Source organism: Chromobacterium haemolyticum, from assembly GCF_009936155.1.
GTDB classification, from domain to species: domain Bacteria; phylum Pseudomonadota; class Gammaproteobacteria; order Burkholderiales; family Chromobacteriaceae; genus Chromobacterium; species Chromobacterium haemolyticum.
The window spans coordinates 1,465,867-1,520,703 of sequence record NZ_AP019312.1; the positions used below are offsets into that span (position 1 = coordinate 1,465,867).

A 54,837-nucleotide genomic window follows, 5' to 3' on the forward strand; every position below is an offset into this window, starting at 1 on the left:
GCGGCGTGCTTTTTTGCGCCGCCAAACCCGGGATTAGTGTATTGAGCTGCTTGATGACAGGATCGAAGTACAGCGTGGTGCCGATCAACTGCGCCATAAAAATTTTGACCGCCGGGTTCTGGCCCCGGATCTTATCGATGAGATTGCCCAAACTCGCCAGCGTGTCTTTCGCCGGCCTGCCGCCCGCCCAGCTATCGTTGGTGCCCAAGTGCATCAGTACCACGTCCGGTTTGGCATCCGACATCCAGTGATTGATGTAAAACTGGTCGATCTGCATGGCCTGGAAGCCCCAGGCAGCGGCATGGCGGGAGGGAAAGGGCTGCAGCGCATCGGGTTGCAAGGTGCTGCCGGCGCCGACCAAGGACACGTCGCAGCCTAGCTCTCGGGTTTGTGTCCCCAGCGCCAGACGGTAGTTGTCGAGAGGAAAGCCGGCGGTAATCGAGTCGCCCAGCGTCATGACGCGGATAGGCGCGGCTTGGGCGGCGGTAGCAGCAAGGCCGAACAGTAACAGGATAGGCAATCGCTTGAATGTGCTTTGCCTGCAGAGGAGGGGGCGAAACATATTGAACTCCCTAGTCTTGAGTGGTGGATGCGTTGTTTCCCCAATTTGGCGTGATGGTCCCATCCGTTTTGCTAAGGCGTGACCCTACTTCATCGGTATGATTTTTAATATATTAATTAAGAGCCATTTCAACCAGGATCATGTCGCGCTGCGCCGACCGCCGTACGGATGCGGAGGCCCGAGTCTATGAGCAATGAAAATATGTGGCAATGCGGCGTGGTTGCTTGACGGCATCAAGTCGGTAAAGAATGAGTTTGAGGCGGGGGCGGGGTGGGATGGAAGCTCCATCAATCAAAGTCTTTTTTAGGTAATTTAACGTACAGATATATTAAAAACGCATGAATATAGTTAAAGCGCTGACGAAAACCGTCGGCGCTTTTTCATTCCAGTGATACGCAGGCAGGCTGGATGACGAGGCGGATGGGCGAGGCATTTGGGTGGGTGCGGAGATTCCCCGGGGGCGCGGCGGCCGCTTAGCGGCTCAGCGGCGAAGGCCCCTTGCCGGCGTGAAGCCGATCGGGAGCGCGAACCGCATATTGCCTCCAGTCGCAAAACGCGCCGCCGGTATCCGCTCCACCCAGACGACGGCGCAGCCAAGCACGCCTCGGTCACAGTGCTTAAGCCAGGAGGACATCATGGCCCAACCGGAAGTGAACAAACTGCTGATGCGCGCGGTGAGCGATAACGATTTCCGCGCCAAGTTCTTGTCGGACCCCATCGCCGCGGCGAAGGACGCCGGCGCTAACAGCGCGACGGTCGCCGAATTGAAAAAGATCGACGTCGCGCGTCTGCGCGCCCAGTTCGATCACCTGACCCGGGTGTCAGGCGATTTGCTGGCCGGCTCGGTGGTGGCGGCCGGGCATAGCCGCGACTGGAGCGACCGCAGCAATATCCACGACAACGACGGCCATATCCACGACAAGGCGGCCAGCGTATTTTCCCCGGGCGATCTGGTCACCAATCCGGCGGTGTCCACCACGCTGAATCCGGCGGCGGTGCGCGACGCGCTCAAGGACCCGCTGGTGCTTAAGGAAATCGAAAACAACCCCCAGATCAAGGCGGCTTTGAAGCGCGGCGTCAAATAGCCGCGCGGCGGAGCGGACCCCGGCGCGGCTGCCGCGCCGGGACGGATTTTCTGGCGGCCCGCTTGCGGGCTTCTTGGTGGGGCGACGGCGATGATCATCCGGCTGACGGCTTCCTGCAACAACAAATGTTTCTTCTGCATCGTGGACGACGAGATCGCCCAGCGCGCTTTTCGGCCGCTGGAGGAGATTGCGGCCGAGCTTGACCAGGCGGCGCCGGACGAGGAAGTGGACATCTTCGGCGGCGAGCCCACCATAGACCCGGTGTTCTGGGAGGTGCTGCGCGAAGCCTTGAAAACCGGTCGCCGCGTCAGCCTGGCTTCCAATGTACGGCTGTTCTCCCACCGCCCGTCGGCGGAGCGGCTGGCGGCCATGGCCGACGGCCGGCTGGAAGTGCGCACCAGCCTGATGGGCCACAACGCCGACCTGCACGACAAGCTCAACGGCGTGCGCGAAGGCGCGTTCCGGCAAACCCTGCAGGGCATCCGCCACCTCAGCGAGCTGGGTTTCGACATCCAGACCAATATCGTGATCCTGGCGGAAAACGTCGAACACCTGCTGGCCACCGGCGTGACCGCGGTGGAGGCCGGTTCGTCGCGGCTCAAGTTCAGCGGCACCGTGCGCACCGGCAAATTCATCGACTCCATCGCCGACCCGGCGCTGGTGCGCGAAAGGCTGCGCGCCATCGTGCCGCTGTTCCGCGCGCTGGGCGTGCCGGTGACGCTGGAGAAACTGGCGCCTTGCCTGATACCGGATTTTCTCGACCTGCTGATCCGGGATTCAGATCCGGCGGTGGACACCCATCCCTGGTACGAGAAAACCCTCGCCTGCCGCGGCTGCCGGCTGGCCGACGCCTGTCCGGGCGCCGAGCGCGGCGCGCTGATCCGCCACGGCCAGGATTGGGTGCGGCCGCTGGCCGAAATCCCGGCGGAGCTGATAGACGAGGTGCGCGTCGCCGCGCTGGAGCGTTATCAGCCGCGGCGCGACAAGCCCTTTCTGCGCGTGCTGTTCGATCATCAGGACCTGTCCTCGCTGGGCCTCATCGCCAGCTTCTCGCGCCAGCATCCGCAACTTTATCTGATCGCCTGAATCCGCCACTCGTTTGCGAGGCCCGTCATGAACCACGTAGTCACCCCGATTCGCCCGATTGAAGGGCCGGCGCCGCGCGCCGCCGCGGCCGCGCCCGCCCAGCCGGACCGGGCCGGCATGGAGGAGATTTTCGCCGACTTCCGGCTGCGCGACCGCTGGAAGCCCAATTACCGCGCCCGGGACGTGGGCGACGGCGTCTTCCTGTCCAGCGACCAGGGCAGCTGGGCGCTGCTGAGCCGGGACGAATACCGCGCGCTGCGCAGCATCGCCCTGCCCAGGGCCTTGCACGATCTGCTGGAGGAGCGCGGTCTGATCCTCACCGCGCGCAACGCCGACAGCGTGATGCGCGCCTATGAAGACTGGTCCGCCAACTACTTTCCCGGCACCGCGCTGCACATCATCGGCATGACGCGGCGCTGCAATCTGCGCTGCGCCTACTGCCACGCGGCCGTGGTGCGGGACAGCTCGGACCCGGCCCGCTACGACCTGGACGAAGCCACCGCGCGCGCCATCGTCGACTTCGCCTACCAATCGCCGTCCTCGCGCATCCATTTCGAATTCCAGGGCGGCGAAGCCACGCTCAACTTCGGCGCGGTGCGCTATCTGCACGCCTACGCCATGATCAAGAACCTGGCGCACAAGCGCGCCTTGTCCTTCTCCATCGTCAGCAACGGCGTGGAACTGCCGGACGAGGTGCTGGACTACCTGGCGGCCAGCCGCATCAACATCACCACCTCCATCGAGTTCGACGCCGCGGAGCATCCGTCGCTGCGCGTGGACTGGGACGGCCGCTGCCATTGGGACGACATCCGCCGCAACCGCGCCCGCATGCGCGAACGCGGCCTGGACGTGCCCTCGCTGATCGTGGTGGGGCGCAACAATTTGCACAAGCTGCGCGACTACGTCGACTTCGCGGTGGCGGAAGGGCAGTCCTCCATTTTCTTCTCCCCGGTGCAGAAAATGGGTTTCGCCAAAGGCAAGTGGGACAACGTGGGCATGGACATGGACGAGTTCTTCAACGCCTGGCGCGACGCGCTGGACTACATCTTTTCGCTGTGGGACCAGGGCATTCTGCTGGAAGAACGCTATTTCTCGCTGGCGCTGGAAAAGCTGTTCAACAACCGCGACGTCAAATACGTGGACTTCCGCAACCCCAGCGGCATGGTCTTGGGCAATCTGGCCTACGATCATCTGGGCAATGTCTACGGCTGCGACGAAGGCCGCGGCCACGCCGATTTCCGCATCGGCAATGTGCACACCGACAGCTACGCCGCCGCGGTCACCTCCGACAAGGCGCGCCAGCTGGTGTCCTACTCGCTGCGCGAACACGACGCCTGCCAGGTGTGCGCCTACCGGCCTTATTGCGGCGTGTCCCCCATCGTCAGCAAGGGCGAAACCCATTCGCTGGATCCGCAGCCCTTGACCAGCTCCTGCTGTCAGCGCACCCGGCACCTGTTCGACTTCGTGGTGAAGCTGATGCGAGAGCGGCCGCAGCGCGTCGACCAGGCGCTGACCATCATCCGGATGAGCACCCAATGAGCGCCGCCCGAGACCTCCTCGCCGGCGAGTTGCTGGCCGGCGGCGAAGGCGCGCGCATCGCGGTGGAGGCGCTGGCGGTGCTGGCCGGCCTCAAGCCGCTGGCGCGCTTCACCGCCGGCCGCGACAGCGCCGCGCGGCTGTGCGCGCTGCTGGACGCCTGCGGCCTGCGCCACGGTCAATACGTGCCGCCGCCGGACGACTGGGGCTATCGCCACGCCACCGCGGCGGAGCGCGCCGCCTTCAGCCGCAGCGACGTCCGCGTTTATTACGCGCTGGACGCGGACGCTTTGGAACAAGGTTTGGACGCCCAGCGGAGGCAAGACAACGTGGCCTTGGGGCGGGCGCTGGGCTACCCGGCCTGCTGCATCGCCGCCAACGAATACTTCGGCGCCGCGCCGATGACCGATCTGCTGCGCGTGGCGCGCACTCCAGGCCGGCGCGACTGGCGGCTCAATGTTTTCCTCACCGAGATGGAAGTGGGGCGCGGTTCGCCGTATTACCTGATTTCCCACTTTCCCTGCCATCTGGGCTGCCGCGCCAGCATAGCCTACGCCGCGGCGCTGCTGGACGCGTTGCGCGAAACCGTTCCGGCCTTCGCCGCGCAACTGGAGCGACTGCTGCCGCTGCCCTTGCTGCTGCGCGACGAGGAAGCGCCGCCGGAGGCGCGGCGTTACGGTAATTTCGGCGCGCAACTCTACGGCGGCGGCGTGGGCGACGCGGTGTTCTACCAGGGATGGCGGCCGCTGCGCTCCAGCGATCGCCTGCCGGAGGCCCGGCTGGACCAGGGCGATTGCATTGAATGGCAACAGGAGGACTTATGCGTGCTCAACGCGCGGGACGGGCGCGAAGTGGCGAGGCTGCCCACGGAGCGCTGGCATTTGGTGGCCTTTCAATAAGAACGGCGGCGGCCGCTTCGCCGGAGGGCTTGCGCGCCATCTTGCCGCAACTGACTCAGGCGGCGCGGGTGGACCTGGCGTTGACCCTGGCCGGCGCCAAGCCCCTGGCGCGGGTGTCCTGCGCTTACCGCGACGCGGCGCGCGTGATCGACGCGCTGCGGCGGCTGGGCTTGCACGCCCGCCGCTGGGAACGGGCGCTGCGGCCGGCGGTGGCGGATGCCGACGACTACGTGGTGTCCGCCGTGGCCAGCGACGAGGCTGCCGCGCCGGACGCGCGCGCCTTCGTCTTCGCCGCCCGCGACGGTGAATTGGCGGAACTGGCGGCGCGCTTCACCGACAACGACATTATCGCCGGCAGGCTGTTGGGTTACCCGGACTGCTGCGTGCAAGCCTATCTGGCGCATCGCGAGCATCACCACGCGCGCCTGGAGCCGGTCTTTGCCGGGGACGGCGGCGCGCTGCCCTACTGGACCAACACCATGCTGGACGTGTTCGGCTGGCATCTGCTCAGCCACTTTCCCTGCCGTGCCGACTGCGAGGCCAGCCGAGCCCAGGCGATGCGCCATTGGGAAGCGCTGTGCCGCGTCGACCCCGGCTTCGGCCTGGCCGCGGTGCGCCATCTGCGCAGCCTGGTGCTGCGTCACCCGCGCTTGGGGCTGGTCTACGGTCAGCCGATGGCGGACGGCGGCTTGCTGCTGCTGGGCGGCTCCGCCGCCTTCCGCGCGGAGCTGGGCGATGTCGAGCGGGTGAGCTATCAGGCCGGCCGGCTCAGCCGTGGCGGCCGCGCCGTGAGCGGCCTGGAAGCTTTCGACTTCACCGCGGGCAGCGACGATGTCCACCCCATTTGACGACCTCGTCGCCAGCGCCGCCTGCCCAGGCGATCCGGACGGGCTGGCGCTGTTGGAAAGCTGCGCGGCCCAGGCCTGGCGGCAAAGCCTGCGCGTTTTCCTTGAGCGCGCCGCGCCGGGCATCGCCTTGCCGGCGGGCGCGGAGCGGGTGTTGCGGGACATGGCCGAGGCGGAGCCGGACTTCGAACGGTTGTGGCACCCGTCGCTGGGCGCGCTGGTTCAGGCGGGACGCCAGCCGCGCGCCGGTTTCCTGCTGGCCTGCGCGCTGGAGATCGCCTGGCACGCGCATCAGAGCGGCGTCGCGGGAGAATGGCGCGCGCATTGGAACCCGCCGCGCACCCTTGTGCTGCCGGACCGGATCGTCGACGTCCGCGCGCTTCGCGTCGTCGCGGACGGGCGGCGGCTGAGCCTGAGCGCCGCCGACGCGGACGGCGCGCGGCTGGCTTTGAGTATTGAGTCGCGGTCCTGGGGCGGAGCGGATAGAAGCCCGACGCTTGCCGCCTATCCGGCGCGCACCCCGGACGACCGCCGACAGCCCGCTGGTGAGCCGGACGCGGCGGCCGCGCAGGCGCTGGCCGCCGGGCTGGCCTTGCTCGATCAGGGCGCGCCGGTCTACGGCCCCTGGGTGCGCCGTCTGGCGCGCCTGGTTCGGCCGCTGCGGCGAAGCGGAGGTCAGGTGTCCAGCTGGAGCAGCCTGCACTATCCGGGGCTGGTGTCGATGACGCTGTTCGCCTCGCCGTTGGATATGGCGGAAACCTTGGTTCATGAAGCTAGCCACCAGCACTTTCACTTGGCGGACCGGCTGTTTCCTCTGGTCGAGCGCGGCGTCGAAGAATGGCTGTATTCCCCGGTCAAGCGCTGCCGGCGTCCGGCCGTCATGGTGCTTTTGGCCTATCACGCCTTCGGCAACGTGGCGTTGTTTTTCGACGCCTTGCGGCGCAATGGCCGGCTGGCGGAAGCCGATTGGCGTCATCACATGGCGGATTTGCAAGACTGGCTGCCGCGGATGGCCGCCGAGCTGGAGCGGGCGCACAGCCTGAGCCCGGCCGGGCGGCGCTTCCTGTGCGCCCTGCAGCGACGATTGCAGACGTTGACGGTGCCGGAGGAGAACTTGAGCGAGGAGATTGCGCGATGACCCCTGAAATCGCACGCGCCTATTCCAACCCTTTCGAAGCCTTCGACGAAGACTGGCACGCCGGCTGGACGCGGCAACTGCGCGGCCGGCAATTGAACGTCTTTCTTGAGCATTGGCGGCCCTTGTTGCAGCGCCACGCGCCCGGCGTCGCGCCGGCTCTATCCGAGATGGCCGCCGCCATGTCAAGTGCGGACGGAGCCGACGCAGCCGAGGCCGCGCGGCTAACCGAACTGGCGGCGCACCCGTTTTGCAATCTGCAAGCGCTACGCGACGAGGAGGCCCGCCAGCCGGACCTGCTGTTGTCACGTGCGCTGCAATGCGCATTGCATTGGAGCGCGCACCGGCCCGGACGCGAATTCCACCTGCGGCTGTCCCGGTCGCTGACGCTGGGCTTCGCCGGTTACGCGTTGCCGGCCGCCGTGGCCTACCGCGTCAGCGGCGACGCGAAACGGCTGGAAATCCTGCTGGACACGGCCGCGCACACGCAACGCGGCTGCGTTTTCGAGCGCGCGGGCGAGGGCTGGCGCAGCGTGATGGGGCCGGCGCGCAAACTGCCGGCCGTCGCCTTGGGCGAAACGGGGCCGGAGATCGTGCTGAGGCCGCTGCCGCGCTGCCTGCTGAGCCCGGATCCGGACGTCGTTCCGCCCGGGCCCGGTTGCGCGGCTTCCCTGGGCCGGGCTGTGGCGCTGATCGCCCGTCATTCCCCGGCTTATCACCGTTGGATCGCCCGCTTGTTGCGCGTGGTGTCCCCGCTGCGGCTGGAGCCGGGCAAGTTCAACAGCGAAACCTATTCCATGCTCAACGGTGCGCTGTACATGACCATTCACCCGGACCCCTTGCGTTGCGCTGAAACCCTGGTTCACGAAGTCAGCCACGATTATCTGCACCAGCTCGCCGCGATGGGGCCGCTAAGCGACTCCTCGCTGGACGAAACCTTTTATTCCCCGGCGCGCGGCGAGCAAAGGCCGACGCTGGGCATCCTCAAGGCCCACCACGCCTTCGTCAACGTGCTGATCTTCTATTACCGGCTGATCATGGCCGGCGTCGCGGTGCATAGCGAGCTGGCGCGCAATGTATCGGAATTGGAAGACTGGCGCGCCCAGATGGAGGATTCGCTGGACCGGGCGCGCGCGTTGACCGCGCTGGGGCAGGCGCTATGGCGACCGCTGGCGCTGCGGGCGGACCAGTTCCGCGCGCTGGCCGGCCGCGACGCCGCGGCTCATTGCGAATAGGGGCGAACCATGTTGGAAAACGTCTTGTTCTTTGAGCAACCGTACCGCCACTTCCTCTGCTTCGACACCTTCGACGAGACGGTGGCGGCACAAGCGGGCGCGGTGCTCAGCGGCCCGCTGCCTTGGGAGGAACGGGTGGGGGATTTCTTCGTCACCTATCGGCTGGATCTGCGCCGGCTCTATATGTTGCGGCCGGACGCGCCGGCCTTCGTGCGGGACGATTTCCTGGAGGATTTGCGCGATCAGATGCAAATCCTGTTCGAGGTGCCGTTGTCGGCGGAAGACATCCAGGTGCTGGGCCACCGCATGGTGCCGGGGCAACGCATAGGCGTGCACAATGACAACCCCGGTCTGGGTTACGAAGGCTACCGCGTGGTGGTGCAATTCACCCGCGACCACAGCCCGGAAGACGGCGGCTTGCTGAATATCCACGCCGGCGACGAGCCGGAGGCCGTTTATCAGAGCATCCGTCCCTATCCCAATATGGCCTTCGGTTTTGAGATGAGCGCGCACTCCTACCACTCGGTGTCGCTGTTGACACGACGGCCGCGCGACGCGCTGATTTTCAACTTCTGGCACCAGGGCAATACCCCGGCGGTGGAGCGCAGCGTGCGGCAAACCCTGGCACCCCTGTTTCCGGACGCCGCGCTCTCCGCGTCGGACCCCGGCGAGCGCGGTTTGCACCGGGATGGAGAGGTGTCGGCGACGCCAAACTGGCCGGCGCCGCGCGCGGCGCAAGCGCTGTTGGCGGAGTGGGGCATGGGCGGCGCGGCGCAAGCGGCCGGCTTGCTGTTGGCCGCCGCCCGTTCCTGCGCGCCGGAGCCCGTTCGCGCGCCGGAGGTGAGCGCGGCCATGGCGCGGCTGGGCTTCGCGCCCGGCGCGCCGCTGCCGGCCAGCGAGGCTATTCACGCCGCAGCCCAGGTCAATGTAGGCTTGAGCACCGATCCAGACACCCTGCGCGCCGCGCTGGTGCTGGCGGTGTGGGTGGCCAGCGCGCCCAGCCGCATGTTCACGCACGAGCACTGGCGGCGCTGCGCCGCCCAAGTCCGCCCTTGGGCGCACCGTTTGCCGATGCGCGCGATGCACCTGGCCGAAACGCTGTTCCCGGAGTGGCCGCGGGAGGGCTAGGGCTAGGGCGGCCGGCGTCCGCTCAAGCTTTGCCGGCGGCGATCCGGAGCGGGGTCATGGCGACGGACACAGAAGCCAGCAGGCGCTCGCGCGGCACGCCGTCGCGCGCCTGCACCGAGATGCCGTGCAATTGCGCGGCGTAGAAATCGCCCAGGGCGTCTACATCCGTATCCGGCCCCAGCTGGCCGTCGCTGACGCCGCGCCGCAGCCGGTCTATCACCGATTGCGTGCGCGCCTGGCGCTGCGCGCGCAGCCATTCCAGCACCCCGTCGTTCTGCTCCGAGCAATTGGTGGCCGCCGACACCACCATGCAGCCGTGCGGCAGATCATCCCGGGTGTAGAGCGCCACGGCGTCGGCCAGCATCCGCTGGATGGCGGCCACCACGTCGTCCTCCTGGCTCAGGGCCTGATCGGCGAAGCCGCCGTCCCCGGCGGCGTAGAGCGCCACTGCCTCGCGGAACAATTCCTCCTTGCTGCCGAAGGCCGCGTAGATCCGGGCCGAGGCGATGCCCAGCGCCGCCACCAGATCGGACATCGACGTGCCCTCGTAGCCGCGCCGCCAAAAGGCCAGCATCGCCTGTTGCAATGCTTGGTCCCGGTCAAACTCCCTGGGCCTGCCCGCCATCTTTTCGCCTCGCTCGAATCATGTTGGACGGAATTTTATCGCGCTCCGCCGTTGACGTGTAGCCTGGCCGGCGTCTATTATTTGTCGATCGACAAACAATTGACGGTGACACATGAAAACACTCAAGGGACCCAGCCTGCATCTGGCTCAATTCGGCGCGGACCACGCCCCCTTCAACAGCCTGGACGGCATCGCCGGCTGGGCGGCGCGCACCGGCTTCAAGGCCTTGCAGGTTCCGGCCTGGGACAGCCGCTTCATCGACGTGGAGCTGGCCGCCGCCAGCCAGGACTATTGCGATGAAATCCAGGGCACGCTGGCCGCGCACGGCCTGCGGATCAGCGAACTGACCACGCACATCTTCGGGCAACTGGTGGCTGTGCACCCGGCTTACGACGCGATGTGCGACAACTTCGCGCCGCCGAACCTGCGCGGCAAGCCGGCGGAGCGCACCGCTTGGGCGTTGGAGCGCCTGCGGATGGCGGCCCAGGCCTCGCGGCGGCTGGGGCTGAGCGAGATGGGCACGTTTTCCGGCTCCTTCGTCTGGCCGTATCTGTTCCCGTTTCCGCAACGGCCGGAAGGACTGATCGAAACCGCCTTCGAAGAACTGGCGCGGCGCTGGCTGCCCATCCTCGACGCCTGCGACGAACACGGCGTCAACCTGTGCTACGAAATCCACCCCAGCGAAGACCTGCACGACGGCGCCAGCTTCGAACGCTTCTACGAGCTGGTGGACCAACACGCGCGCTGCAAGATGCTGTTCGATCCCAGCCACCTGGTGCTGCAGCAACTGGATTACCTCGCCTACCTGGACATCTATCACGAACACATCCGCATGTTCCATGTGAAGGACGCCGAATTCCGGCCCAACGGCCGGCAAGGCATTTACGGCGGCTACAGCGGCTGGACAGAGCGCGCCGGGCGCTTCCGTTCGCTGGGCGACGGCCAGGTGGACTTCAAGGCGATCTTCTCCAAGCTGGCGCAGTACGACTACGAAGGCTGGGCCGCGCTGGAGTGGGAATGCTGCCTCAAGGACCAGGAAGACGGCGCGCGCGAGGGCGTGGACTTCATCAACCGCCACATCATCCACGTGACCGAACGCGTCTTCGACGACTTCGCCGGCGCGGCGGTCGATCAAGCGCAGATCCGCGCGATGCTGGGCATCGCCTGACTTCCATCCACTTTTCACTGCGAGACTACAGATGTCGGCACTTCCTCTTATTGATACCGAACCCGATTTCACTCATGACTATGTGCGGCTGGACGGCCAGCGCGTCCATGTGGTCACCGCCGGCGTGGGCCGCCCGGTGCTGCTGATCCCAGGCTGGCCGCAAACCTGGTTCGCCTGGCGCCACGTGATGCGCGCGCTGGCCGCCCGCGGTTTTCAGGCCATTGCCGTCGACCCGCCGGGCACCGGCTTGTCCAGCCGGCCGGACAGCGGCTACGACACCGGCGCCGTCGCCGCAGCCTTGCATCAGGTGATGCTGCGGCTCGGCCACGCCCGCTATCAGGTGGTGGGCCACGACGTGGGCATGTGGCTGGCCTACGCGCTGGCCAGCGACCACCCCGGCGTGGTCAGCCGGCTGGCGCTGACCGAGGCGGTGATCCCCGGCCTGGCGTCGGCGCCGTCTATCTTCGCGCCGCCGGAGGAGAACATCTTCCTGTGGCACTTCATGTTCAACCAGCTGACCGACTTGCCGGAAACGCTGATCGCCGGGCGCGAGCGCGCCTATCTGGACTTCATGTTCCAGCGCTGGTCGTGGCGGCGCGACCGGGTGGCGGCGGAGGTGTATATCGACGCCTACTCCTCGCCGGGGGGCCTGCGCGGCGGCTTCGCCTACTACCGGGCCATCCCGGAAACCATTCGTCAGAACCAGCGGCGCGCGCAAAGCAAGCTGACCATGCCGGTGCTCGCCATCGGCGCCGAGCACGCCACCGGCAAGGCCCCGCTGGACACCATGCGCGGCCAGGCCGACGACTTGCGCGGCGTGGTGATCCCGGACTGCGGCCACTTCATCATGGAGGAGGCGGCCGACGAGTTCATCGCCGAGCTGCTGCCCTTCCTGGAAAGCGAGGACTGAGCATGCCTTTGGACATCAAGATCCAGCAGTGGCTGGAGCAGGCGGCGGCGGGCGACGCCGCCGCGCCGGCGGACATGGCGCAGCTGCGCGCCGACACCGACGTCGGGCTGCGCCAACTGCACGGCCCGCTGGAACCCGTCGCGCGGGTGGAAGTGTTTCAGGCGACGGCGCGGGACGGCCATCCGCTGCGCATCGTCGGCTATTGGCCCGAGGCCAGCGAGGCGGCGCAGCCGGCGCTGCTGTTCGCCCACGGCGGCGGCTGGTGCCTGGGCTCGGCCGAGGTCTACGACAACCCCTGCCGCGCGCTGGCCAAGGCCACTGGCTGCGTGGTGCTGTCCGTCGATTACCGGCTGGCGCCGGAGCACCGTTATCCGGTGCCGCTGCACGATGTGTACGACGCCCTGTGCTGGGCGTTTGAACACGCGCAAGCGCTTGGCCTGGATCCCAAGCGGCTGGGCGTGGCCGGGGACAGCGCCGGCGGCAATCTGGTTGCTGCTGCCTGCCTGCTGGCGCGCGAGCACGGCGGCCCGTCCGTCGCCCATCAATTGCTGATCTATCCGGCCTTGAACCACAGGATGGACAGCGCCAGCTACCAGACCTACGGCGAGGGCTACTACCTGACGCGGGAGCTGATGCGCTTCTGCTACGCCACCTATCTGTCCGCCGAGGAAGAGGGGGAGTCGCCTCATGTCTCGCCGCTGCTGGCGGCCAGCCTGGACGGCCTGCCCGGCGCAACCATTCTGACGGCGGAGTTCGACCCGCTGCGCGGCGAAGCGGAGGACTACGGCGCGCGGCTGAGCCAGGCCGGGGTGGCGACGACGGTGCGCCAGCTGGACGGCATGGTCCACAGCTGCATCCACATGCTGGGCCTGACGCCGGCCGCCGGCGCGCTGTTCGACATCGCCGGCGCGAAGGTAAGGGCGGCGCTGGGCGTGGACGGGTGATTTCGTTCTGTGTACTGAGCACCAAGGAGCGCCAGGCGCTCCTTGGCGTCTATACTAGGCGATTGATGCGGTTCAATAAGCTGTGCAAAGTCTGCCGCACTTCGGAATGTCTGTTTAGAGCGGCCAACAACAATCAGTTCTACGTCTGAGGTGACGGGAGTCGAGGCACTGGGGTGCTCATAAACACTGTTCTAGGCAGATCTAATCTGACAAATCGTCTCGATATTGGTTAAGCACTTCTTGTTCTTGCGTGTTCATTTTATATTTCTTATCTAGCTTTTTAAATTTCCGTTTTGCCATGTCGCATGTCTTATTGGTCTGCTTAACGAGCTTCATCTGCTCAGAGGTCTTCTCTCCGCTCAATTCGCCAGATAGATGAACACAGGTTTCGGCGCTATCTACAAAGCTCTTCACATGAGGCTGCTGCGGGACAGCCTCCGATGCTATCGCTCTCCCTGCAATTAAGCATATAGCCAGAGATTTCCACGCCAGCGATCTCAGTGTTTTCATTTTCACCTTCCAGCAGTGGGTCCGTGTGGCTTATTCAAATTTTCCTGGCAGCCTAGTAAAGCTGCTCCGTGCTTACCTTGTAAGCTGCATTGAAAAGTTACAGCGATCTTGCATTTGATAAATCACTGTTTCTCCGTGATAGTCTGCACGGGATTTATATACTTCTTTCCCGCACGCCAATAACTTGTATCCAGCCCCGCTAGACGGTTTTCCGCTTCTTGAAACCAAGGTAAAGTTACCCCGATAGTCTCCACTGCCCACAACCTCTACAAAGCGCACGGCATTCACATTAATATCAAAAGGGGGCGATACAAATTGGCTTCTTCCTTGGCCATCCGTCCGTCCCTGCAAAGAAATCGCAGGTGCTTCGTCGCTGGACTTCGGGTCATGGACCTGAAGTAAATAAGGAGTATTCTTGAGCACTCTTCCCGTTTCCGGGCTATGTAGCACAAAATAGCAGCCTTTATTTGTGCCTTGCTCACCTTGTCCTGCTTTATCTGGTTGCGATGAATGACATTGATAAGTCGCTTTCATCGCGGCGCGAATCGCCTCAGGCTCAAGCGGCCTATTGACAGCGCAACCCGTCGCCATTAATACGGCAGGCAATAATCCAAAATAGGTAGCAATCTTAGAAATATTAATCATAGAGGAATGGTCCTTGCTAATTGCAATATCAAAAATTAATAAATTGCACTGTGGCCTCGCATAAAGCCAGAGACTATTTTTAGCGATGAATGTTGACGTGGACTGATCAATGTTGTTACCCGTTACGCCACTTAAATTTATTGAGCTACCGGACGAACTCGGATGGACTTAATCACGCTTTCATAGAGATGCTGCATTTGTGTTGCATTTAATGATGACTCCCCGGTAACACCGGCTACGCCTTCACCAGAGGTTAGCTGTATCGAGACTTTTGGATTGAGGGGGTTATCAAAACCACCCTGTGCCTCCCACATAAAACTATGTGCAACACCCATGCCGTTGTCAGAGGGGAACTCATTTAGAGATTCCTCACCTTGCATTCCATTTACCGTTCTAGCGCCCTTCCTGATTGCCTTTATCTTGCCAGGAAATCGCTCATCCAGTTTTGCTGCCTTTTGCCTTTCCAGCAAGGATGGCTCTGGCTTTGACAGTGTGAAGCTGTCTATGCTGAACCAAACATCCGGATTATTCTTCAAGGCGAAAGTGATTGAAGCCATCTCAAACTGTGGCGATTTTCCATCATTGGAGACAAAGCCATTTGCAATGCAAAAACCGGCCTCTTTCGGAATGTCTCGATCCGAGCGATAACGAATCCCTTGTAGGTAGGCCTCATACTCAGAAAGTGTTTCCTGGATGTTTTTTTTGTTTAATGCACGAACTGAGGAAAGTGCAGTGTATCCATTTCCTAAAAATTTATAGGCATCCAATGAATACATGAGTCGTCCAAATGGTTCTGACTTTGCTAACACCAATCTCTTGTCTGGTGAGTTTGAAAATCGAGTTTCCGCAAACTGATCTTCATATTTGTCATGCTCGTTTTTTAAGGTGATTTCTTTTTTTTCCGCCAGCTTAAGCATGGCTTCCCTACTGATTTTTTCGGTTTTTATTGATGCAGCAATATATTTATTTCCCTGTCCCTTGAGTTCTGCTTCATGCGGAATGTCAACTAAGTAACGACCAAAGCAGTAGGTTTTCATTTTGTCAAACATCTTATTCTCCGCAGCATAAAGGGTAGGACTGGCCATCAATAAGGTAAGCAATAAAGCAAGTCGATTCATCGTGGCAGTCCTTTAGTATGCCTTGGGCGGAGGGGCTTGTTGAACGATTTTGGCAATGCCATAGACTGTAGCTTGAATCGCATATTTGTTTTTGTAGCTCATTTGATGGTCGAACCCCGACATGCTAAATACTGCTTTGGGTGTCGGTTGCAACTGGGCCAGTACTTTACCAGAGTCTAGAGGAACCGTTCCATCTCCTCCCTGGTCACGCTCATTGCTTAGTTTGAATTTGACTTTTGGCGAGTCTTCATCTTGATAAAGTGGAACGGTGCTTTTTCCCGTCATGGTTCGCTGACTATCCTTTTGATAGATTAATGGCATGACATCGTCCCCTGGAATACTGCCTGAAGCCTGCCAATGAATATGGCCAAAAGTACGGAATTTTTTTTCGTCAATGCCATAGTAGCCGTAAGTTTGCGGGTGAGCATATAAATCTAGTGTATTATGAAACTTCCTCGCAAATTTCAATGCATCAGTATGCGCATCCAACGGGGTTGTTTTTGCTTCCTTAATACTTCCTGCCGGATCAATCAGTCCTGGGTCCAGCATCCCCCACCAACACTCATCCGTGGTCTTGCTGTAAATTTCCTCATAGGGATCAGCCTGCGGCAAGCTAAAAATCACATCGTTACCGCCTTTCTTAACAACTTTCAGCCAGCCCGGTGAGTAGTGCTTGGTCGGCAACAACTCCAACGGTCCAGGCGAACATGCCAGAGTCGGCGTAATGTCCCCGGCATTCCAACCAATGATGGCAGCCACGGCGGCGCCTTCAATATCTAAAAAGCCGCCCACCTCAGTCCCGGCGCGGAAACGGCGATAAACCACAGGCGCGCCTGCTACCGGCTGCACACCATGCACCACCCCCAATATCTTGTCAGGAGCCATCTGAGCCGCCCTACGTCCCACCAAGCCGCCCATGGAATGGGTGACCAAAATAACTTTGCCATCGCAATCGAAATAGTTGGTATTTTTGTAATGCTCAATAATTTTATCAATCTTCTCGATCAGGGATTGCGCGGACTCTTCATTGCTTTGTAGCCAGTTGTAACCATGCGCCCATACCGGATAGTAATAATCATCCAATCGCAGCACTTCGTCTTGGCTGAATCCTGGCGGGGTCAAATTCCAAGCCTTTACCGCCTCCGCTGCGGCCTTGGCGTAGTCCGGTTCCTTTTCAGAGCGAGGAGCAGTCTGCTTGCCGCCATTGAGATGGGCCAGTAGGCCAATTTCCGGCAGCAGAAAATTACCACGCTCCTCAGGATGACCCGGGCTGCTGTACTGGTCATTGAGGATGACTTCCAAGCGCTGCAAAATGAAGTGGTAACTGTCGGCATGCAATGCGCCCCAACCACGCCGCCTTGCCTCTTCGGCGCTGACCCAATGCAAATTATCCGGAACTTGGCAAGGGCCATCCGGGTTAACTTCGGTACTATTAGGGTCAAATAAAATTTGACGCTCCGCAGGCGATTGATTAGCTCCGTTAAGAGCCGCCCCTATCCCGCCTAGCTTCCCATTAGGCGGAGCCCATGCTTTTATTTGCTTCTTATCCCGTAACCGTAAATTCGTTCCCATAATCCCCGGCACAAAAATCACCGGAATAACGGTATGCGGCGGTTTTACGCATAAAGCACACTGCTTGAAACTGTCCGGGCTTTTGACGGATTCAAAATATGGGTTGCCTTTCTTGTCGAATTGCAAGGATACGCGGCGGGTTGCGGTGCTTAATACGTCGGCCATTATCCGTTCCGTTTCAGATGCATTTTCAGTTGATCAATGACCTTGCCGGTCAGCGTAGAGGTTGCGCCGCTGCCATCCGTGCTGCCTGAGCTTTCCAGCTTGTTCTGACCATTGCGGACTTCATGCTGTATCTGGGATTGCGCCTTGCCGGAGCGGCCTGCTATGCCAAACTGTTCATTCGTCTGAATGGCGCTTTGCGGCAGGTTGAGCATTTGCGGGCTGACACTGGCCGGTCCCGTCATGGCGTGGCTGGCGGCGTGCTGGGTATGCGTGGCCGATGTCTTCGTGGTGATCCCGCCCCCATACTCCGCGCCGGCATTCTGCGCGGTGATATTGACCTGAGGCCCTTCAATGCTGACAGCCTTCAAGCCCACCAGACGTAAGCGCTTGGCGGCGATAATTTCAATGTCGTCATCCTGCGCTTGGATGCGAATCGCGCCAGAGGCGGAGATGAGCTTCATGCCCAACTGCATCACGAAGATGGACAGAGACTGTCCCACGCGCATGCGCAGATGCTGGCCTATGCTCTGGTTGCTGTCCTTGGCGGCAATCAAGTCGTGCGTGCTGCCTGTTGCCATCGAGATGTTCGATTCGCTGGCCAGGGCAATGCCTTCCGGTGCGCCGAGGGCCAGAATGGCTTTGTGCCCACTCTTGGCTTCCTTGGCGGTATTGCTGCCACCTTCCCATTGTTTGACGTCTTGCGCCAGTTGCTCTTGCGGTTTGGTGTCGGTCTCATCCGCATGATGCACTTCCGCCTGCTTGGCGAGAGACTTCGCAATGGACAGCGCCATCTCCAACTGGCCGATCAACTCTTGTCGGTCCAGTTGATTGCCGCCAGCGCCTTCACGGGCATAGGCGCTGACCAGAACCCCTTGAGCAGCCCGGATCGCGCCTGACAAATCCGTTCGCAACTCGAAGCCGTTGCCGCGTGGCTCCGCTTTCCCGTCTTTGCGGGGATGCGTCAAAAAGCCCTGGTTCAACTGGGTCTTGCCTGGCTCACTGGAAAGCTTGGCGCGAACTTCGCCGGGGGTATCATCAAACAGCAGCTCACTGTAGCCGCCTCCTTGATGCTCTTTGGACTTGATGCCGGAGAGGGTCTTGTTCGCTGGCAAAGCCCCTGCGCCGCTAAAGTCCGGGGTGGCGTGGCTGCCGTTATAGAGCACGCCAACAACCACCGGGCGGTCAATGTCTCCTTCCAGAAAATCCACCAAGACTTCCTGACCGATGCGGGGAATGAACTGATGCCCCCAAGCCGCCCCAGCACTGGGCATCACCACTCGAATCCAACAAGAGGACTTGTCATCCATCGCCGCGCCGATGCCGGGATGTTCTTCAGCACGCTGCCAATGGAATTGCACCTTGATGCGTCCGAACTGATCCGTATGCACCTCTTCGCCGGCTGGCCCCACCACGGTAGCGGTCTGGCTGCCCAAACTCGTTGGCTTGGCATGCCGGGTATAGGCGTATGCCGGCGTCAGCGGAATGCCGCGCCGTTGAGCGGTAAAGGTGGTTTGGTAGGGCGCAGGTTCAGTTTGTTCTTTGCTTTGGGATAGATCAGGGATGGCGGTTTGAAGCAGCCGCTTCAGTCCTTGGGGAAGGTTGTTGTGAGCGATGAAGTTCTGTTTGGTCACCACGAATTCACGTTGCTCGCTGCTGTCCCCGTCATGGTTGGGATGGTTGTCCAGACGGAACCATTCGCCAGGCAGCAGCCCCCTGACCGCGCCACCGCCGCTGAACTGCTTGGCTTGTAAATCATGCGCCTGCTGCCGCAGCTGCGCGTAATGCCCAAATTGCTCCGCATCGCTCGCATAGTAAAGTGTCTGCGGCGCGTAATCCTGCAAGGTGGACTGTAAGGCCTTGCCGCTCTGCCCCTGATTGATTTGGCTTTCATCGCCCGTCATATTGCTGGTGACAGGCTGGTAATCGAAGCTCGCCAGAGCGACATTGCCGGATACGATTTGCCGGGAAGATTCCCACGCGGTTAAGCCATCCTCTTCTTCCGTCGCATCGCTACGGTGAAAGCGCAGACGCTCCATGCTGGCGGCGGGTAGCCCAAACGGATCATCAAACAGGATCAGCTGTACTTGCGGCAGCTTGTCTTTCTCAGAATGGGCAAACCGCCAGCCGTAACCCTCTTCATGCATCAAGCGCACGATAAAGTCATAGTCGCTCTCGCGGTACTGTAGGCAGTAGCTGCGCGGCGAAGCCGGACCCACTTGAATGTCCAAGGTTTGAACCCGTGCGAACTGGGCATTATTCGCCTGATGCTCCGCCAGAATCTGCTTAATGATGTCTGGCACGGTCAAGTCCTGGAACATGCGTGAAGTCCGCCGATAGCGCAGCAGCGAAAAAGGAGCTTCCACCGTCAAACCGTACTGAGCGAAACCGCCATCCGCCCCCAGCTGCTTCACCTCCGACACCACCCCGCAGCGTACAAGCTCTTCCCCGGAGGCGGCGGCAATGCCTATCTTTGCGGCCACGCCCAGCAGAGACTTCAATTCGATGGAGCCGTTGGGAGACAGGCAGGTCAATTGATAGCGATAGCTCTCTGAAACGCCTTCCTCGCCTTCCAGAGTCTGAGGCAACAGGGTTTCAGCCGCGATGCTGCCATCCCCGAGGGACAGTGTGAGCAGGCGATTGTCTTGCGTGAAGGCGCTGGAAAAACTGGCAAGCAGCTGGCTGATATCCATAGAAATTGAATGTCCGCAAAGAAAAACCACTTCCGTAAAGTGGCCTGATGATGTTGGTTCGCAATGGAGAGCGGCAACATTCTATTTGGATGGCTTGTGACGGTACAAGCGAGCTAGGTCAAGGTTTGGTGAGGCCCAGTTCTAAAGGACAGGTACGGCACGTTCGCGGTCTTGAAGAGAGCGCTCCAGGGCAAAGCACATATTGTCAGGCTGGGAAATACGAAGAGGCTTCATGCTCAAGGCAGGATATCGACAGTGGCAGTGATCTCGATGAAGTTGCTGGGCGGCGACCCATTACGACGTGGGAGCAGATGAGGGCAAGGCGACGCTGGCCAAGGCCGCCAAACACATCATGGAGACCATAGACGCGGAGGGCGCGCGCATCCGGCGCGACGGCATGGGCGCGGCCTTGGCGGGGATGTCGCGGGAAGGGGGGAGGAGGACTTCCTGATGTACTGAAAATAGAAGCTGGGTAAGGGGGAGCGGTGAGAGTGTCAGATCAAGTCTGAACTTCTATAGCTTAGGCATTTGCAATCGTATTGAATCCCCTCGGCTTTCGTCGGTGCTTTTACAAAGCTGGTATGAACCACAAACCGACCATTAACCCTGACTGCTAAGGCCGACCTGCTGCCGACCGGGTGAGGACTCCGGCAAATCGCCGGCCAAAGCAGCCAGTTGGTATCTTCAACCTTAAGAGCCGGTTTTGCATGGAAAGCAGACTTCACTCTGACTGAGAAAGCCAGGGCTATTCAGTGTTTACAATCGGCTTCTCTTAGTTACATTCGCTTGCGATTCGGCAGAGAAATGACTTGGGCCAGTTCTGTGCTGGTCTCTGCCCTAGAGGTTTGAGCAGGGCGGAAGACTGGGGAGTTAAGCTGGATAACAGTAGCCATCTCACCTGTCATGTAGCCCTCTGGTAAGGAACATAGTTGCTCAATGTCCGCCGCAGGTAGGCCGATTGTTTCGATTAGATAAGGCTTGGTGAAGCCACCTTGCTCCAGCAGCATCTTGATAGCGCGAGGCATCAAGCGCGGGGACTCTGGCTCCAAAACGTTGTCTAGTGGTTCCCCTTTGCGCCAACCACGCGCACTGTAGTTTTTCCAGAGGCGGGTCGTATAGGCTTCACCAATCAGGTTAAGGGTTGATGCGCGCATGATCATGGCTCCGATCGACACTTTCCAACGACGTTTTAGAACCTGTAGTGTATCCAGTGTTGGATGAGCCAGTTCCAGAGAAATGCTTTCCGCAGGCATCAGAAAGGCACTTGCGAATAAATGCGCTTGGCGTTCAAGTTCACTGTAGCGTTCTTCTTCGTCGGCCTTAGTTAAATGCCGATGCATAATCAGGTGGCCAAGCTCGTGAGATGCATCGAACCGACTACGTACAGAGCTCGCCTTGTCTGCAGCCAGAAACACGTAGGGGCGGTTTTCTGCATCAAACCAACGTGAAACACCATCCATTTTGATGTAACCCAGCGGCTCTCGGGTGGTAATTACTCCTGCGCTCTCCATTACCCGGATCACATCATCGATAGGCCCCATGCCCAAGCGCCAATGCTTGCGACATTGCGTGGCAATATCCTCGATCTCTTCATCAGTAAGAAGCAGGGCATCTTCACGAGACAACGATACTGGCAGGTTTACATCTGGCCAATCTATCCACTCCTGGATCGAGGCTGAAAGCTCATGAAGCCATTCAAGCCGGATGCTGGCGATGGCACGAGCAGTTTTGGTGAGGGAAGTATTGGAGCGGAAGAAGTACCCTGACTTACCAAAGTCAGGCATGGCCCGCAAGAACCAAGTGGCTGGCAACCCAAGTGCGGTTGCCACCTTTTCCAATGCGGCAGGCTCCGGAAATTGCTCACCTCGTTCCCATTTGGAAATAGATGGGCTGGATACCCCGGACAACTCAGATAATGCGGACTGAGTCATGCCACGGGCAGTCCGTGCCTGAATCAATCGACTACCTTGAAAACCTACTACACCTGTTCGCATTGCAAATTTCCTAATACAAGATACTTTTATTCGCCTCCGTCAAGCACAGCCAGTTGGCGCTTCAGCTTCGGCATCGGCTCGATGACTGTTGGCTCATCGTTGTGCAAGAGCGTGCGTAATTCTTCAAGAGGCACCCGCAAGAACATCCCTCTCAACGATGGAAACGGAATCTCAAACATAGCCTGGGAGAGGTTCAGTTCTCGCTGGTCAACGGCTATCGAAATCTGGACATACAGCTTCTCGTCAGCATCAATTTCCTTATAACTCGTGAACATGTCAGGGGTCATCGGGAAAAGTGCAGCATTTCGCTCTGATCGCTCCAATCGGTGCTTGGCCATGCTCCACCACCGCGACTGATCGTGTCGAGCGCCAATCACGAAGGAGTCGGTTTCAATTTCGGTAAAAACGTAGCCTGCGGGTTTTGAGTCGACAAGCCTAGCATCCATGCCACATTCCAGCGCTGTGCTTTCACAAACATCGGCAATGATGATGGGGATGCTTACCCCAAAGCCCTTGGTGCGCAGTCGGGGATTCTTGTAGTGCCCGCCGCCTGAGGCTTTGATCATGGACAGCTGTGCAATGGCATCATCAAGGATGCGATCCATAAACGGTTTGCCAACCTGAAAAGCCAAGTGGCGCTTAATAGCGTCGGCCAGACCGGCATGCATGGTAGTCAAAATAGCCATTTCCTTCTAGAGAAAAGTATGCGTAAACCAAAAAATTTGCTGTGGCGAGAGTAGCGCCAACCGGAATTATAGCCGTATTTTTTTCGTTAACAAGAAAATTTGCTGTAGTCATGTCATTAAATGGCAAAATACCCATGAGGGCTATCGTGCTTACATTGCTTGTTACTGAGTGGTCTCCGTTACTGGCTGCTTTCGAGGTGGGGGTAGCCATTTTGCCTCTGGATAACGGGGGGGCGGTTTTGGCCAACGCCCTGCTGCTGCTGATGGAAAGGCATATGCCTGCTTGTACTCCATAGAGGCCCCATTATCGGGGCGCTCCTTGCGATGTACCGGGCTACACCAGGCGGTTGATGCGGTTTAGGCCGTGGCTCAAGCGCTGCTGCACCGGCTCCAGCAGCGCCACCGCTTCATCGCTGCTGACCTGTACCGGTTCATCGTGGAGTTGCAGCAGGGTCAGGATGGCTTGCAAGCCGATATGGGCGGCGCGCAGTTCCATCAAGCCCTGCAGCAGACAGGCATCCATCTCCGCGCATTGTTGGCTTAGTTGCTGGCCCAGATGGGACAGCGCGGTTTGATCCGGCTGAGCGTCCAGTAAATGTTGGTTCAGCTGCTTCAATTGCTCCATCACGGGCATGGGGGCATCCATGTCATTCTCCTTCCAACTGCGCCAGCGTGGCTTCAATGCCGGCCGCCAATTTCAGAATATGGGTGTCGCGGCCATGCAGACCGCAGACGCTCAGGCCGATTTGGGGGGATAGGGGCAGGCTGACGGCGCAGCCGTCCAGCAGATTGACGACGGCGCTATTGCGCTGAACCAGGCGATTCAAGCGGGTGTAGGCGTCGTCGTCCTCCAACTGCGCCAGCGTGGGCGGCAGGATGGCCACGGTGGGCATGAGCCAGGCGTCGGCCATGGAGAGCCGATGCGCGGCGACGGTTTGCAGCGTGCGGCGTTGCTCAAGCAGGTCTTGATAATCCACGGCGCTTTGATTCCCGCCTTGCCGGATGAGCTGGGCGACGCGCGGGTCGTAGCGGTCGCTGTCCTTTCCTTCCAGCCGCGAGCGGTGCTTGCGCCAGGCTTCGGCCGCGATTTGCCCGCCCTGGGCGTTCATTTTTGTAATCTGCCTGAGTTCGGGAAAGTCGAAGCGAATGATGCGGGCGCCGGCTTTGGACAGGCGCGTCAGCGCCTTGTCGAAGGCTTGGGCCACCGCGGGGTCCAGTTGCTCCGCGAGATAGTCCTCTGTGACGTAGAGCCGGCATCTTTTGATGCCCGGCGCTTGGCCGCTGCGGGTGTGGGCGGGCATCCAGCCCTTGCTGAGCACGGCGTCCAGGACGGAGCAGCAGGAGGCCGAACGCGCCAGGATGCCGACGGAGTCCAGTGCGTAGGACAGGGATAGGCAGCCTTGCAGCGGCATCCGTTGTGACGTGGCCTTGAAACCGACCAGGCCGCAGAAGGCGGCGGGAATGCGCGCGGAGCCGCTGCTGTCGGACACCAGCGCGGCCGCGCTCATGCCCAGGGCCACGCTGACCGCCGCGCCGGAACTGGAGCCGCCGGCCACGCGCGCGGGATCGCTGGGGTTCAGCGGGGTGCCGTAGTGCGGGTTCAGGCCCAGGCTGGAGTAAGAAAACTCGCTCATATTGGCGCGCCCCAGCAGCACGGCTCTGGCTGCGCGTAGCGCTGCGACCACGGTCGCGTCTTGGCTGGCGGGCGGGTTGGATTTCAGCACCATGGAGCCGGCGCGTGTGATTTGGCCTTGTATGTCGAAGCCATCGTTGATGACGAGGGGAATGCCGGCCAGCGGGGAGGGGTAGAGCCTGGTGGCGTCAAGCTGGCGGGCAACGGCCAGGGCGGCTTTGGCGTTGACCTGGGTGAAGGCCGCGCCGCCGGTTTTTTGATGGCTGGCGATGGCGTCGAGCGCCTGAATGGTGAGCGTCACGCTGCTGGTGTTGCCCAGCAGCAAGTCCTTATGCAACTGCATCAAGCTGGGTTTCATGTTGTCTCCCATGCGGTGTGCTCGCTTTGGGCCGTGGCGTTGATGTGTTGCAGTTGGGCGGCGTAGTTGTCCAGCACTTCGACGGAGAGCCGCGCTAATAGGTGCTGGTGGGAGGCGGGGGCGGTGTGGGTTTGGATGGCGGCCAGGGTGGCGCGCAGTTGGGTGAGGCAGTTCAGGGCCAGCGCGCAAGCGTCCAGGGTTTGGGCTAGCAGGCGCAGTTGTTCCTGGCGGGCTGGGGGCGGTTTGGCAAAAGGCAGGAGGAAGTATAGGGGAGTCATTACGGTCTCCAAGTCAGCGTTGGAAACCTGTCCGGTGAGGCTTGGACAGGCGCGTGACAAGGTGGCAAGACCGGCGCACTCGATTAAGGACCGGCAACTCACAAGGAGTTCCCTGCCACGGCCTGTCCGAATGGGCACAGCGTGGCAGCAGACGTGCTTGTGCCAAAGCGGACACAAATGAGTCTGCAATCAAGTGCGTTTGGGCTTGCCAGCCCTGCGCGGCGTGATTGGGCGCTGCGCGAAGCCAAGGGTACTGAGGCGGGGGTGGGGCGTCAAGCTGATGGCGGGGTGGATTGTTTTGGTTGGGACTAATGGATTGGGGAACGACAGGGGGCTGGCTGTTCAAGGCCGGCGCGCGGGCGTCAATGGTTTGGGGCCGCAGGCGTAGTGCTTTCTTGCGGATCATCGGCGGCGGTTTGGCAAATGGAAGATAGAAGTATAGGGGAGTCATTGCGGTCTCCAAGTCAGCGTTGGAAACCTGTCCGGTGAGGCTTGGACAGGCGCGTGACAAGGTGGCAAGACCGGTACCTTAGATCAAAGACCGGCAACTCACAGGGAGTTCCCTGCCACGGCCCGCCCGAATGGGCACAGCGTGGCAGCAGACGTAGTTGTGCCAAAGCCGACGCAACGAGTCTGCAATCTAAGGTTTCTGGGCTTGCCAGCCCTGCGCGGCGTGATTGGGCGCTGCGCGAAGCCAAGGGTACTGAGGCGGGGGTGGGGCGTCAAGCGGGTGGCTGCGTGGATTGTTTTTGTTGGGACTAATGGATTGGGGAACGACAGGGGGCTGGCTGTTTAAGGCCGGCGCGCAGGCGTCAAATTTAGTGGGTTCTGTGGGATAAGTTCAGACTTGATCTGGCAGCCTTCCGTTTTGACGGCGCTATGTAACGTAACGAGTACATCGCATCTAAAAGGCAAGAAAATGCTAGATCGGAAGATGGGTTGTCTGCTTGACCCGCTTCAGTGGAATCTCGGTTTCCACATTACGCACACCTTCAATCTTCGTTAAGACTTCCATCTGGAAGCGTTGGTAGTCATCGAGGTCCCTCGCGATAACGCGCAGGAGATAATCATAGCTTCCGGCCATTAAATGACATTCAAGTACTTCGGGGGCGCCTTCGATTTCCCGGGCAAAGTGCTCTACTGTCGCCTTATTTTGGCGTTCCAAAGTCACGCGTACAAAAGCCGTAAACTTTAGATCTACAGCAACTGGGTTTACCTGCGCAATGTAACCCTCAATGACTCCAAGCTCTTCGAGGAGATGCACACGACGAAGACAGGGAGTTGGGGAGAGACCGACTTGCTGCGCAAGCTCGACATTTGTCTGATTCGAGCTTCGTTGCAGCGCACGAAGTATGCGCTTGTCTATAGAATCCAATTTTGTTGACATAATTTACTATGAAATGCGAGAAAAGTAGATTCAGACTCTAATAATTACACGGCAAGTAGTCAAGTTTGCACTCAATCTCCACGGAAAGATGGCCATACTTTTACAACATGGCGCGGCCACTACACATTGTAGTGAGCGCTCTACCCATACATCATTTCAGGAGAAATTTATGCAACACATATTTTGGATGCCGTTCATCGCAACTTCTCTACTCATCGTCCTGACCCCTGGTCAGGACATGGTCCTGGTCATGTCCCGAGCTCTATCTGGAGGAACCCGTACAGGCGTCATCACTGCTGCAGGGGTAAGCGTCGGCCTGATTGCGCATACTGCGCTTGCAACGCTAGGTTTAGGGGCGCTCCTCCAAGCATCGGAATGGCTTTTCACAAGCTTGAAAATGATCGGGGCTCTGTACCTTCTGTATCTTGGCATTTCACTGTTTCGCGCCTCAGGAAATCTGACGCTTGTGAGTAGTCGTAGTGCTCCCGAATCGGCACTTCGCACCTTCGCGCAGGGTGCTCTATCCAATGTGTCGAATCCAAAGATTGTGCTTTTCTACTTGGCCTTTCTACCGCAATTCGTCTCTGCAAACGCGACACATCCTATGCTTTCCATCTTTATGCTAGGCATAGCTTTTGCCTGCTTGACATTCATTGTCAAAGGCCCAGTGGCAGTATTCGCCGGTTTACTTTCGAACTGGTTCCGCCAAAATCCTCGTTGTCTGACATGGATGTATCGGACGAGTGGGATAGTAATGATTGGGCTTGGCCTGAAGCTCGCCTTTGAACAGCGGAGCTAAAGGCTTATTCATGCATGGAACGTGATTCGGATAATCCCGAGTCGAGTTGCTAGTGAACTGCTTGTGCTATTCAATCATCGCAGTGATTTTCACGATATCGCGTTCTATAATTAAAAGCTTTAAAACCGCTGTGAAGCTCCGCATAGACAAACTTGCATAACATGAGGAAAAACTAGGGCTGCTTCCACACCGGTCACCACTACACTGTGCGTAATTTTGGAAGAGATTGGAAATCAAATTGTTGAAAAGCGTCTTTTATGGTTTTGCCCTTTTTTCTTCAGTAGCCTGTGCCTCCAGTTGGGATTTCACATTTTTCAACCCCAGCGAGGGCGGGTTGTTGATCGATAGCGATAGCATTGCACAATCGTCTCACGGCACCATCAAATTCTGGACGCTGTACGCTCCAAAATTTGAAACGGACGCACCGATGGCTGATTATGCGTACAGTGAGTCACTGTACGAAGTCAATTGTCCCCAGCGCCTGATCAAGCTGAGTTTGACGTTGGCTTTCGATGTAAACGGCGAACCACACGAAACCGAGTTTGAGCATGCCAAGATGGAGGATATCCAGCCTGATACGCAGGAGGATTTTCTGTGGACCTATATCTGCAAGCCTGAAAAGCGACCAGACATGGCAGTGGCGATGCGGCAGGGTATTCATGGCTTCTTGCACGAACAGCGGCGCTACGCTAGTGAGCATCTCGTTCGTCAGCTGAAAAAGAATCCGTGATTGTAATGAGCTAGGCCAGAAATGGTCCTGAGTTGGCATAAGAACCTATTCAAAGTCTGTTGTGCTTTGAGAGATGTGGCACGGAGCTCAACTCTTGCATTAATGTTTCCATTCAGGTTGGCGTTTTTGGCGGCACGGGGACTTTTAAGAAAGTGTGATTCCTCAGTTCTGTGGAAGCGGTAGGTGTGATTGTGAGGATGGGAAGTCCATTTACGGGCTTCCCATTAAGCTGTGTAGATTGGACGGATTTACAGATTGTTGTGATGGGAGGCGCAATGAAAGGCATGGCGAGCCGTCACATCGTTCTCAAGCAGCCGGTCACCTTAATCGTTAGCGGCTACTCGCCTCTTTCATACCAGCCTTTGCTGGCGTTCACGATGCGAACGACCAGAAGCATGGCCGGCACTTCGATCAGCACGCCGACAACCGTGGCCAAAGCCGCTCCGGAATGAAAGCCGAACAAGCTAATGGCGGCGGCTACTGAGAGTTCGAAGAAGTTGGACGCGCCAATCAAGGCCGATGGGCAGGCCACGTTGTGTTTTTCTCCGACGAGCCGGTTGAGCCAGTAGGCCAGGGCGGAGTTGAAGAACACCTGGATCAGAATGGGCACCGCCAGCAGGGCAATGACCAGCGGCTGCTTCAATATCGCTTCGCCCTGAAAGGCGAACAGCAGGACCAAGGTGGCGAGCAGGGCGGCCATCGACCAGGGGCCGATCTTGCTCATGGCGGCATCGAAAGCGGCTTGGCCCTTGGCCAGCAGCGCCTTGCGCCAGAGCTGCGCCAGGATGACCGGAATCACGATGTAAAGCGCCACCGATACCAGCAGGGTATTCCAGGGCACGGTGATCGCGGAGATGCCGAGCAGCAGGCCGACGAGCGGAGCGAAAGCCACGACCATGATGCTGTCGTTCAAGGCGACCTGCGACAGGGTGAACAAGGGGTCGCCATGGGTCAGCCGGCTCCAGACGAAGACCATGGCGGTGCAGGGCGCGGCGGCCAGCAGGATCAGCCCGGCAATATAGCTGTCCAGTTGCTCCGCCGGGAGCATGGGGGCAAATAGATTGCGGATGAAGAACCAGCCTAGAAAAGCCATGGAGAATGGCTTGACCAGCCAGTTCACCACTAGGGTCACGCCGATGCCGCGAACATGCTGGCGCACTTCGTGCAGCGCGCCAAAATCGACTTTGACCAGCATGGGGATGATCATCACCCAAATCAGCAAGCCGACGGGCAGGTTGACCTGGGCGATTTCCAGTTTGCCAATGGCCTGGAACATCTGGGGAAGCAGGTGTCCCAGGGCGATTCCCGCGACGATGCAAAGAAAAACCCAGAGGGTCAGGTAGCGTTCGAACCGGTTCATCGGGGCCGGGTCGTCCCGGCGCAGGGCGGCGTTACAAGAGGTGGACAAAACAACTCTCCTTTTCCAAACGAGCGGACAGGCCTTTGCCTTCAGGGCAGCAGGGAGCCGATACGATCCAGTTCCGCTTTCAGGCGCGCGCGGTCTTGTTGCAGTTCGGCCAGCGGCAAGGCCAGGAAGGCTTCGATGCGGGCGCGCAGAATGTGGTAGGCCGACATGAACGCGGCGTCGATTTCCGCATCGGAGCCGGTAGCGTGGGCGGGGTCTTGCACGCCCCAGTGGGTGCGCAGCACCGGTCCCAGGTAGGCGGGGCAGGTCTCGCCGGCGGCGCTGGCGCAGACGGTGATTACGATGTCGGGCGTGGCCGGCAGATGGTCCCAGGATTTGCTGTGGCAGCCCTCGGCGGCAATGCCTTCACGGCTCAATAACGCCAGCGAGCGTGGATGCACTTGTCCGGTAGGTTGGCTGCCCGCGCTCATGGCCCGCCAACCCTCCGGGGCCAGATGATTGAAAACGGCTTCGCCCAAGATGGAGCGGCAGGCGTTTCCGGTGCATAGAAAAAGCACGTTCATGGGGTCTGCTTTCAGTTTTTGGGTAATGGGGATCGCACGGCTTCGGGGCAGCACGAGTCCGCAGGCATGTCGATGCATTGCTCCGGATGACCGGCGCAGCACTCTTCGGTCAGGTAGGCGATCAATTCCAGCATCAAGCTCAGATTGGCCCGATAGCGCTGGTAGCGGCCTTCCTGCTCCACCGAAACCAGGCCGGCATGGGTCATGCCCTTGAGGTGGAAGGACGCTTTGTTGGCGGGAAGCTTGAGCGTGCTGGCGATTTGGCCGGCCACCATGCCTTCCATCCCTTGTCTGACTAGCAACCGGTAAATGTCGAGACGGATGCCGGATGACAGGGATTCGAAGATTTGGGTCGCGGTTTTGTTTTCCATTTTTCAACTATACAAGAAATATTGAAATAATGCCTAGACTCATTAACATGCCCTGCGCTCTGTTCACTCTTGTGAGGCCATGCATACATTTTGCTATCTCAGCCGTTTTCGCCTTGTCTCTCCTTAGCTCGCAAGACTTTGAACAGGCTCTAAGGTCTCAAGACGCTAGGCGCTCCGCACTGGCCGTTTAGAGCGGCTAACAAAATCAGTTTCACGCATGAGGCAAGGCGCGCCGACGCAAGGCAGCATCAGGAATTTGTTAGCGGGTCTTAGGCGGCACGGGAATCTGGAGGGCTTTGGTTTATCCCTGTCCTGAGTCTTGCTCCACCCGCTCCAACCTCGCCACCACGGCGTGCGGCGGCAACAGGGTGCCGGGGGAGAGCACGGCGTTGGCGCCGATGCGGCTGTGGTCGCCCACCAGTGCGCCGAATTTCTGCGTGGGCAGCGTCCAGGCTTGCTGGCGGCAGCGCACCGTGATGGTTTTGTCGCGGCGTTCGTTCCAGTGGTTGGCGATGACGGCGCCGGCTTCCATATTGACGTCCGCGCCCAGCACGGAGTCTCCGACGAAGTTGAAGTGGGCCAGCCGCGAGTAGGGGCCGACGATGCAGGTTTTGAGTTCTGATCCCGGTCCCACCGTCACGTCGTTGGCCAGCGCCACGCCGCCGCGCAAATAGGCGTGGGCGGCTACGCGACAATTGGGGCCGATCAGCAACGGTCCTTTGAGCACGGCGCCGGCTTCTATCGTGGCGCTGCGGTGGATGGCGATGTCTCCGTCCACCGCCCAGTGCGCAGGGTCCAGTAAGGCGCATTGCCGCGCCAGGCTGTCGGGCAACCGGCCGAGCCAGTGCCACGGGGGTTGGGCGCTGTCCAGCCAGGGAAAGTGGGTGAGCAGATCGGCGAACAATTCGGCGGGGAGGGAGGAGGGCATGATTGGGCCTGGTGCGTGCGGGGATTTGTATTGTAGAGCCGGCGGAGCAAGGCGGCCAGAAGGCCGCCGCGGCGTCAGATTTCGTACACCCAGCTGATGGAGTCGCCGGGGCGTTCAACTTGGGGCGACTCCAGACTGAACAGCTCCATTTTGCGCAGCGGCGGGGAATATAGATGCAAGGTGACCAGGTCTTCGCCGTAGGGCTGGAGGTTGGAGATTTGGTGGATGTCCAGATGGCTGTTGATGGTGAGGCTGCCGCTTTCCAGTCGATGGGATTCCACTGCGTACACCAAGCCGTGGTCGGTGCGTTCGAACACGGTTTCGGTGGCGGCGCCTTGCAGCACGCGCAAGCCGCACAGGCTGCCGCGGTGATTATGGATGCGGCTGCGTTGGGTGCTGCGCCAACAGAGCAGCAAGAGCTCGCACCAGGGACTGAGATAGATCTGGTTGCGGCGGTAGCGTTCGTCGCTGAATTGACGGAAGGGCAGCAGATCATCCGGGCTCAGTTGCAGCGAATCGTGAAACAACCGGATCTGCTCAATGTTCAGATTGGCCTGATAGGCGTCCAGTTGCCGCAGCGAGGCGGTCAGGCTGGGGCTGAGGGCGAAGGAAGACTGCGCGGCAGCGCATAGCGTGTCGTTCATCGGTTTCTCCTTTGGCCGGCGCGGCCGCGGACAGTGGGTTCTGTCCGTCGGGCTGGAGCGCGGGCGGCGTTTTTCTGACTGGACCCGCGCCGGCAAAGTTCGCGGCGGCGGTCCGCGTCTATGGTTTCGGTATAGCCGATGGGGCCGCGGGCCGGCTGCCTGAATGGGCAGGTTTCAGCCGCTTGGCGCGCCGGAGGTTTCGCCGTGACGTCTCAGCGCGTCCCGCGCGCAGCGCAGGCCCAGCGCGATGGCCAGCGCCAGCAAAGGGACCGCTGCGGCGGTGGCCAGCTCCACGTTGATGGGCAGGCCGGCGGCTTTGGCGCCCTTGAACAGGTAGCCGATCAGGCCGGCGCTGTAATAGGTGATGGCGGCGATGGACAGGCCTTCCACGGTTTGCTGCAGGTGTAGTTGCATGGCGGCGCGGCGTTCCATCGAGGTGAGCAGCGCTTGGTTCTGCCGCTCGCGGCGGATGTCAACGCGGGTGCGCAGCAGCGCGGTGGCGCGGTTGACCCGCGCGGCCAGTTCGCGCTGGCGAAAGGCCACGGCGCGGCAGGTGTCCATGGCGGGGGCCAGACGGCGTTGCACGAATTGCTGGAAAGGTTGCAGGCCGTGAATGCGGCGTTCGCGCAGTTCGGCGACGCGGTTGCGGACGATGTCGTAATAGGCGAGGGAGGCGTTGAAGCGGTGGTCGGTGCGGGACAGCGCGTTTTCCGCGGCGCCGGCCAGTTCGGTCAGCCGGTGCAGCAGCTGCGGTTCGCTGTCGGCGGCCGCGCCGCTTATGGCGCCGGTGAGTTCGGCCAGTTCTTCGTCCACTTTGGCCAGTTCCGGGGCGATGCTCTTGGCCACCGGCAGCGCCAGCAGGGCCAGCATGCGGTAGGTTTCCAGCTCCAGCAGCCGCTGCAGCATGCGGCCGGCTTGGCGGCGGCCCATGTAGAGGTCCGCCAGCAGATAGCGGGAGAAGCCGTCCGGATGGATGCGGAAATCGGTGTAGGCGCGGCCGGCGCCGTCGCCTATCTCCGCGCCCGCCAGTTCGTGACCGTTGAAGCATTGGGCGGCCAGGTCCTCAATGCGCAGCGGCAGCGCTCCGGGCGACAGCAACGCGGCATGGGCGGCCACCAGCACGTTGCCGGGCAACAGCGGCAACCAGGCCGCCGGCAGGGCTTGCAAAGCGGGTTGGGCGAAGGGGCTGGATTCCGCGCCGTGGGCAAGAATGGTGAAGCTGGAGAATTCGCCGTGCCGTTCCCAGCGCACGCGGCCAAACGGGGCGTCCAGCTGGAATTGACCAGTCTCGGGGTTCGGGGCCGGTTGACCCAACTGCTGAGCCAGTTCCCGGCACAACCAGTTTTCCTGTTCGCGGCTGATGTGGCGGTGCAGATAGGCCAGGTAGCTGACCCGGTTGTCGGCGGCTATCTGCAGCGCGGGCCTGGCGTGGGCTTCGCGGTTGAGTTGCCGGCGTTGCGGATGTTCGTTGAGGCGGAGGCGGGGCGGATCGGAGAGTTCGGCGGTCATGACGGGCTCCGGTGGCGGGCGGGGAGTCTTCAGCATAAAACGTTTCATGCTGCAATGCAGTATATTTTGACGCCGGATTGTTTCGCCATGAAGAAAGGGCGGCCGTGGCCGCCCTTTCTGCTACGCCGCGCCAGAGTCAGTCCGGCAGGTTCAGCGCCGCCGCGCCCTTGGCGTCGAACCAGGCCACGCCGCTGCCCAGCATCGCCTGGCCCTGGCCGTTGCGCACGAACAGATTGTGCGGCATAGGCTGTTTCAGCAGCTCCAGGTAGGCCGGAGTGAAAATATCGCTCCATTCGGCTTGCAACTGGCGGGCGTTGGCGATCTGTCGGCTGCCGCCCTTGTGGTTGATCCTAAGCGGGAAATGCACGTAGCGGCTGGCCTGCTGCGCTTGGCCGGCCAGCGCGGCACGTTGGAAGCCTTGCACCCGGGCTTCGAAAGCGGCGTCGCTTTCCTCGGTGACGTCCCGATACCAACGGCCTTCGGAGGCCGGCGCCATGTCGCCCATGGTCAGCATCACCGGCAGCGTCTTGGTTTTCAGCGTCCAGTCGCCGTCCAGGCCCACGCTGTTGTCGAAGCTAAGCGGCTGGCCGTCGGCGCTGCCGTTGCTTTTGAAGCGCAGTTTGAACACGCCGCCGCCCGGTTCGCTCAGCAGCAGGGTTTCGCCTTGCAGCTTGCCGCGCAGCGGGATGTCCTTCAGATAGCGGCCGTAGAAGTAGTGGCCGCCGTCGAAGCTTTTGCCGTTTTTCACCAGCAGGCTCATGCCGATGCGTTCCTGGCCCAGCGTGCCTTCCAGGTTGACGCGGTCGATATCGTCTGCGGCGTGGGCCGCGCCGGCCAGGCCGGCGAGCAGGGCGGCGGCCAGCAGGCCGCGGGATGCGAGTTTGAGCGCTGTCATGGGATGTTTCTCCGTTAACGGGCGATGAGGCGTTTGCGGTAGCTGGCGCGGTCTATTTCCTGGATTTCCACGCACAATTGCACTTCCATGCCAGGCGGCAGCGCGGCGCTGTCTGCCAGCGCTTGCAGGCTCAGTTCGGACAGTTGCTGTTTCTCCTCGGGGCTGCGTCCGCTGAGTATGGCCAGTTTGGCGTGGACGAAGCCGCGGGGCAGATCGTGGACGCCGATGCGGCAGGCTTCCAAGGCCACGGCGCGGCTTTTGATATCGGCCTCTTCGAAGTGGCCGCTGGCCAGCAGCGCGCGGTTGATGTCCAGCAGCGCGTCCGCGGCGGCGAAGCCGGCCAGATTGCCGCTGTACTCCAGTGTCAGATGGGGCATGTGTGGGCCTGTGGTGTTTCGCCGCCTTCCTCATTGCACCGGGTTGGCGAGGGAAGGGATTGGCGGCGGTCGATACGCCATTGTATTGCAATGGCCCGACGCACCCAAGCCCAGGGCGGGCGAATAGCGGAGGCGAGGATGGAAACGCGTCCGGCGCGATCAGAGTTTTTTCGCGACTCGGATCAGGCTTTGGATGTCTTCCGGCTTGATGACCTCGTGCTCCAGGCTGCGGCTGATCAACTCCAGCAAATAGGTTTTCTTGAATACCGGGGAGCCTTCCCATTCGCTGCCCGGCTGTCCAATCACGCTGGCTTGGGTAATGATGGCGGGTTCGCCGTCAATGACGTCCAGCGCGAATTCATCTTCTGAAATTCTCATTTAAGCGTTTCCTCTGCATTGCGCGATGGCAGGCTATTGCGTCGTTTTAATTGTTCTTGTTGATATTTTTCTTCTTTTAAATTTATGGTTCGCGAGTATCTTGCGCATGCCTCGAATGATATAGTGTTGCCAAATTATTATATTGTCTTTTTGTTTAAAAGAGTAGTGACGAAGTTACAAAAGAATAGCCTGACAAGAACAATATGGTTTGATGCTTGCGTCTGGTTTGGCGCTTGCGTTTAAAATGGGCGCGCATGTTGGGATATGAAATTAAAAATGGAATCGAAACGGATTCGACTTGCATGGAGGGCTGAATGAGCAGGGCGGTGTGGAAAGAGGAGGCCGAGCATGGCGCTTTGTTGAGCAAGGCGTCGAAAAACCTGACGTGTCTAATGGGGCGCGCCGGCGTAGACGCCGCGCAATTAAGCGAGGCGATAGGCCTGGGCGTGGCGACGATCAACAATATCAAGCGCGGCGTGGGCAACCCCACTTTGCTGACCTTGATGGAGCTGGCCCGGTTTTTCGATGTCAAGTTGAGCGATTTCGTGGAGAGCGATCTGGGAGGCGAAGCCGTCGGCAGCCCTGCGGCCATAGCGGTGCCCTTGATCAAATTCACCGAGTTGACCCTGTTTTTTGACGGGATGATTATCGAGCCGGAACGCTATTTTGTGGATGCCGCCGGCTTTGACGCCGCGGAGGCGTTTGCGGTGTTGTTGAACAATGATTCGCTGTTTCCCAGTTTTTCCCAGGGCAGCGTTTTCATCGTGGCTCGGCAGGAGCGTCCGGCGGACGGCGATGTGGTCTTGGTCAGCATGGCCGGCCAGCAGCCTTGTTTCCGTCGGATATTCATCGACGGCGAGCATTTTCTGTTTTCAAGCATTTCCTTGATGCATGATTTGCAGCCTTTCGTATGCCGGGATTTCAAGGTGCTTGGCGTGGCGGTCAAAGCGATTAAGACTTTTAGCGCGGGATGAAGGTGTGGAACAGTTTAGAGTTTATGGTTTTATCGTGGGTTTGTCGGTAACCATCATGGTGGTGTGCGATTCGCTGGTGTACAAGACGCTGGACATTTACGGCTTGAAAATCACCGCCAGCGGCATCGTGTTTTCGCTTTGTTATCTTTTGTCCACGGTGTCCACCGAGGTGTACGGCTATAAGCTGGGTGGGCGCACGGTGTGGATTTTGGTGGTGTGCCAGACATTTTTCGTTTTGATCATCAATGCCTTCGCCTTGCTGCAGCCGGATAATAACGAGATTTCCAAGCAGTATTACCTGTTGTTCAACGAGTTTTGGCGTGTGATGGTGGGTACTTGGATTTCGGTTCCGGCCTCTTATTTTTGCAATGGGTTTGTCGTGTCGCGGATGAAGGTCTTTTTCGCTGGCCGTTTCTTTTTCATTCGCTACGTCATTGCGTCCATGCTGGCACAGGCGGTGCTGCTGACGACGGCCTATCCCATCAGCCTGTCGTCGCGCTATAGCGGGCAGGAACTGCTCAACATCATCGCCACCACCTGGTCTTACAAAGTGTTCGTTTCCATCGCCTTGCTGCCGGTGGGCTATTACTTGGTGGGGGTGGTGAAGAGGATAGAAAAGACCGATTACTTTGATTGGAGCGTGTCCTACAACCCCTTGGCGGTATTCAAGGAGGACGACGAAGACGTCAAGAGAAACAAATACGCAATGGAGGAGGGACAATGAGAGCCGCGCAGATATCCGACACGCATCTGTTCGCCGAGGCCGGCGGCCAGTTGATGGGCTACGACACTTACCGCGAGTTTGACCGGGTACTGGAGCAATTGGAGCGGCGGCACGCGGCGGAGTTGGACGCGATTCTGGTCACCGGAGACATTTCCCAGGATGAGAGCGCCGCCTCCTACGAGCGTTTTGCGCAGCGGCTGGAGCGGACGGGCCTGCCGGTGTACTGGCTGGCCGGCAACCACGACGCCGCGCCCTTGGCGGCCGAGGTGTTGGGCCGTTACGACTTCATGCGGCCGCTGGAGCATCTGGAAACGGAGGATTGGCTGCTGCTGGCGCTGGATTCGGTGCGGCCGGGCACGGACGACGGACATATCGACGAGCGCGCCGCCGCCGCCTTTCGGCAACGGTTGGCCGGAGCCGAGAGCGCCGGCAAGCGCTGCGCCGTGCTGTTGCATCATCATCCTGCGGCGGTGGGCACGCCGCTATTGGATAGCTGCATGTTGCAAGACACTGAGCGGTTTTGGGAGTTGATGGGGGAGACGCCGCGCTTGCAAGTGCTGCTGTGCGGCCATGCGCATGGGGATTACCGGCTGGAGGCGCGCGGCGTGGCGCTGGAGGTCTGTCCGGCCACCTGTTTCCAGTGGCGCAAGGGCACGGCGGAACTGGACACCGTGGACGCGCGCGGCTACAAGCTGCTGGCGTTCGACGCCGCCGGCTTCCGCAGCCAGACAGTCATGATCTAGCCCGACGCCGCCCGGGCGTCAGCGAGGCCTGGCGCGTCGCAGCGCCAGCACCTTGCCCGCGCTGTCCGCCGCCGGCGTGTCCTGGCGGCGGGCCTCGGCCGCCGCGCGGCTGATGTGGCCGGAGACGGCGCGGCCTTTTTGAAACCCCGTGGCGTAGGCGATCTTACAGACTTCCTGCGGATGCAGGTCCGCGAAATAGTCGATATTCCGGCAGATGCTTTCGCCGGAAAACGTTTCGCTATTGCCGTGCAAATGAATCCGGTATTGATTGCCGCGCAGTTCTTCCTCCACCTTGCAGCGTTTCTCTTCTTCTTTCCTGTTGTTTTCCAAGAGCGCTATTTTTATCAGGTCCCGCGGCCGGATGGCGGACAGAATCTGATTGCTGGCCAGGATGTCGGCGTGGGAAAGCTTGACGAAGTCGTGGCTGCCGTAAAGCTTGAACAGATAGAGATATTCCTTGGAGTTCTTCTTGAGCATTCTGTCGCACAGTACCAATTGGTAGGGCGGATTGAATACGCTGATGATCCATTTTTTTATTCGAGTCAGAAAAAGAGCGCGCATTGTGTATTACCCCTGCATTTAACGCGAGCTAGTTTACCCAAAGCCGGCAAAAGGCGCTTGAGGGAATGTTTTTAGAATATCCTGGTTGTTATTGTTTGAATGTCGGGATGGAATCGATTTTCGGCGCAGGAGTAGGTGTTTGCAGCGGCAAAAACAGATCGCAGACGGCTTCGTTTTCCGCCACGTCCGGGTAGAAGCGGATGCGTTGGAGAAACAGCGGAAAATCGCGCGGAGTTTCGCCGCTGGCGGGCAGCCATTCCACATACAAGCGCCGAGCGACGGTGGCCAGAGCGTCGTCGGAGCCGATGTGGCGCAGCCGGGCGCAGCGTCCGGCTGGAATCTGCGCGGCGCGCACCCCTTGTCGGTTGGCGGCGATGGGGCCGTCGAAAGCGGCGCACAAGCCAAAGCGGTAGTCCGCCGGGGCGCAGTTTTCCGGGTCTTCGTACAGCAGGTTGTAGGTGGCGGCGGCGCTGGGCGGCAGGCGGTTTTCCCGCCGCCAGGCGATGAAGTCGCGCAGGCTGTCGCCCATAAGAGCGGGATCGCCGCGGTGTTCCAGCAGGGCAACCGGGGTGGCGGGGAAGTCCACGATGTCGACGGCGAACGGGATTGGGCGGGATGGCATGGAGAGGCTCCTCAGTTGGAACAGGGCGTGAAAGTGCTGATGCCAAGGCAGCCAGCGAGGCCGCCGTCGAAAGGCCGACGGCGTTTGGCCCGACGCTTGCCGAAAGGCGCGGGCAAAGGCCTCCGGGCTGCGGTAGCCGCTGTCCAGCGCGATATCCAGCACGGAGCAGCGGCGGAAGGCCAGCCGTTCGCCGGCGCGGCGCAGCCGGCATAGCCTCACGTATTGGTGCAGGCTGAGGCCGAAGCGGGCGCGGAACAGGCGGTGGAAATGGAAGCGCGAGCAGGCGGCCACCCGGCTGAGCCGTTCCAGACTCAGGTCGGCGTCCAGATGGGCGTCGATATAGGCTAGCGCTTTGTCCAGGCGCGGGCTGGCGGTGTCGTGCCGCATGGTTTCCTCCTTGGCGCCGCCAGTCTAGCGCCGCCGCGCCGCCGTGCGCCTGACCAATCTTGCGGTGTTGTCGGGCGGATTCAACGCAGCGGCTTGTGCATCGCCACGCGTCGCTTGAGGCCGTGTTCGGCTTCGGTGCGCAATAGGGCCAACAGGAAGGGCGGGCAGTCTGCGTCGTCGAGGGGCTGGAAACCGCGCCTTTGGTAGTAGGGCGCGTTCCAGGCCAGATGCTCGAACGTGGTCAGCGTTAGGCGGCTCAGCCCCTGCCCGCGCGCAATGGTTTCCGCGTGGGCGATGAGCGCCGAACCCAGGCCTTGCCCCTGGCGTCCGGGGTAGACATCCATTTCCTGCAGGTGAAGGCTGTCGTCGCAGCGGCGCGCCAGCAGGAAACCGTGCGCGCCGTCGGCGTCGGCTGCCACCCACAGCAGGCCGGTGGCGTGGGCGGCGGCCAGTTCGTCGCGGGGCAACGCGTCGCCGGCCAGCGCCGGCGGCAGGTCTTGAGGATCGAAGCGGGCGGCGGCGGCGCGTTCGATTTCAGCCAGACGGTCAAAGTCTTCCGGCGCGGCCGGGCGAATGTAAGTCGCGGCCATGTCAGCGCGCCTCCCGCCACAGGCCCTGATACTCGCGCGGCAGCCCGTCCGGGCTGACGCTGAGTTCCGCCTGGAACGCGCCTTGTCGCGATTCGTAGAGGTAGCCGAACTCGGACAGACGGGTGTAGCGCTGCGGCAGCGGGGCCAGGGTCAGCGCCGGGAACCGCAGCCAGGCTGCGCTCAGCTCCAGCGCCGAGCCGATGTCCAGCCGGCCGCGGCGGATGGGCAGCAGATTGGTGGCCGGGGTGAAGGCCAGGTCGATGTCGACGCAGCCGCGCACCTGCGGCTGTTCCGCGCCGTTGAGCCGCCAGTTGCGGTCGGAGTCGCTTTCCAGCAGCAAAGCTATGGTTTCGCCGCCGCGGTAGCCGCTCACCTCGACGCGGCGGGTGCTCCAGTCCGGCGCGCAGTCCACCTGGTATCGCAGCAGGCAGTTGACGCCGTCTTCGACGAAGACGGCGCAGCCGCTAAGGCGCGGGCCAAGTTCGCTGTGTTCTAAGGCGGCGTAATCGTGGCCGGGAGCGTCCAGCCGTTGCCAGACGGTGGAGGAAACAAAGGTGTGGGACATGGCGGTTGCTTGCTGTTTTTATGATGTCGTATTTCACTGCATTGCCCGTGTTCTTGTCCATGGCTGGAGCGGCGCTTGTGTTCGCCTTGTCTCGTCCCCGCTCGGGAGGTTTTGAACAGGTGGCTAGGCGGTTTGACTGGCAAGCCGCCGTTCCCGGCAATGCCATAGCAAAGTGGCCGCCAGGGCCGTGGCGGCCAGAGCGCCGCCGGCGACGAAGGTGCTGGCGCTGCCGTGGCGGTCCCACATCCAGCCAGCCAGCACGCTGGCCAGCAGCAGGCACAGGCCGCTAACCAGGTTGAACAGGCCGAAGGCAGTGCCCTTCATGTCGGCTGGCGTTTCCTCCGCCACCAGCGTGGCCAGCAAGCCTTGGGTGAAGCCCAGGTGAAGACCCCACAGGGCGATGCCGGCCAGGGTGGCGGCGATGGAGCCGGACAGCGCCAGCATGACGTCGGCCAGGATCAGGATCAGCAGGCCGATGGCCAGCAGCATGCTCTTGCTGCAGCGGTCGGCCAGCACGCCCACCGGGTAGGCGGTGAGCGCGTAGACCAGGCTCATCACCACCATGACCAGCGGCAACCAGCTCAGCGGCAGGCCGTGGCGCTGCGCCAGCAGCACCAGAAAAGCCTCGCTGAAACGGGCCAGGGTGAACAGCGCGCCGATGGCGACGATCCACCAGTAGCGGCTGGAGAAGCGACGCAGCAACCCCAGGCGCAGCGGCGAGCGGAAGGGCTTGCGCTCGCCGCCGGCCGGTTCGCGCACGCCGGCGACGATCAGCAGCACGGCCAGCAAGGCCGGAAGGCAAGCCCACCACAATACTTGCTGGATGTTGTCCGCCAGCCAGAACATCAGCGCGATGCCCAGCAGCGGGCCGGCGAAGGCGCCTATGGTGTCCATGGACTGGCGCAGGCCGAAACAGGCTCCGCGGATTTCCGGCGGCGCGACGTCGGCCACCAGCGCGTCGCGCGGCGCGCCACGTATGCCTTTGCCCACGCGGTCCATCAGCCGCGCGGCCAACACGGTTTCGGCGCTGTGCGCCAGCGGGAACAGCGGCTTGCTCAGCGCCGCCAGGCCGTAGCCCAGCAGCAGCAAGCCTTTGCGCCGGCCCCAGTAGTCGCTGATGGCGCCGGAGAACACGCGCAGGATCAGCGCGGTGGATTCCGCCAGGCCTTCGATAATGCCCAGGGTCAGCGCGCTGACGCCCAGGGTGGAGACCAGGAACACCGGCAACAGCGCGTGGATGATCTCGGAGGACATGTCCATGCACAGGCTGACCAGGCCCAGGGCCCAGATGGTGGCGGGGATGCGTGGCTGCATGCGCGCGGCCCTTTCTTGAAGTGGGAGTTCGTTCACGACAGACGCCACAGGCTGAGCAGCAGGCCGGCCAACGCCGCGCCGGCTATCACCGGCATCACTTTGACCTGTCGTTTCAGCAGCGCCCAGGCCGCCAAGGCGGCGATGGCGGAGGCGGCCCAGTCCACGCCTCCGCGCCAGCCCTGCGGCCACAGCACATGCCAGCCGAAGAACAGGGCGAGGTTGGCGATCACGCCGACTACGGCGGCGGTGATGGCGGTCAGCGGCGCGGTTAGGCGGATTTGGCCATGGCTGTGTTCGATCAGCGGGCCGCCGGCCAAGATAAATATGAAGGAGGGCAGGAAGGTGAACCAAGTGACCAGCGCCGCGGCCAGCGCGCCGGCCAGGAACAGGTGGTCCGGGCCCAGCAGCGCCTTGGCGTAGCCGCCGACGAAGCCTACGAAGGCCACCACCATGATCAGCGGCCCCGGCGTGGTCTCGCCCAGCGCCAGGCCGTCCAGCATTTGGCCGGCGCTTAGCCAGCCGTAATGCGCCACCGCGCCCTGATAGACATAGGGCAGCACCGCGTAAGCGCCGCCGAAGGTCAGCAGGGCGGCCTTGGTGAAGAACCAGCCCATCTGGGTGAAGCCGCCGTGCCAGCCGTAGACGGCGGCGAGCAGCGCCATCGGCAAGGACCATAGCAGCAGGCCGGCCAGCGCGGCGCGGCCGAGCCGGAGCCAGGAGAAGCGGGCGTGGGCCGGCGGCGGGGTGTGATCGTCGATCAGCGCTGGGCCGAAATGCGCGTCCGCGCCGCCGTGGCCGCCGGCTTGGAACCATTGCGGCCGCAGCCGGCCGGCCAGAGCGCCGATCAAGGCCGCCGTCAGTACGATCAGCGGGAACGGCGTTTGCCACAGCGCAATGGCGCACAGGGAGGCTAGCGCCACACCCCACAGCCAGGGCCGTTTCAGCGTGCGCGTGCCGATGCGCCAGGCCGCTTGGGCCACGATGGCGACCACCGCGGGCTTGATGCCGTAGAACAGACCGGCGATCCAAGCCAGGTGGCCGTAAGCGACATAAATCCAGGACAGCAGCACCAGCAGGAAAAAGGACGGCAGCACGAACAGCGCACCGGCGGCGACGCCTCCCCAGCCGCGGTGCAGCAACCAGCCGATATAAGTGGCCAGTTGTTGCGCCTCCGGCCCGGGCAGCAGCATGCAGTAATTCAGGGCGTGCAGGAAGCGGCGTTCTGAAATCCAGCGCCGGCGCTCCACCAGTTCCTGATGCATGATGGCGATTTGACCGGCCGGGCCGCCGAAGCTGATCAGGCCGAGCTTGAGCCAAAAGCGGACGGCTTGCCAGAAACCGACGGGGGCGGGAGCGGTTAGGGGGGGCTCGGGCGGCATATTCAGGCTTCCTTGGCGAATTGCTGGTACAGCCCGTCCCAGATGTTTGAGGCGGCGGCCAGCAGTTGATCGTCGTCGCTCAGCGCGGCGCGCAGGCCGGCCAACACGGTTTCCACGCCGCTGGCTTCCGGCGGCGGCGCGCCGCCCACGTCCAGATAATGGACCAGCGCGGCCAGCCTCCGCAGCGGCGGCGAGTCCAACTCGAAACTGGCCAGCAGCACTTCGAAACTGACTTTGTCGCCGATATGAGTGAAAGCGGCCCCGTCGAAGTCGAAGCCCAAGGCGTCCGGCGGACAGTCTCCGGACGCGGCCAGCCACAGAATGCGCGCCTGAGGATCGATGAAGCGGCGAATCAGCCAGGCCGAGGCCAGCCGGTCCACCCAAGGGCGGCGGCGAGTGGCCCAGGTCCGGCCCTGGTGCTCGGCCAGGGCGCGTCGCGGGATACGCATCTCCAGGCTATGCGGCTCGCCCGGCGACAATTGCTGCTGGATGGCGGCTTCCAGTTGTTGCAAGGCCGCCTGCGCCTGTTCTTGGCCGGCGCTGGGGAAGAAGTCGATGGCGGCGATGCCGGCCAGAGCCTTGCCCAGCCGCCGCCATTGTTTCAACCGCTCTGCGGCGTTGTCCGGGTCCAGGCCAAGCAACTGTTCCTGAATGTCCTGTCGCAGCTGCTGATAGTCTGCATCGCGCTGAAACAGCGGCGGAAAATGGCTGCCGTCCAACGGGCGGCAGGTCAGCAAGCGCGCGACGCCGCCGTGTTGCTGGATATCGGAGGCGATGGCCTCGAGCTGTTGCAGGCGGGCGTCGCCGACGGGCAGCAGATAGGCTCCATCGCGCAGCGCGGCGGAGCCGCAAGCTTTCAAGGCGCGCCAGGCGCGCATGCGCGCGGTGGCGTTTTCGGTGGGCAAGGAAGTGATCAGCAGCAGCCAGTCCATGATGTGCTCCATTTTTTTGTAGCGTATTCTACATTTAATGTAGTGATCAATATATTTTTGGTTGGATTGGCTGGGAGGGACAATTTTTGTCCTCGGCTGGTCGATAATGCAAAGCGGACTTTGCGCGACGGGAGACGAAGATGAAGCGATGGAAATCATGGGCGGCGCTGTTGTTGGCGGCGGCGTTGGCCGCGCCGACGCTGGCCAATCCGCCGGAAGGCAAGGGGCATGGCGAGGGACAGGGCAAGCACAAGAATAAAGATCAGGATAGGGCGTCGCCGGCGCGGACGGACAAGGATTTGGTTGCGGCGGGCATCAGCGTCGCCGCGGCGCGGCGCTTGGCGCTAGACTCCGGGGTGACCGGCTATAAGTCGCTGCCGCCCGGCATGCGCAAGCGTCTGGCACGCGGCAAGCCCTTGCCGCCCGGCATCGCCAAGCAGGTATTGCCGGCGCCCTTGCTGAGCCAACTGCCGCGCCACCCCGGCTATGAGTGGCGGGCGGTGGGCGCGGATCTGGTGCTGGTGGCGGCCAGCGGATTGATAGCGGATATCTTGCTGGACGTGCTGCGCTGATTCGGTTGGATCACAAAACTTGGCGGTAGATCACGGCGTCCGCCAGCTCCGCCACCTGATCATACAAGCGGCGCGCGGCGTGATTGTCGCCGGCGGTGCGCCAGTACAGGACCACGGCTCCGTCGGCGCGCGCTCGGTCCGCGGCTGCCCGCAGCAGCGCGCGGGCGACGCCGCTTCCCCTGGCCGCCGGCGTCACGTAGAGGTCTTGCAGATAGGCGGCATCCTGGATCTGGATGGTGCTGCGGTGGTAGAGCAGATGGGCGATGCCCAGCAGCGCGTCGCCGGCGACCGCGGCCAGCCCATGTACCGGTTCCGCCGGCGAGAGCAGGCGGCGCCAGGTTTCCCTCTCCACCTCCTCAGGCAGCGCGGTCGCGCCTTCGCGGCCGTAGAAGGCGTTGTAGCCGCGCCATAACGGCAGCCAATCGGCGTGGTCGCCGGCTTGCAGAGGGCGGATGGCGAACGCGGCCTCAGCCACGGCGCGGCTCCGCGGCGCCGGCGCCGGCCATATGCTCCAGCCCGGCCAACACTTGCAGGCTGGCGGCTTCCATGGCCGCCACCTGTTCCACCGCGGCCCGGCTGTCGCCGTCGGCGTGGGCGCGCAAGGCGTCCAGCGCGGCGGTGTGCACCTTGGCGTGAGGCGCTTCGATTTCACGGAAGCCGGGCAGGTGAGAGAAGCTGGCGCGGCCTTCGCCCTCGTAATACCACTTGCCGAAGCGGCAGTGCTGGTGGGAGCCGAAGTGGCCGATGTCTTCGTCCGACAGGCCGAACATGACTTGGTAGACGCGGAATTTGTAGATCAGGTGGTCCATCTTGGCCAGTTCGCAGAAGCCGCGCAGCGCGGAGGCGGCGATGCTGCCTTCCATGCTGGTGGACATGTCCAGCAACTGCTTCATGGTGCCGGCGGCGGCCTCGCCGTCTTGGCTGAAGCGGGCGGCCTGCTCGGCCAGTTGGCCCATCTGGCTGCGGCTGCCGGCGCTGTCGCCGCGAATCTGCTCCACCAGCTTGGCGATGTCGGCGGTGGCGGTGGCGGTGCGTTCGGCCAGCTTGCGCACTTCGTCGGCCACCACGGCGAAGCCGCGTCCCTGCTCGCCGGCGCGGGCGGCCTCGATGGCGGCGTTCAGCGCCAGCAAGTTGGTTTGGTCGGCGATGTCGCGGATCAATTGCACGATGCCGCCCACCTCTTGGGCGCGCGCGTCCAGTTCCCCCACTTTTTCCGCCGCGCCTTGCGAGGCGCCGGCCAGCTTGGACAGATCGGCGGCGATCTGGTCTATGGATTGGCGGCTATGCAGTGAAATGTCCTGAGCGGCGACGGCGCGGTCTTTCTCCTGGCTCATCACGCTTGAGAGGGTGGCCAGCGATTGCTGGGTGTCGGTCATCGATTGGGCGAAGGCGGAGAGGTTGGCGATCAGCCCGCGAAGTTCCTGGTTCTCGGCCTGGCTGGCCGCCAACTGGCTTTCCGCCTCGTCGACGCGGGCGCGGGTGTGCCGCAGCTCCGTGCGCAGTTGCTCGGCTTCCTGCCTGCATTGCAGCAACTCCGCTTGCTGTCGCGCAGTGTCGGCCTTGTTCCAGAACCCCATTCCTATCTCCTTGTATGCCGGTCGGGACGAACGAACTTGCATGTCGCCGGATGATTTTAAATAAACGTTTAGCATTATCCGAATGCTGTCATGAATCTGCAATCATTTGTCTTTTTTAAATAAGAATTATTATGACAAAAATCAGCCTTGACGATTATTTGTTGGTTTACTAAGGTATCATTTTGATACGTTACAAAAGGGGTGGTTATGCACTCCCGTTTCGACGCCTTTCGCGAGCAGGCGCTGGGCCGCCAGCTGGAGGCCTTGATCGACACGCCGCAACGGTATGTGGAATACGCGGCCTTGTCGCGCGCCGAAGTACCGGCGGTGGCGGCCATCGTCCATGATGTGCGTCAGCTGTTTCCCGAGGTGGAAGCGGACGCCAGCGCGCGCCAGTTCTGCGGCGCGATGGTGGCGGAGGTGATGCGCCGCCATCATCACGAGGTGTTGCGTCCGCGCGGCCGGGTGCCGGGCGGCTATTTCACTTATGGAGTGGTGTGGACGCCGACGCCGCAACAGTTGGACTGGGCGCAGCGGCTGGAGGCTTTGCGGGGGATGCCGGCGCAATTAGCGGCGGCGCTGCGCGCGATTCCGGCCGTGGATTGGCGGCGGCGGCCGGACGGCATCGATTTCGCCGCGGTTGAACATGCTTGCCATCTGCGCGATCTGGACCGGATTTATTGCCAACGGGTGGCGCGGGTATTGGCAGAAGAGATGCCGGAGATCGCTTCGGTGGACGGCAACGAGATGTCGCTAGAACTGGCTTATCTGGAGCAGGACGGGTCAGCGGCGCTGGATGATTTTGTGGCCGGGCGGCGGCATTTGCTCGCCGCCTTGGCCGGCGCGGAGCCGGCTCAGCGCGGGCGGCTTTGCCTGTTCGGCGGCGAGCGGCGGATGAGCCTGGAGGATCTGGTCGAGGACATGCTGCAACACGACCGCGCCCACTTGCTGGAGGTGGAGGAGTTGACGGCGGAGTTGCGGGATTTGTCGGTCTGACTCAGGGCTGCCGGTACCAGGGCTGGCGCAGCAGTGTGGGCAGCAGGCTCTCGCGCAGTGTGCCGATCTGCTGCCATAGGCAGCGCGCCAATGCAGGGTTGTCCCGGTGCCAGCGTTTGCCGAACACCAGGTAGTAGTCCTTGCGCGACAGCGGCGGCTGCAAACGGACGATGCCGGCCTGCGGGTGGTCTTCCAGATAGCGGTCGCCGATATGGTTTTGCGTGGCGTAGGCGGCGATGTGGCGAGCCTTCAACTTGCGGAAGTTCATCTCGGTGTCTTTGGCGGTCTCCACCTTGGCGCCCTTGGCGCGTAGATCGTCGGCGATGGACCAGCCTGCGTTGACGCCGATGGCGCCCAGCGCCGGCAGGTTTTTACCGTTCCAGGCCGGCGGAGCGTTTTTCAGCGCGTACAAGGAGTAGGCCAGCGTGGTCAGCCGGTAGCGCGGGTCCGGTTCGTCGCCCTGCATCGGGTAGTTAAAATAGGCTTCGCGTTCTTTATTGTGGGAAAACATGAAGGCGGCGTCGTGCTGATCGTGCTGCATCTCGGTGAGCAGGCGCTTGCCCGGCAGCCGCGACAGCTTAAGCGCGATCCGGCAGCCCTTAGCCGCCGCCTGCGCCATTTCCACCACCGCGCCGGGGTGGGGCGGCATCTGATCGCCTTCGCCGCTCATATAGGGGTCCGAGGCCACCGCGCCGTAGACCATGTCCAGCGTCGCCGTCGCCGTCGCCGTCGCTGTCTGCGCGGCCAGCGCAGCAAGTAGTAGTCCTATCTGTTTCAAGCCCAATCCACGCATCCATCGCTATCGCCTGCGCAGAGGGTAACAGCGCCGGACTTCCTTAGCATAGAGTTCTGCGCCGGGGTTTCAATATTCCCGTTCTGTCTGTCGCGTCAGCATCCGTTTCAGCTCCGGCAGACAGGAGCCGCAAACGCCGCCGCAGCCCAGTCGCGCCTTGAGTCCGGCCAGGTCCGCGCCGGCGGCGATGGCGGTCTGGATGCGCTCGGCGTCCACGTGCAGGCAGTTGCAGACGATGCGCGCGGCGGCGGGAGCGCTTGCGGCGCCGGGGACCAGCGCGCTGAGCCGGTTGCCGGACCAAGGCTGGCCGCTTTGCATCGCGGCCAACAGCCGCGCGCCGTCGTCCTGGCCGCCGGCGAAGACGAAGGCCCAGGGCGCGTCGTCGCGCCAGGCGATGCGTTGTTCCAGCCCGCGGCGCGCGTCGCTGAAGGTTTGCAATTGCGGGCCGCCGTCCAGATCCAGCAACCGAGTCAGCTCGCTTAGCCAGTCCGGCCGCGCTTGGGCGTGGGCGGCGTTCAAGACCAGGATGTCCGGCGGCCGCAGGCTGAGCGCGGCATAGCCGCAGCCGGCCAGCAAGGGCTGCAGCCGGGCACGCAGCGCCGGCAGGTCCGGGTGGCGGCTGGCGGCGCGCACCCGCCACGGCAGTTCGGCGCGCTCCACCCGTACCGCGGCGTGCTTGAGTTCGGGCTGGAAGGATTGCGCGTCCACCGCCGGTGAACAGGCCTGGTTGACGCCGCCGCTGTTCAGGTGCTGACCGCTCCAGTGCATGGCGGCGAACACGCAGCCGCCGGGCAAGTCCTCGCTGAGCGCCAGCGGCAGCACCAGGCTGCCGCGCCGGCTTTCCACGCTGACCAGTTCACCGGCCTTGAGGCCGCGACGGGCGGCGTCGGCCGGGTGCATGTCCAGCGTGGGTTCCGGCGCGTGGGAGAACAGGCGCGCCACCCTGCCGCTGCGGCTCATGCCGTGCCATTGGTCGCGCAGCCGGCCGGTGAGCAGGCGGAAGGGGTAGCGGGCGTTGACCGCGTCAGCCGGCGGACGATAGGGCGTGACGTGGAACTGCGCGCGGCCGTTGGCGGTGGGAAAGCGGCCGTCTTCGTAACGCCGTGCCTGGCCGGCGGCGGCGCCGGCCGGGTATGGCCATTGTTGCGGGCCGTCCCGCTCCAGCCGCGCGTGGCTGAGGCCGCTGATGTCCAGATCGCGGCCGGCGGTCAGCGCCGCGTGTTCGGCGAACACCGCGGCCGGCTCGCTGTTTTGGAACAGGCTGGGCGCGTCCGGGTACAGCAGCCGTTCCAGCCGGCGGCCCACTTCTGCGGCGATCCAGCCGTCGGCGCGCGCCTCGCCCGGCGGCGGCACGGCGGCGCGCACTCGGCTGACGCGGCGTTCGGAATTGGTGACCGCGCCTTCTTTTTCGCCCCAACTGGCGGCAGGCAGCAGCGCGTCGGCGCAGGCGGCGGTGTCGGTGTCGGCGTAGGCGTCTTGAACGATGACGAATTCGGCCTGAGCCAGCGCCTGGCGCGCCTGTTCCAGGTCCGGCAGCGAGTGGGCGGGATTGGTGCAGACTATCCACACCGCCTTGACCCGGCCGGCCTTGAGCGCGTCGAACAGCGCGATGGCCGGCAGGCCGGGGCGGTTGGAGAGCCGCTCCGGCGGTACGCCCCAGTGGGCGGCCACTTCGGCGCGGTGTCGCGGGTTGGAGATGTCGCGGTGGGCGGCCAGCATGGTGGCCATGCCGCCCACTTCGCGGCCGCCCATGGCGTTGGGCTGGCCGGTTAGCGAGAAGGGGCCGGCGCCGGGGCGGCCGATCTGGCCGGCGGCCAGGTGCAGATTGATCAGCGCCAGGTTTTTGGCGGTGCCGTGGCGGGACTGGTTCAGGCCCATGCAGTACAGCGACAGGCTGGCCGGGCTGCGGCTGAACCATTCGGCGGCGGTGGTCAGCTCGGCCTCTGCGATGCCGCACAGGCCGGCGGCCTGGCGCGGCGAGTAGTCGCGCAGCAGGCGCTTGAGCGCGTCGAAGCCTTCGGTGTGGGCGGCGATGTAGCGCTCGTCGATCAGCCCTTCCCAGATCAGGTGGTGCAGCATGCCGTTGAATAGCGCCACATCGCTGCCCGGCTGGATCTGCAGATGCAGGTCCGCCAGCGCGGCGGTGTCGGTGCGGCGCGGGTCGACCACGATCCACTTGGTGTCCGGCCGAGCCGCTTTGGCCGCTTCCAGCCGGCGGAACAGCACCGGATGGGCGTAGGCCGTATTGCTGCCGGCCAGCAGCACGCAGTCGGCCAGGTCCAGATCCTGGTAGCAGGTGGGCGGGCCGTCGGCGCCCAGCGCCAGCTTGTAGCCGCTGACGGCGCTGGACATGCACAGTCGGGAGTTGGTGTCGATGTTGTTGGTGCCGATCAAGCCCTTGGCCAGCTTGTTGAATAGATAGTAGTCCTCGGTCAGCAACTGGCCGGAGGCGTAGACCGCCACCGCGTCCGGACCATGGCGGCGGATGACGCCGGCCAGCCGTTCGGCCACGGTGTCCAGCGCGCTGTCCCAGTCCACGCGCCGGCGCGCGGCGTCGCGGGTCAGCCGCAGTTCTGGGTGCAGCGCTCGGCCGGACAGGCTGGCGCAGCTGTCCGCCAGCGCCAGGCCCTTGGTGCAAAGCCGGCCGTGGTTGGCGGGGTGGGCCGGATCGCCTTCCACGCCGGTGACGCGCGCGCCGTCGCTGTGGATCAGCACGCCGCAGCCGACGCCGCAGTAACAGCAGGTGGAGGGGGTGGTGGTCATGGCGCGGTCCCCGGGTTCACAGTTGCAGGTAGACGTCGCCGTCGCGCAGGCTGACCGGAAAGCGTCGCGCGCAGCCGCGGTCAGGCGCTTGGGCCTCGCCGTCGTCCAGATTGAGGGTCCAGCCGTGCAGCGGGCAGGTGACCGCCGCGCCGTGCACCAGGCCCTGGCTCAGTGGGCCGCCCTTGTGCGGGCAGCGGTCCAAGAGCGCGAACACTTGTTGCGGCTGCGGCCGGAACAGGGCGATGTCGCCGCCGTCGCGCGCCAGCACGCGGCTGCCCAGCAAAGGGATGTCGTCCAGCGCGCACACGCGCAGCCAGCGGGAGGAAGGGGGCAGGGTGGGTTCCATGGCGGCCTCAGGCGATGACTTTCAAGGGGATGAATTCCTGGCGTTGCGCGCCGGCGATGCGGGCGGCCCAGGGGTCGGGCAGGCCCTCCAGCGCGAACAGCAGCCGTTGGTACAAGGCTTGGCGGTTGGCGGCGTCGTCCACCACCCGGGCCTTGACGTAGTCCAGGCCGACGCGGGCGATGTAGCGGACGGTGCGGTCCAGATAATAACCCTCCTCGCGGTAGAGTTGCAGGAAGGCGCCGCTGTATTCCTTCACTTCCTCGGCGGTTTTCACTTTGCACAGGAATTGCGCCACCTCGGTCTTGATGCCGCCGTTGCCGCCCACGTACAGTTCCCAGCCGGAGTCCACCGCGATCACGCCCACGTCCTTGATGCCGGCTTCTGCGCAATTGCGCGGGCAGCCGGACACCGCCAGCTTGACCTTGTGCGGCGCCCACATATTGGCCAGCATGGTTTCCAGGTCTATGCCCATCTGGGTGCTGTTCTGGGTGCCGAAGCGGCAGAACTCGCTGCCGACGCAGGTTTTCACGGTGCGGATGGATTTGCCGTAGGCGTGGCCGGACTGCATGCCCAGGTCTTTCCAGACCTCGATCAGGTCTTCCTTGCGTATGCCCAGCAGGTCGATGCGCTGGCCGCCGGTGACCTTGAGCATCGGCACCTGGTATTTGTCGGCCACGTCGGCGATGCGGCGCAGCTCGGCGGCGTTGGTGACGCCGCCCTTCATTTGCGGGATCACCGAGAAGGTGCCGTCCTTCTGGATGTTGGCGTGCACCCGTTCGTTGACGAAGCGGCTTTGCGGATCGTCCACCGCCTCGCGCGGCCAGGTGGACAGCAGGTAGTAGTTGATGGCCGGCCGGCAACTGGCGCAGCCGTTGGGCGTGCGCCATTCCAGGAAGTGGTAGACCGCGGCGTGATCCAGCAGGTGGTGGTCGCGGATGGCCTTGCGCACCTCGGCGTGGCTGTGATCGGTGCAGCCGCAGACGGCCTTGGTCTTGGGCGCTTCTTGGAAGCTCGCACCCACCGTGTTCATCAGGATCTGCTCTACCAGGCCGCTGCAGGAGCCGCAGGAGCTGCCGGCCTTGGTGCATTGTTTGACTTCGTCCAGGGTGAACAGGCCGTTTTCCTTGATCGCCTTGACGATGGCGCCTTTGCTGACGCCGTTGCAGCCGCAGACTTCGTCGCTGTCCTGCATGCCGGCGGCGCGGCTCTGGCCTTGCACGCCTACGTCGCCGATGGCGGTTTCGCCGAAGATCAGCCGCTCGCGCAGATCGCCTATCGCGCGCTGTTCGCGCAGCAGCTTGAAGTACCAGGCGCCGTCGGCGGTGTCGCCGTACAGGCAGACGCCGATCAGTTTGTCCTCGCGCAGCACCAGTTTCTTGTACAGGCCGCCGGCCGGGTCCGACAGTACGATCTCGTCGCAGCCGTCCCCGCCGATGAAGTCGCCGGCGGAGAACAGGTCGATGCCGGTGACCTTGAGCTTGGTGGCCATCACCGAACCCTGGTAGCGGCTGCTGCCCAGCTGGGCCAGATGGTTAGCGCAGACCTTGGCCTGTTCGAACAGCGGCGCCACCAGGCCGTAGCAGACGCCGCGGTGGCTGACGCATTCGCCCACCGCGTAGATGCGCGGGTCGAAGGTCTGCAGCGCGTCGCTGACCACCACGCCGCGTTCGCAGTGTAGGCCGGCGCCGGCGGCCAGCGCGATATTGGGGCGGATGCCCACCGCCATCACCACCAGTTTGGCTTCCAGGGTTTCGCCGTCGGAGAGCTTCGCCGCCGCCACCGCGCCGCGCCCGTCGTCCAGCAGCGCCGCGGTCTGGCGGCCCAGCAGGATGCGCAGGCCGCGCGTCTCCAACGAGGCCTGCAGCAACTGAGCGGCCGCGGGGTCCAGTTGCCGCTCCAGCAGCCAGTCCGCCAGATGGACCACGGTGACATCCATGCCGCGCTGCTTCAGGCCGTAGGCGGCTTCCAGGCCCAGCAGGCCGCCGCCTATCACCACGGCCCGGCCGCCGTCGGCGCTGGCCGCCAGCATGGCCTCGGTGTCGCGGATGTCGCGGTAGCCGATGACGCCGGCCAGCTCGCCCCCGGGCAGCGGCAGCATCACCGGCAGCGAACCGGTGGCCAGCAGCAGACGGTCGTAGTGGGCGACGCCGCCGTCGTCGGCGCGCACCAGACGACGCGCGCGGTCCAGCTCCACCACGGTCTTGCCGGTGTGCAGGGCAATGCCGCGCTCGGCGTACCAGCTACGCGGATTGAGCACGATGTCGTCGAAGGTCTGCTCGCCAGCCAGCACCGGCGACAGCTGGATGCGGTTGTAATTGGGGTGCGGCTCGGCGCCGAACACGGTGATGTCGTAGAGGTCCGGCGCCAGCGTCAGCAGTTCTTCCACCGTGCGGATGCCGGCCATGCCATTGCCGACCACCACCAGTTTGGGTTTGTTCATGATGGGTGTCCTCGCGGTTTCAGAGTCGGGCGCTGGCGAGAGACCAGCCGGCGCGCCAGCGTTGGCGCAGCCCGGCCAGGCCGGCCCAGCCCGCCAGCGCCAGCGCGGCGTACAGCCACAGTCCGATGGCGTAGCCGCCGCTGGCCTGCTTGATCACGCCCAGGCCGGCCGTCAGCAGGAAGCCGCCGACGCCGCCGGCCATGCCGATCAGGCCGGTGACCGCGCCGATTTCGTCGCCGAAGCGCTGCGGCACCAGCTGGAACACCGCGCCGTTGCCGGCGCCCAGGCAGAGCATGGCCAGCACGAACAGCAGCAGCGCGCCGCCGGCGCCGCCGGGCTCAAGGCCGGCTGCGAACAACAGCGCCGCCACCGCCAGATAGACGGCCAGCAGCGAGCGGGTGCCGCCTACGCGGTCCGCCAGCACGCCGCCCAGCGGTCGCATCATCGAGCCGGCGAACACGCAGGCGGCGGTGTAGAGGCCGGCGGTCTTGGCGTCGAAGCCGAACTGGTCGTGGAAATAGCCGGGCAGCGCGCTGGCGAAGCCGGCGAAACCGCCGAAGGTGATGGCGTAGAACAGCATCAGCCACCAGGCGTCGCGCTGCCCCAGCACCGCCAGGTAATCCGCCCAGCGTTTGGGCGGCGGCGAGCCGGGAGCGTCCTTGGCCATCCGGGCGAACAGCAGCAGAACCAGCAGCAAGGGCAGGCAGGCGAGGCCGAACACGTTCTGCCAGCCAAAGTGCAGCGCCAACGCCGGCGCGAACAGCGCCGCCAGCACGGTGCCGGAATTGCCGGCGCCGGCGATGCCCAGCGCCGTGCCCTGATGGGCCGGCGGATACCAGCGCGAGGCCAGCGGCAGCGCCACGGCGAAGGAGGCGCCGGCCACGCCCAGGAACAGGCCCAGCAGCAGCGCGCCGCCCAGGCTGGAGAGGCCGACGCGCCAGGCGGCCAGCAGGGCGGCTATGACGATGATCTGAGCGATCAGTCCGGTGCGCTTGGCGCCGATGCGGTCCGCCAGCATGCCGACGGCCAGCCGCAGCAGCGCGCCGGCCAGAATGGGGGTGGCCACCATCAGCGCGCGTTCGCGAGTGTCCAGGCCCAGCGCCGCGGCGATGGGCACCTGCAACGGGCCCAGCAGGTACCAGACCATGAAGCTGAGGTCGAAATAGAGAAAGGTGGACAGCAAGGTGGGCTTGTGCCCGCTGTGCCAGAAAGAACGGTCCATGCGAAACTCCTGTGCCGCGAGCGGCCGGGGGCCGGCCAAAATAAAAACGGCGTTCGCTCCTCGGTGATAGCAGGAGCGGACGCCGTTGTCCGTTGCCGTCCCGGCCGCCATTGGCCGGACAAGCATTTGGGGTGGGCACGGCACGTCTTTGTGCCAGGCCCGGCTTGACTTATGCAAACGCCGTGCCAGCCATGGGGTGGAGGAAAGCCTGGCTTTATCTAGGCTTGCGGTGGAAAAAGCGCACCGCGCTGGTGCGAAAAGAGCCAGCCGCGCACTGTGTTTGTGCGTTGCAGCATGAAGGTTCTCAGCCAGGCAGGCCCAAGGCTGCGGGGTAGCGCGCTTGTCCGTCCCAGTCCACACCGTCGCACAAGCGGCCGCTGTGCTGCGGCCGGGCCGGGAGCGGCAGGCCCAGCGCGTCCGCCGCCTGCCGGTAGAGCCGGGTCTGGCTGACCTCGGCGGCCACGGTTTGAGCGTCCTCGTCGCCGCGCAGCCAGCCCCAGCGCCGGAACTGGTCGACGAACCAGATGCCGTCGGACGGATAGGGATAGTTGACCCGGCCTTGGTCGAAGAAGCGCAGCGCGGT

The 54,837-nt window shown here is 62.6% G+C and carries 56 protein-coding genes (2 of these 56 cut by a window edge); 19 read left to right on the forward strand and 37 right to left on the reverse strand.

Translation table 11 applies throughout. From position 1 onward, the window contains the following. On the reverse strand, positions 1-562 hold the beginning of the coding sequence (locus GYH29_RS06820) for a GDSL-type esterase/lipase family protein (protein WP_161523406.1). It extends 584 nt beyond the left edge of the window; only the first 562 of its 1,146 coding nucleotides appear in the window; it begins with the start codon at positions 560-562; its stop codon lies off the left edge, out of view. A 635-nt stretch (positions 563-1,197) separates the two neighbouring features. Here GYH29_RS06820 and GYH29_RS06825 point away from each other — a divergent pair. From GYH29_RS06825 to GYH29_RS06860, 8 genes are all read left to right on the forward strand, one after another. After that, positions 1,198-1,647 carry an Os1348 family NHLP clan protein gene (locus GYH29_RS06825; RefSeq protein ID WP_019102112.1) on the forward strand — a complete coding sequence of 150 codons (450 nt, stop codon included), beginning with the start codon at positions 1,198-1,200 and terminating at the stop codon, positions 1,645-1,647. A gap of 90 nt (positions 1,648-1,737) precedes the next feature. Next, complete coding sequence (locus tag GYH29_RS06830; RefSeq protein ID WP_161523407.1) at positions 1,738-2,733, forward strand: radical SAM protein; 996 nt, start codon at positions 1,738-1,740, stop codon at positions 2,731-2,733. A gap of 27 nt (positions 2,734-2,760) precedes the next feature. Next, positions 2,761-4,272 (forward strand): radical SAM/SPASM domain-containing protein, encoded by a 1,512-nt coding sequence (locus GYH29_RS06835; RefSeq protein ID WP_161523408.1) that lies wholly within the window; start codon positions 2,761-2,763, stop codon positions 4,270-4,272. Continuing rightward, on the forward strand, positions 4,269-5,168 hold the full coding sequence (locus GYH29_RS06840; protein WP_043591682.1) for a hypothetical protein: 900 nt from the start codon (positions 4,269-4,271) through the stop codon (positions 5,166-5,168). Before GYH29_RS06835 ends, GYH29_RS06840 begins: the two co-directional genes overlap by 4 nt. 29 nt (positions 5,169-5,197) lie before the next feature. Beyond that, positions 5,198-6,016, forward strand: a complete 819-nt coding sequence (locus GYH29_RS06845; protein WP_161523409.1) for a hypothetical protein — start codon at positions 5,198-5,200, stop codon at positions 6,014-6,016. Further along, entirely contained in the window at positions 6,000-7,151 is a 1,152-nt protein-coding gene (locus GYH29_RS06850; protein ID WP_161523410.1) for an aKG-HExxH-type peptide beta-hydroxylase, read from the forward strand. Before GYH29_RS06845 ends, GYH29_RS06850 begins: the two co-directional genes overlap by 17 nt. Beyond that, positions 7,148-8,383, forward strand: a complete 1,236-nt coding sequence (locus GYH29_RS06855) for an aKG-HExxH-type peptide beta-hydroxylase (RefSeq protein ID WP_161523411.1) — start codon at positions 7,148-7,150, stop codon at positions 8,381-8,383. The genes GYH29_RS06850 and GYH29_RS06855 overlap by 4 nt, the downstream gene beginning before the upstream one ends. Before the next feature lie 9 nt (positions 8,384-8,392). Next, positions 8,393-9,511 carry a 2OG-Fe(II) oxygenase family protein gene (locus tag GYH29_RS06860; protein WP_019101624.1) on the forward strand — a complete coding sequence of 373 codons (1,119 nt, stop codon included), beginning with the start codon at positions 8,393-8,395 and terminating at the stop codon, positions 9,509-9,511. Between the two features lie 22 nt (positions 9,512-9,533). On the opposite strand, the gene GYH29_RS06865 is transcribed toward GYH29_RS06860, so the two are convergent. Further along, on the reverse strand, positions 9,534-10,136 hold the full coding sequence (locus GYH29_RS06865; RefSeq protein WP_118266853.1) for a TetR/AcrR family transcriptional regulator: 603 nt from the start codon (positions 10,134-10,136) through the stop codon (positions 9,534-9,536). A gap of 112 nt (positions 10,137-10,248) precedes the next feature. Between GYH29_RS06865 and GYH29_RS06870 the strand changes: the two genes are divergently transcribed. From GYH29_RS06870 to GYH29_RS06880, 3 genes are read left to right on the forward strand one after another with little or no spacing between them, the layout of a single operon-like run. After that, positions 10,249-11,304: a sugar phosphate isomerase/epimerase family protein gene (locus tag GYH29_RS06870; RefSeq protein ID WP_161523412.1), complete on the forward strand. Its 1,056-nt coding sequence runs from the start codon at positions 10,249-10,251 to the stop codon at positions 11,302-11,304. Between the two features lie 31 nt (positions 11,305-11,335). Next, positions 11,336-12,214, forward strand: a complete 879-nt coding sequence (locus tag GYH29_RS06875; protein WP_161523413.1) for an alpha/beta fold hydrolase — start codon at positions 11,336-11,338, stop codon at positions 12,212-12,214. A 2-nt stretch (positions 12,215-12,216) separates the two neighbouring features. Then, complete coding sequence (locus GYH29_RS06880; protein WP_161523414.1) at positions 12,217-13,158, forward strand: alpha/beta hydrolase; 942 nt, start codon at positions 12,217-12,219, stop codon at positions 13,156-13,158. 201 nt (positions 13,159-13,359) lie between these two features. Here the strand turns inward: GYH29_RS06880 and GYH29_RS06885 are convergent, their stop codons facing one another. The 5 genes from GYH29_RS06885 to GYH29_RS06905 form a co-directional block, all read right to left on the reverse strand. Next, positions 13,360-13,668, reverse strand: a complete 309-nt coding sequence (locus GYH29_RS06885; protein WP_161523415.1) for a hypothetical protein — start codon at positions 13,666-13,668, stop codon at positions 13,360-13,362. A gap of 72 nt (positions 13,669-13,740) precedes the next feature. Continuing rightward, on the reverse strand, positions 13,741-14,313 hold the full coding sequence (locus GYH29_RS06890) for a hypothetical protein (RefSeq protein ID WP_161523416.1): 573 nt from the start codon (positions 14,311-14,313) through the stop codon (positions 13,741-13,743). A gap of 137 nt (positions 14,314-14,450) precedes the next feature. Next, the gene (locus GYH29_RS06895) at positions 14,451-15,431 is read right to left on the reverse strand and encodes a T6SS immunity protein Tli4 family protein (RefSeq protein WP_161523417.1); all 981 of its coding nucleotides are present in this window, start codon (positions 15,429-15,431) and stop codon (positions 14,451-14,453) included. A gap of 12 nt (positions 15,432-15,443) precedes the next feature. Next, positions 15,444-17,168, reverse strand: a complete 1,725-nt coding sequence (locus GYH29_RS06900) for an esterase/lipase family protein (RefSeq protein ID WP_161523418.1) — start codon at positions 17,166-17,168, stop codon at positions 15,444-15,446. After that, entirely contained in the window at positions 17,168-19,858 is a 2,691-nt protein-coding gene (locus GYH29_RS06905) for a type VI secretion system Vgr family protein (protein ID WP_161523419.1), read from the reverse strand. The genes GYH29_RS06900 and GYH29_RS06905 overlap by 1 nt, the downstream gene beginning before the upstream one ends. A gap of 301 nt (positions 19,859-20,159) precedes the next feature. Between GYH29_RS06905 and GYH29_RS06910 the strand changes: the two genes are divergently transcribed. Next, positions 20,160-20,309 (forward strand): hypothetical protein, encoded by a 150-nt coding sequence (locus GYH29_RS06910; protein WP_161523420.1) that lies wholly within the window; start codon positions 20,160-20,162, stop codon positions 20,307-20,309. A gap of 325 nt (positions 20,310-20,634) precedes the next feature. Here the strand turns inward: GYH29_RS06910 and GYH29_RS06915 are convergent, their stop codons facing one another. The 6 genes from GYH29_RS06915 to GYH29_RS06940 form a co-directional block, all read right to left on the reverse strand. After that, entirely contained in the window at positions 20,635-21,852 is a 1,218-nt protein-coding gene (locus GYH29_RS06915; protein ID WP_161523421.1) for a helix-turn-helix domain-containing protein, read from the reverse strand. Between the two features lie 26 nt (positions 21,853-21,878). Further along, complete coding sequence (locus GYH29_RS06920; protein WP_161523422.1) at positions 21,879-22,538, reverse strand: hypothetical protein; 660 nt, start codon at positions 22,536-22,538, stop codon at positions 21,879-21,881. A 334-nt stretch (positions 22,539-22,872) separates the two neighbouring features. Then, positions 22,873-23,184: a DUF1484 family protein gene (locus GYH29_RS06925; protein WP_107731761.1), complete on the reverse strand. Its 312-nt coding sequence runs from the start codon at positions 23,182-23,184 to the stop codon at positions 22,873-22,875. 1 nt (position 23,185) lies between these two features. Further along, the gene (locus GYH29_RS06930) at positions 23,186-24,529 is read right to left on the reverse strand and encodes an amidase (RefSeq protein WP_161523423.1); all 1,344 of its coding nucleotides are present in this window, start codon (positions 24,527-24,529) and stop codon (positions 23,186-23,188) included. Then, positions 24,526-24,807 carry a hypothetical protein gene (locus tag GYH29_RS06935; protein ID WP_019101617.1) on the reverse strand — a complete coding sequence of 94 codons (282 nt, stop codon included), beginning with the start codon at positions 24,805-24,807 and terminating at the stop codon, positions 24,526-24,528. The genes GYH29_RS06930 and GYH29_RS06935 overlap by 4 nt, the downstream gene beginning before the upstream one ends. A gap of 922 nt (positions 24,808-25,729) precedes the next feature. Further along, positions 25,730-26,194 carry an Lrp/AsnC family transcriptional regulator gene (locus tag GYH29_RS06940; protein WP_039755054.1) on the reverse strand — a complete coding sequence of 155 codons (465 nt, stop codon included), beginning with the start codon at positions 26,192-26,194 and terminating at the stop codon, positions 25,730-25,732. A 169-nt stretch (positions 26,195-26,363) separates the two neighbouring features. Here GYH29_RS06940 and GYH29_RS06945 point away from each other — a divergent pair, with 169 nt between their 5' ends. Both GYH29_RS06945 and GYH29_RS06950 read left to right on the forward strand, forming a co-directional pair. After that, on the forward strand, positions 26,364-26,993 hold the full coding sequence (locus tag GYH29_RS06945) for a LysE family translocator (RefSeq protein ID WP_161523424.1): 630 nt from the start codon (positions 26,364-26,366) through the stop codon (positions 26,991-26,993). 226 nt (positions 26,994-27,219) lie between these two features. Next, complete coding sequence (locus GYH29_RS06950; protein WP_161523425.1) at positions 27,220-27,723, forward strand: surface-adhesin E family protein; 504 nt, start codon at positions 27,220-27,222, stop codon at positions 27,721-27,723. 337 nt (positions 27,724-28,060) lie between these two features. Here the strand turns inward: GYH29_RS06950 and arsB are convergent, their stop codons facing one another. The 9 genes from arsB to GYH29_RS06995 all read right to left on the reverse strand — a co-directional run bounded on the left by arsB (position 28,061) and on the right by GYH29_RS06995 (position 34,754). Beyond that, positions 28,061-29,131 (reverse strand): ACR3 family arsenite efflux transporter, encoded by a 1,071-nt coding sequence (gene arsB / locus GYH29_RS06955; RefSeq protein WP_456298364.1) that lies wholly within the window; start codon positions 29,129-29,131, stop codon positions 28,061-28,063. A gap of 41 nt (positions 29,132-29,172) precedes the next feature. Beyond that, the gene (locus GYH29_RS06960) at positions 29,173-29,652 is read right to left on the reverse strand and encodes an arsenate reductase ArsC (protein WP_161523426.1); all 480 of its coding nucleotides are present in this window, start codon (positions 29,650-29,652) and stop codon (positions 29,173-29,175) included. An 11-nt stretch (positions 29,653-29,663) separates the two neighbouring features. Next, a complete protein-coding gene (locus tag GYH29_RS06965) occupies positions 29,664-30,023 on the reverse strand; it encodes an ArsR/SmtB family transcription factor (protein WP_043591660.1) in 360 nt (119 codons plus the stop codon). Positions 30,024-30,324: 301 nt separating this feature from the next. After that, entirely contained in the window at positions 30,325-30,951 is a 627-nt protein-coding gene (locus GYH29_RS06970; RefSeq protein WP_081575811.1) for an LbetaH domain-containing protein, read from the reverse strand. Between the two features lie 74 nt (positions 30,952-31,025). Next, positions 31,026-31,595: a cysteine dioxygenase gene (locus GYH29_RS06975; protein WP_019100799.1), complete on the reverse strand. Its 570-nt coding sequence runs from the start codon at positions 31,593-31,595 to the stop codon at positions 31,026-31,028. A gap of 174 nt (positions 31,596-31,769) precedes the next feature. Further along, the gene (locus GYH29_RS06980) at positions 31,770-33,104 is read right to left on the reverse strand and encodes a DUF3422 family protein (protein WP_161523427.1); all 1,335 of its coding nucleotides are present in this window, start codon (positions 33,102-33,104) and stop codon (positions 31,770-31,772) included. A gap of 136 nt (positions 33,105-33,240) precedes the next feature. Next, positions 33,241-33,999: a hypothetical protein gene (locus GYH29_RS06985; protein WP_161523428.1), complete on the reverse strand. Its 759-nt coding sequence runs from the start codon at positions 33,997-33,999 to the stop codon at positions 33,241-33,243. Between the two features lie 14 nt (positions 34,000-34,013). Further along, complete coding sequence (locus GYH29_RS06990) at positions 34,014-34,376, reverse strand: 5-carboxymethyl-2-hydroxymuconate Delta-isomerase (RefSeq protein ID WP_107731765.1); 363 nt, start codon at positions 34,374-34,376, stop codon at positions 34,014-34,016. Between the two features lie 159 nt (positions 34,377-34,535). Beyond that, positions 34,536-34,754, reverse strand: coding sequence for a hypothetical protein (locus GYH29_RS06995; RefSeq protein WP_019100795.1), 219 nt, complete (start codon positions 34,752-34,754; stop codon positions 34,536-34,538). Positions 34,755-35,068: 314 nt separating this feature from the next. Here GYH29_RS06995 and GYH29_RS07000 point away from each other — a divergent pair, with 314 nt between their 5' ends. Genes GYH29_RS07000 through GYH29_RS07010 form a run of 3 tightly spaced genes read left to right on the forward strand, consistent with a single transcriptional unit; the run spans position 35,069 to position 37,195 of the window. Continuing rightward, entirely contained in the window at positions 35,069-35,728 is a 660-nt protein-coding gene (locus GYH29_RS07000; RefSeq protein WP_019100794.1) for a helix-turn-helix domain-containing protein, read from the forward strand. Between the two features lie 4 nt (positions 35,729-35,732). Then, positions 35,733-36,452, forward strand: a complete 720-nt coding sequence (locus GYH29_RS07005; protein WP_051002582.1) for a VUT family protein — start codon at positions 35,733-35,735, stop codon at positions 36,450-36,452. Next, a complete protein-coding gene (locus GYH29_RS07010; RefSeq protein WP_019100792.1) occupies positions 36,449-37,195 on the forward strand; it encodes a metallophosphoesterase in 747 nt (248 codons plus the stop codon). The genes GYH29_RS07005 and GYH29_RS07010 overlap by 4 nt, the downstream gene beginning before the upstream one ends. An 18-nt stretch (positions 37,196-37,213) precedes the next feature. Here the strand turns inward: GYH29_RS07010 and GYH29_RS07015 are convergent, their stop codons facing one another. The 7 genes from GYH29_RS07015 to GYH29_RS07045 form a co-directional block, all read right to left on the reverse strand. After that, positions 37,214-37,756, reverse strand: coding sequence for a hypothetical protein (locus GYH29_RS07015; protein WP_107731767.1), 543 nt, complete (start codon positions 37,754-37,756; stop codon positions 37,214-37,216). Between the two features lie 88 nt (positions 37,757-37,844). Next, on the reverse strand, positions 37,845-38,765 hold the full coding sequence (locus GYH29_RS07020) for an AraC family transcriptional regulator (RefSeq protein ID WP_019100296.1): 921 nt from the start codon (positions 38,763-38,765) through the stop codon (positions 37,845-37,847). Between the two features lie 80 nt (positions 38,766-38,845). After that, a complete protein-coding gene (locus tag GYH29_RS07025) occupies positions 38,846-39,355 on the reverse strand; it encodes a GNAT family N-acetyltransferase (RefSeq protein ID WP_019100297.1) in 510 nt (169 codons plus the stop codon). Position 39,356: 1 nt separating this feature from the next. Then, complete coding sequence (locus tag GYH29_RS07030) at positions 39,357-39,920, reverse strand: putative glycolipid-binding domain-containing protein (protein WP_081575805.1); 564 nt, start codon at positions 39,918-39,920, stop codon at positions 39,357-39,359. Positions 39,921-40,043: 123 nt separating this feature from the next. Continuing rightward, the gene (locus GYH29_RS07035) at positions 40,044-41,234 is read right to left on the reverse strand and encodes an MFS transporter (protein ID WP_019100299.1); all 1,191 of its coding nucleotides are present in this window, start codon (positions 41,232-41,234) and stop codon (positions 40,044-40,046) included. Between the two features lie 32 nt (positions 41,235-41,266). After that, complete coding sequence (chrA, locus tag GYH29_RS07040) at positions 41,267-42,613, reverse strand: chromate efflux transporter (protein WP_043591655.1); 1,347 nt, start codon at positions 42,611-42,613, stop codon at positions 41,267-41,269. 2 nt (positions 42,614-42,615) lie between these two features. Then, positions 42,616-43,545, reverse strand: coding sequence for a chromate resistance protein ChrB domain-containing protein (locus GYH29_RS07045; protein ID WP_198001646.1), 930 nt, complete (start codon positions 43,543-43,545; stop codon positions 42,616-42,618). Between the two features lie 140 nt (positions 43,546-43,685). Here GYH29_RS07045 and GYH29_RS07050 point away from each other — a divergent pair, with 140 nt between their 5' ends. After that, the gene (locus GYH29_RS07050) at positions 43,686-44,117 is read left to right on the forward strand and encodes an anti-virulence regulator CigR family protein (protein ID WP_019100302.1); all 432 of its coding nucleotides are present in this window, start codon (positions 43,686-43,688) and stop codon (positions 44,115-44,117) included. Between the two features lie 10 nt (positions 44,118-44,127). Here the strand turns inward: GYH29_RS07050 and GYH29_RS07055 are convergent, their stop codons facing one another. Both GYH29_RS07055 and GYH29_RS25005 read right to left on the reverse strand, forming a co-directional pair. Further along, positions 44,128-44,592: a GNAT family N-acetyltransferase gene (locus GYH29_RS07055; RefSeq protein ID WP_019100303.1), complete on the reverse strand. Its 465-nt coding sequence runs from the start codon at positions 44,590-44,592 to the stop codon at positions 44,128-44,130. Then, a complete protein-coding gene (locus tag GYH29_RS25005) occupies positions 44,585-45,694 on the reverse strand; it encodes a methyl-accepting chemotaxis protein (RefSeq protein WP_198001647.1) in 1,110 nt (369 codons plus the stop codon). Before GYH29_RS25005 ends, GYH29_RS07055 begins: the two co-directional genes overlap by 8 nt. 207 nt (positions 45,695-45,901) lie before the next feature. Between GYH29_RS25005 and GYH29_RS07065 the strand changes: the two genes are divergently transcribed. Further along, the gene (locus GYH29_RS07065) at positions 45,902-46,690 is read left to right on the forward strand and encodes a DinB family protein (protein ID WP_019104176.1); all 789 of its coding nucleotides are present in this window, start codon (positions 45,902-45,904) and stop codon (positions 46,688-46,690) included. Position 46,691: 1 nt separating this feature from the next. On the opposite strand, the gene GYH29_RS07070 is transcribed toward GYH29_RS07065, so the two are convergent. From GYH29_RS07070 to GYH29_RS07095, 6 genes are all read right to left on the reverse strand, one after another. After that, positions 46,692-47,468, reverse strand: a complete 777-nt coding sequence (locus tag GYH29_RS07070; RefSeq protein ID WP_161523430.1) for a substrate-binding periplasmic protein — start codon at positions 47,466-47,468, stop codon at positions 46,692-46,694. An 84-nt stretch (positions 47,469-47,552) separates the two neighbouring features. Next, a complete protein-coding gene (locus GYH29_RS07075; RefSeq protein ID WP_161523431.1) occupies positions 47,553-50,246 on the reverse strand; it encodes a nitrate reductase in 2,694 nt (897 codons plus the stop codon). Between the two features lie 16 nt (positions 50,247-50,262). Next, positions 50,263-50,592 (reverse strand): nitrite reductase small subunit NirD, encoded by a 330-nt coding sequence (gene nirD, locus GYH29_RS07080; RefSeq protein WP_019104475.1) that lies wholly within the window; start codon positions 50,590-50,592, stop codon positions 50,263-50,265. A gap of 7 nt (positions 50,593-50,599) precedes the next feature. Then, positions 50,600-53,032 (reverse strand): nitrite reductase large subunit NirB, encoded by a 2,433-nt coding sequence (gene nirB, locus GYH29_RS07085; protein WP_107731774.1) that lies wholly within the window; start codon positions 53,030-53,032, stop codon positions 50,600-50,602. A gap of 19 nt (positions 53,033-53,051) precedes the next feature. After that, the gene (locus tag GYH29_RS07090; RefSeq protein ID WP_161523432.1) at positions 53,052-54,254 is read right to left on the reverse strand and encodes a nitrate/nitrite transporter; all 1,203 of its coding nucleotides are present in this window, start codon (positions 54,252-54,254) and stop codon (positions 53,052-53,054) included. 304 nt (positions 54,255-54,558) lie between these two features. Continuing rightward, positions 54,559-54,837 carry the 3' portion of a CmpA/NrtA family ABC transporter substrate-binding protein gene (locus GYH29_RS07095; RefSeq protein WP_052052058.1) on the reverse strand. 819 nt of this gene lie beyond the right edge of the window, so the window shows 279 of its 1,098 coding nt (coding positions 820-1,098); the start codon falls outside the window, past its right edge — the gene reads right to left on this strand; it ends in the stop codon at positions 54,559-54,561.

What these genes read in the sequence shown, in the direction of transcription:
- GYH29_RS06985 (WP_161523428.1), bottom strand. Translation starts at nt 33,999, where the DNA reads ATGACAGCGCTCAAACTCGCATCCCGCGGCCTGCTGGCCGCCGCCCTG.
- GYH29_RS06825 (WP_019102112.1), top strand. Translation starts at nt 1,198, where the DNA reads ATGGCCCAACCGGAAGTGAACAAACTGCTGATGCGCGCGGTGAGCGAT.
- GYH29_RS07030 (WP_081575805.1), bottom strand. Translation starts at nt 39,920, where the DNA reads ATGTCCCACACCTTTGTTTCCTCCACCGTCTGGCAACGGCTGGACGCT.
- GYH29_RS06900 (WP_161523418.1), bottom strand. Translation starts at nt 17,168, where the DNA reads ATGGCCGACGTATTAAGCACCGCAACCCGCCGCGTATCCTTGCAATTC.
- GYH29_RS07075 (WP_161523431.1), bottom strand. Translation starts at nt 50,246, where the DNA reads ATGACCACCACCCCCTCCACCTGCTGTTACTGCGGCGTCGGCTGCGGC.
- GYH29_RS06965 (WP_043591660.1), bottom strand. Translation starts at nt 30,023, where the DNA reads ATGGAAAACAAAACCGCGACCCAAATCTTCGAATCCCTGTCATCCGGC.
- GYH29_RS07035 (WP_019100299.1), bottom strand. Translation starts at nt 41,234, where the DNA reads ATGCAGCCACGCATCCCCGCCACCATCTGGGCCCTGGGCCTGGTCAGC.
- GYH29_RS06850 (WP_161523410.1), top strand. Translation starts at nt 6,000, where the DNA reads ATGTCCACCCCATTTGACGACCTCGTCGCCAGCGCCGCCTGCCCAGGC.
- nirB (WP_107731774.1), bottom strand. Translation starts at nt 53,032, where the DNA reads ATGAACAAACCCAAACTGGTGGTGGTCGGCAATGGCATGGCCGGCATC.
- GYH29_RS06835 (WP_161523408.1), top strand. Translation starts at nt 2,761, where the DNA reads ATGAACCACGTAGTCACCCCGATTCGCCCGATTGAAGGGCCGGCGCCG.
- GYH29_RS07025 (WP_019100297.1), bottom strand. Translation starts at nt 39,355, where the DNA reads ATGGCCGCGACTTACATTCGCCCGGCCGCGCCGGAAGACTTTGACCGT.
- GYH29_RS25005 (WP_198001647.1), bottom strand. Translation starts at nt 45,694, where the DNA reads ATGGGGTTCTGGAACAAGGCCGACACTGCGCGACAGCAAGCGGAGTTG.
- GYH29_RS06920 (WP_161523422.1), bottom strand. Translation starts at nt 22,538, where the DNA reads ATGGCTATTTTGACTACCATGCATGCCGGTCTGGCCGACGCTATTAAG.
- GYH29_RS06885 (WP_161523415.1), bottom strand. Translation starts at nt 13,668, where the DNA reads ATGAAAACACTGAGATCGCTGGCGTGGAAATCTCTGGCTATATGCTTA.
- GYH29_RS06960 (WP_161523426.1), bottom strand. Translation starts at nt 29,652, where the DNA reads ATGAACGTGCTTTTTCTATGCACCGGAAACGCCTGCCGCTCCATCTTG.
- GYH29_RS06895 (WP_161523417.1), bottom strand. Translation starts at nt 15,431, where the DNA reads ATGAATCGACTTGCTTTATTGCTTACCTTATTGATGGCCAGTCCTACC.
- GYH29_RS06995 (WP_019100795.1), bottom strand. Translation starts at nt 34,754, where the DNA reads ATGAGAATTTCAGAAGATGAATTCGCGCTGGACGTCATTGACGGCGAA.
- GYH29_RS06990 (WP_107731765.1), bottom strand. Translation starts at nt 34,376, where the DNA reads ATGCCCCATCTGACACTGGAGTACAGCGGCAATCTGGCCGGCTTCGCC.
- GYH29_RS06865 (WP_118266853.1), bottom strand. Translation starts at nt 10,136, where the DNA reads ATGGCGGGCAGGCCCAGGGAGTTTGACCGGGACCAAGCATTGCAACAG.
- GYH29_RS07015 (WP_107731767.1), bottom strand. Translation starts at nt 37,756, where the DNA reads ATGCGCGCTCTTTTTCTGACTCGAATAAAAAAATGGATCATCAGCGTA.
- GYH29_RS06980 (WP_161523427.1), bottom strand. Translation starts at nt 33,104, where the DNA reads ATGACCGCCGAACTCTCCGATCCGCCCCGCCTCCGCCTCAACGAACAT.
- GYH29_RS07000 (WP_019100794.1), top strand. Translation starts at nt 35,069, where the DNA reads ATGAGCAGGGCGGTGTGGAAAGAGGAGGCCGAGCATGGCGCTTTGTTG.
- GYH29_RS07065 (WP_019104176.1), top strand. Translation starts at nt 45,902, where the DNA reads ATGCACTCCCGTTTCGACGCCTTTCGCGAGCAGGCGCTGGGCCGCCAG.
- nirD (WP_019104475.1), bottom strand. Translation starts at nt 50,592, where the DNA reads ATGGAACCCACCCTGCCCCCTTCCTCCCGCTGGCTGCGCGTGTGCGCG.
- GYH29_RS07010 (WP_019100792.1), top strand. Translation starts at nt 36,449, where the DNA reads ATGAGAGCCGCGCAGATATCCGACACGCATCTGTTCGCCGAGGCCGGC.
- GYH29_RS06890 (WP_161523416.1), bottom strand. Translation starts at nt 14,313, where the DNA reads ATGATTAATATTTCTAAGATTGCTACCTATTTTGGATTATTGCCTGCC.
- GYH29_RS06860 (WP_019101624.1), top strand. Translation starts at nt 8,393, where the DNA reads ATGTTGGAAAACGTCTTGTTCTTTGAGCAACCGTACCGCCACTTCCTC.
- GYH29_RS06915 (WP_161523421.1), bottom strand. Translation starts at nt 21,852, where the DNA reads ATGCGAACAGGTGTAGTAGGTTTTCAAGGTAGTCGATTGATTCAGGCA.
- GYH29_RS06930 (WP_161523423.1), bottom strand. Translation starts at nt 24,529, where the DNA reads ATGAAACCCAGCTTGATGCAGTTGCATAAGGACTTGCTGCTGGGCAAC.
- GYH29_RS06925 (WP_107731761.1), bottom strand. Translation starts at nt 23,184, where the DNA reads ATGGATGCCCCCATGCCCGTGATGGAGCAATTGAAGCAGCTGAACCAA.
- chrA (WP_043591655.1), bottom strand. Translation starts at nt 42,613, where the DNA reads ATGCCGCCCGAGCCCCCCCTAACCGCTCCCGCCCCCGTCGGTTTCTGG.
- GYH29_RS06840 (WP_043591682.1), top strand. Translation starts at nt 4,269, where the DNA reads ATGAGCGCCGCCCGAGACCTCCTCGCCGGCGAGTTGCTGGCCGGCGGC.
- GYH29_RS07090 (WP_161523432.1), bottom strand. Translation starts at nt 54,254, where the DNA reads ATGGACCGTTCTTTCTGGCACAGCGGGCACAAGCCCACCTTGCTGTCC.
- GYH29_RS06830 (WP_161523407.1), top strand. Translation starts at nt 1,738, where the DNA reads ATGATCATCCGGCTGACGGCTTCCTGCAACAACAAATGTTTCTTCTGC.
- GYH29_RS07050 (WP_019100302.1), top strand. Translation starts at nt 43,686, where the DNA reads ATGAAGCGATGGAAATCATGGGCGGCGCTGTTGTTGGCGGCGGCGTTG.
- GYH29_RS07045 (WP_198001646.1), bottom strand. Translation starts at nt 43,545, where the DNA reads ATGGACTGGCTGCTGCTGATCACTTCCTTGCCCACCGAAAACGCCACC.
- GYH29_RS07020 (WP_019100296.1), bottom strand. Translation starts at nt 38,765, where the DNA reads ATGCGGCACGACACCGCCAGCCCGCGCCTGGACAAAGCGCTAGCCTAT.
- GYH29_RS06855 (WP_161523411.1), top strand. Translation starts at nt 7,148, where the DNA reads ATGACCCCTGAAATCGCACGCGCCTATTCCAACCCTTTCGAAGCCTTC.
- GYH29_RS06970 (WP_081575811.1), bottom strand. Translation starts at nt 30,951, where the DNA reads ATGCCCTCCTCCCTCCCCGCCGAATTGTTCGCCGATCTGCTCACCCAC.
- GYH29_RS06875 (WP_161523413.1), top strand. Translation starts at nt 11,336, where the DNA reads ATGTCGGCACTTCCTCTTATTGATACCGAACCCGATTTCACTCATGAC.
- GYH29_RS06870 (WP_161523412.1), top strand. Translation starts at nt 10,249, where the DNA reads ATGAAAACACTCAAGGGACCCAGCCTGCATCTGGCTCAATTCGGCGCG.
- GYH29_RS06935 (WP_019101617.1), bottom strand. Translation starts at nt 24,807, where the DNA reads ATGACTCCCCTATACTTCCTCCTGCCTTTTGCCAAACCGCCCCCAGCC.
- GYH29_RS06940 (WP_039755054.1), bottom strand. Translation starts at nt 26,194, where the DNA reads ATGTCAACAAAATTGGATTCTATAGACAAGCGCATACTTCGTGCGCTG.
- GYH29_RS06905 (WP_161523419.1), bottom strand. Translation starts at nt 19,858, where the DNA reads ATGGATATCAGCCAGCTGCTTGCCAGTTTTTCCAGCGCCTTCACGCAA.
- GYH29_RS06945 (WP_161523424.1), top strand. Translation starts at nt 26,364, where the DNA reads ATGCAACACATATTTTGGATGCCGTTCATCGCAACTTCTCTACTCATC.
- GYH29_RS06975 (WP_019100799.1), bottom strand. Translation starts at nt 31,595, where the DNA reads ATGAACGACACGCTATGCGCTGCCGCGCAGTCTTCCTTCGCCCTCAGC.
- GYH29_RS06880 (WP_161523414.1), top strand. Translation starts at nt 12,217, where the DNA reads ATGCCTTTGGACATCAAGATCCAGCAGTGGCTGGAGCAGGCGGCGGCG.